Genomic DNA, 57,671 nt, shown 5'->3' on the forward strand with positions numbered 1-57,671 from the left:
TGCCCAGGTCTCAGCCGTAGGTGTCTCGGGGACCGCGACCGGAGATGTGCCGGGGACCCTTGCGCCACGACGGCGCCTTCGGCCCGGTGATCCGCAGACTGGTCACCATGCCGTCACCGACGGCGGCAGCGATCTTCGCCAGGATGGTCGACTGCATGTACCGCAGCTGGGTGGCCCAGGCCGTCGACTCCGCCTGGATGTGTAAGACGTTGTCGCCCAACGTAGTCGGCTGCGCATGTGCGGCGATGTCGGTGCCGACGATCTGCTCCCACATCCCGAACAGGGTGCCTTGCCCGATATGCGGCTGCCAGCCACGTTCCTTGGCGATATGGCCTGCGAGCCGTCCCAGCGGCTGCGGATCGCGGCCGTCTGGACCGGATCCGGACCATCGCCGTCGCCTGCCCGCGTTGCGTCGCGGACCCGTGATCGGTGAGGAACGTCCCTGGCCGACCGACTTACCGGCAGCCCGCGCGGCCGCCCGGGCTTCTTCGAGGGCCTGTCGCGCGAGTTCGTAACCCGACGAGGGCGCAGGTGAGGACGACCGTTCGGGTACCGCGGGATCGTCGCTCATGTGCCGCCCTCCCCGATGTCGTCGCCGCTCACGACCGAGCGTCGAGGACCATTCTCCTCCGTCACGCCGACATTGACGCGCCGACCCGCGATCGCCGACGGGATGTCGTCGGCAACGGCTGCGGTCACCAGCAGCTGTTCAGCGGATTCGGTGAATGCCACGAGTTGCGCACGACGCTGAGCATCGAGCTCGGCGAATACATCGTCGAGCATGATCACCGGTTCCACGCCGTCCGCCCGCACGAGTTCCACGGATCCGAGTCTCAATGCCAGCGCCAGCGACCACGACTCACCGTGACTCGCGAACCCCTTCGCCACGTCGTCGCCGAGCACGATGTCGATGTCGTCACGGTGCGGACCGACCAGACTGACCCCGCGGTCGATCTCCTTGCTGCGAAGTTCGCCGAGCCGGGCCAGCAGAATCGCACCGATCTCGTCGGCCGACACCGGCGCATCGTCGGGCGGGACCACGTCGGATCCGGCGGCGGCACGATAGGACAAGGTCGCCGGACGTGAATGCGGTGCAATCGCCGCATACGACTCGGTGACGTGGGGGGTCAGCGCGCGCAGCACCTCGATCCGCGCCGCGGTGACCTGACCGCCCAGATCGGCGAGCTGACCGTCCCACACGTCGAGAGTGCTGATCACCGAATCCGCGTCCGAACCACCACGCCGGAGCGCCGCACCTGCGGTCTTGAGTAGCGCCGAACGCTGACGGAGAACCCGATCGTAGTCGGAACGTGTTGCCGCCCAACGTGGTCCGCGCTGTGCCACCAACTCGTCGATGAAGCGTCGTCGTTCGGAGGGGTCCCCCCGGATCAACATCAGGTCTTCGGGTGCGAACATCACCGCGCGCAGGATCCCGAGAATGTCACGGGACCGACGCGAGGGGCTGCCGTTGACAGTCGCCTTGTTGGCACCGTCGGCCTTGATCTGCAACTGCACGGTGAGCTCACGGCCGGCGTTCTCCACCGTCGCCGTGACCAGGGCGGCGTCGGCGCCGCTGTGGACGAGCGGAGCGTCGGAGCTCACCCGGTGTGATCTCAGATGTGCCAGATAGAAGACGGCCTCGAGGAGGTTGGTCTTGCCGAATCCGTTGCGGCCCACGAAAATGGTGGGTTCGGGGCGCAGGGTCAGATCGATCTCGCCCCAGGACCGGAAGTCACGCAGACGCAGGTCGCGAACGTACACGTCAATCCGCGGCAGGCGTACCGGTTTCGCCGACCGAACGCCCCTGCTTGTCGGTCACCGCATGTCCGCCGAACTGGTTGCGCAACGCGGACACCGCCTTCAGCGCGGGTGATCCCTGATCCTGACGAGACGCGAATCGCGCGAACAGCGCGGCCGAGATGACGTTGGCCGGTACCGAATGCCGGATGGCTTCCTCGACGGTCCACCGTCCCTCGCCGGAATCCGTGGTGTAGTCGGAGATCTCGGAGAATCCAGGATCCTCCTGGAGCGCCCGCACCAGCAGTTCCAGCAGCCAGGACCGGACAACCGTCCCCTGGGTCCAGGCCCGGAGGGTGCCCTCGACATCGGTGATCAGCGGCTCGGCGCAGAGAAGTTCGTACCCCTCGCCATAGGCATGCATGAGCCCGTACTCGACGCCGTTGTGGACCATCTTGGCGTAGTGCCCGGCGCCGACCGGGCCCGCATGGGCGAAACCGTCGGCACGTTCCCCCGGCGGCCGCAGCGCGTCGAAGATCGGCATGGCTCGTTCGACGTCCTCGTCGCTACCGCCGACCATCAGTCCGTAGCCGTTCTCCAGGCCCCAGACACCGCCGGACACACCGCAGTCGATGTATCCGATTCCCTTGGCTCCCAAGGCCTGTGCGTTCGGCAGGTCATCGGTGTACTTGGAGTTTCCACCGTCGATGACCAGGTCACCGTCCTCGAGTAGATCAGCCAGTCGAGTGACGGTGGTACGCGTCGGATCTCCGGACGGCACCATCACCCAGATCACCCGCGGCGCCTCGAGAGCACCGACCATGTCGGCGAGGGAGGCGACGTCGGAGACCTCCGGTCGTGGGTCGTAACCCACGACGTGATGTCCCGCCTCCTGGATCCGGGTGCGCATGTTGGCACCCATCTTCCCGAGACCGACCAGTCCGAGTTGCATCGACGACCCTCCGCTCGGTGGAGCTTGGAAAATGGACGGATCCGCGGATCAGCCGGGGAGACGAACCGGCATCAGCAGGTAGGTGAACACGCTGTCCGGGGCGACGTAGGCGCCCGATTCGTCGGCCACCGGCTCCTCACCGGTCGACGGACGCAACACCGCAGGCCGGCTCGGCGTGGTGAATCCGAAATCCACCGACGCGACGCCGATGGCGGAGAGCCCATCCTGCAGGTAGCCGGGGTTGAATGCGATCGTCAGGGGCTCACCGTGGAACTGCACGGCGAGTTCTTCCTCGGCCTTGCCTGCCTCGTCGCCACCTGCGGTGAGCAGCAAGGTGCCCTCGCTGAACTCCATCCGCACCTGCGCCCCGCGCTCGGCGACGAGCGCGACACGCTTGATCGCCTCGATCAGCGGTGCGCTCTCGATGGTCGCGATGGCGGTGTGACTGGCCGGGAGCAGCTGACGGAACTTCGGGAACTCGGCGTCGAGCAAACGGGTGGTGGTGCGCTTGGTCTCCCCCAGGATGCCGAGGATTCCCTCGCCGCCGATGCCGGATCCGGTGCCGAATGCCAGCGAGATCTGTCCCGTGGACTCGGATCCCGCGGTACGGGCGCTCTCGGAGAGTGTCTTTGCCGGCACCAGCACCGCACCGGAGGTGTCGGGAGCGGTCGGATCCCACTCCAATTCGCGGACGGCGAGGCGGAACCGGTCGGTGGCGGCCAGCACGACGCGGTTGCCCTCGATCTCGACGCGGACACCGGTCAACATCGGCAGCGTGTCGTCACGGCCGGCGGCGACCGCCACCTGGCCGATCGCCTCGGCGAAGATCTGGGCGGGGATGGTTCCGGTGACCGACGGCGGGGTCGGCAGTTCCGGGTAATCCTCGACGGGCATCGTCGGCAGTGAGAACTTGGCGCTGCCGCAGGCGATGGCCACGCGGGTGCCGTCGAGGCTCACGTCGACCGGTTTGTTCGGCAGAGCCTTGGTGATATCGGCGAGCAGACGCCCTGAGACGAGCACCTTGCCGGGCTCGGCGACCTCTGCCGCGACGGTCTCCTGCGCGGAGACCTCGTAGTCGAAGCCGGAGACTTCCAAACCGCCGCCATTGGGCCCGCTCTCTGCGTTCCCGGCGCCCGAATCGCCGACGGTCAGGACGACGCATCCGAGCACGGGGACCGGCGGACGCGCCGGCAGGCTGCGGGCCACCCAGGCAACGGAATCTGCGAACTCGTCACGCGCGACACGGAACTTCATGCTGGGTGGTTGCCCTTCTCTGTCTGCTGACTCTCGTCACGCCCACCCGAATCCGCAGAGCACCGATCCGGATCGACCCGGCGCGAGTGCGGTGAGCGATTCGCATGGGGATTCCCGCCCGAATACCGCTCGCTCGTGCGAATGGGATTCCGGGTGGGGATTCCACTGTAGAACGAGGGTGCCAGACGGGGAGGTGTTGGGGGGAACTGAACGTGGCGATGTCGTGGCGGTGATCGTGTTCCGACGCTCACTGTGCACAGTCCCTTCTTTTAGAAGAGATTCTCTAGAGAAGGATCCATGACAGTAATAGGGCCTGTGGATCTGTGTACGAACGCTGATCGTGGCTGGTCACGGCGGGCCGGCGGTTGTGGACGTGCGGTGGATATCTGTCGAGGCGTTCGCCCGGTCATGTGGAATCCCACGACTGTTCAACCTCTCTCCACGTTCGGTGCACAAGTGGAGGCCGGTTATCCCGAGGGTTGTCCACAGCTGGTGATGACAACAATCGGTCGCCGAATCGACACGGATCCAGCGGATCCGGGCATGACAAACTCTGTGGTTCGAGTCGAGAGTTACTACCGGAGTGGTTCAGACGGCGCGTTGTTTGATGCGCGCGGTGAGCTCCTGGACGTGGTCGTAGACCTTGCGTCGCTCGGCCATCTCCTTGCGGATCTTGCGCTCGGCGTACATGACCGTGGTGTGGTCTCGATCGAACGTCTCGCCGATCTTCGGGAGTGAGAGGTCGGTCAATTCGCGGCAGAGATACATGGAGATCTGTCGTGCCTGTGCGATCGATCGGGTCTTGCCGGGGCCGCGGAGTTCCTCGACGGAGATGTCGAAGTACTCGGCGGTGATCGCCAGGATGCTGGCCGCACTGACCTCGAGGGTCCCGGAATTGGGCAGCAGTGCCTGCAGGACGACCTCGGCGAGCGACTTGTCGAGGTCGGCGTTGTTGAGGGAGGCGAAGGCGGTCACCCGGATGAGAGCGCCCTCGAGTTCACGGATGTTGCGTTCGATCTTTGACGCGATGAGTTCGAGCACGTCGTCGGGCACCGCGATGTTGTCCATCTGCGCCTTCTTGCGCAGGATCGCGATCCGGGTCTCGAGGTCGGGCGGCTGGACATCGGTGATCAGCCCCCACTCGAATCGAGTTCGGAGCCGGTCCTCCAGTGTCGCAAGCTGTTTCGGTGGCCGATCAGACGAGACGACGATCTGCTTGCTGGCGTTGTGCAGCGTGTTGAAGGTGTGGAAGAACTCTTCCTGGATACCTTCTTTGCCGATCAGGAACTGGATGTCGTCGACGAGCAGGACGTCGACGTCGCGGTAGCGGCGTTTGAACGCGACCCGCCGGTCGTCACGAAGGGAGTTGATGAAGTCGTTGGTGAACTCTTCGGTGGAGACGTACTTCACCCGCATCCCGGGAAACAGGCGTTGCGCGTAGTGACCCGCCGCATGCAGGAGGTGGGTCTTGCCGAGCCCGGACTCGCCCCAGATGAACAGCGGGTTGTAAGCGCGGGCCGGAGCCTCGGCGACCGCGACGGCCGACGCGTGTGCGAATCGGTTCGACGCCCCGATGACGAAGGTGTCGAAGGTGTACTTGGGACTGAGGTTGGCACTGGACGGCGACTGCCCGGAGGTCGGCCGCTCGGCGAAGTAGGTCGACCAGTCCGCGGGCTCCGAGGTGGACGCGCGTTCGGGCCGTCCGTCGAAGCCGCTCTGGGTGGGAGGGGGCGGAGCGACGGTGGCGACCGCGGGATCGGACCGTTCGGACATCTGAGCGACCGGTTCGGGTAGCGGCTCCTCGACGACCGGTGTGGAGATGCGGACGCCGAGATCGACGGGCTGGCCGAGGTGCCTGCTCAGCGCCGACCGGATGGTGTCGCGGAGATTGCGCTCGATCTGTTCCTGGACCAACGGCGTCGGCACGGTGAGCAGAGCGAACCCCTCGGCGAGGGTGAGCGGCTGGACGAGCGAGAGCCAGGCCTTCTGCTGGCGGGTCAACGGTTCGTGGTCGTGGGCGGCGGCGTCGTTGTTGAGCTCGGCCACCACGCTCTGCCAGACCTCGCTGAACGTATCGCGATCACTCATCACAGTGCATCACTCGACAGTGCATCGTTCAGCAGTGCATCGTTCAGCGGGGCACCACTCGACGGTCCATCACTCATAAGAAGCCAGGCCCTCCTGCCGGAACAACGACCAGCGTCGGTCATGAGGATGTCACCATGCCGCACCCTGCCATGAGTTGTCCACATGGTTGTCCACAGCTGTGTACAGATCTGGGGGTACGTTGAGTGCTCTGGCGGCCGGAAGGGTCCACTGAATCGTCTCTTCGTTGACTCTGCGCCCGAAGTTAACAGAGTGCAGTCCCGCCGACAAAGTGAATCGGCGGATTAAGTCACCCCGATTGTGCAGCCGGATCGTGGTCCACGCGGGCTGACCTGTGTGCGACGTCACGTGAGGCGGTGTTTGCCTTGCGCTCGTTTGATTTGCTCGGTCGTACTCAGTAGTCTCGACTGGTCATCCAGGTTGCGTATTTGCGCGGTGGCCTGTGGTCATGTGGTGGTCGATCCCGAGAGCGTTCGGGGGAGGTCGGTACATCCACGGACGCCCAACCGACACCAGTTCGGCACCGCACCGGGATCAGAAGACCACCAAGAAGGATGTGGTTCGCGCGTGCAGTCGGCGCGGCGCCACGCAGGAGCACAAGGAGTCACCCATGGCCAAGGGAAAGCGGACTTTCCAGCCCAACAACCGTCGTCGCTCGCGCGTCCACGGTTTCCGGTTGCGGATGCGCACCCGCGCCGGCCGCGCCATCGTCAACGGTCGCCGCAGCAAGGGCCGCGCAAAGCTCACCGCCTGATTCCACAGCGACAACACCGGCGGTGTCCTCGACATCGCCGGTCGCTGGTATCGATGGTGGCTGCTGCGCATCGGATCTCTCGAGGATCCGACTTCGATCGCACGCTGAAGACCGGTGTGCGGGTGACTACGCGTGACCTCGTCATCCATGTTCTCCCGCTCGCGGGGTCGACAAACGGCCCCGGCGGTGCGCGCGATCGTGACGTCGCCACTGTCGGTGGGCCGTGGCTGGGGCTGATCGTGAGCAAGACCGTCGGCAATGCAGTCATTCGTCATCGGGTGGCACGCCGACTCCGTGCAGCCTTTCAACAGCGCCGTGCTGATTTCCGGATTCCTCAGACCATGATGGTCATCAGGGCCCGCAGGTCGACCGCGGAACTCAGCAGCATCGAACTCTCGGAACAAATCGCCGACGCGCTGTCGCGGCGCCGAGTCCGGGAAGCCTTCGACCCTTCCGACCGTCAGGCATTGCGATGACAGATTCCGACAACGGGGCCGAACAGAGAACACCCACGCGGTGGTTCTACCTTCTGCCGCGGCGGATCATCATCTTCCTGATCGAGCTGTACCGCACCTGGGTCTCCCCACTGCGGCTTCCCACGTGCCGCTTCGAGCCGACGTGTTCGGCATATGCCGTCGAGGCCCTCACCCGCCATGGATTCGTCTATGGCGGGTGGTTGTCGATCGTGCGGCTGCTCAAATGCGGCCCGTGGCACAAACCCGGCTACGACCCGGTACCCGAACGTGGGTTCCGGGACCTGTTCAGAGCCACCGAAAACACACCGTCAGAGGTTAGGGGTAACTGACCCGTGCTCAACTTCATCTACTATCCGGTCTCCTGGATCATGTGGGTCTGGCATTGGCTGTTCGCCGAGATCACGCCGGATACCCCGGGAGGCAACGGTGTGGCCTGGGCGCTGTCGGTGGTGTTCCTCGTGTTCACCCTGCGCGCCATTTTGTACAAGCCCTTCGTGAAGCAGATCCGCACCACGAAGAAGATGCAGGAGATCAATCCTCAGCTCCAGGCGATCCGTAAGAAGTACGCCAAGGATCGCGTCAAGATGACCGAGGAGATGCAGAAGCTGCAGAAGGAGCACGGGTTCAATCCCCTGCTCGGCTGCTTGCCGATGCTGCTGCAGGTCCCGGTGTTCATCGGCTTGTTCCACGTGTTGCGGTCCTTCAACCGGATGGCGACCGGCATGGGTCAGTTGGGGATGTCGCCCGAGGAGACCCGGCAGTACGGCAACTACGCGTTCAGCCCGGAGCTGGTCCAGAACTTCCTCGACGCCCGCCTGTTCGGCGTGCCGCTGTCATCGTTCATCACCCAGCCGAAGGCCGAGTGGGCTGCGTTCGTCGAGCCGGGGTCACCCATCGACTTCACTCGCGGCCAGATCGTGATCGTGGTGATCCCGATGATGATCATCGCGTCGATCGCGACGCACATGAACTCGCGAGCCTCGGTGGCTCGTCAGCCCGAGGCGGCTCTCGAGAATCCGCAGACCCGCATGATGAACATGCTCGCGCTGTACGTCTTCCCGCTGGGCATCCTGGCGACCGGTCCGTTCTTCCCGGTGGCCATCCTCCTGTACTGGATGAGTAACAACATCTGGACCTACGGCCAGCAGCACCTCGTCTTCGGTCGCATCGCGAAGGAAGAAGAAGCCGCGAAGCTCGAGAAACAGGAGAAGCAGAAAGCCAACGCGCCCAAGCCGGGCGCGCGCCCCGATCCTGGTCGAAAACTCGCCAAGGGTGAGTCGGACGTAAACGGGGACGAGGCGGAATCGGCGGCGGCGCCCGCAGCGACGGTTGCGACGTCGGCAGGCCCGCTGAGCGGTCTGCAGCGGTGGCTCCGTCCGGATCGTCGTGCGAAGGCTGCCCCGGCATCGTCGACGGCCACCGGGCCCGACGACGCTGCGACGTCCGACTCGGACTCGAGCGCGGCCTCCGACGAGTCGGCGTCGAGCGTCGACGGGGATGGCGCGACGACGAAGAGTGTGAACACCGGCGCTACTGGCGAGTCCGGTGGCCAGAAGGCTCCCGCCGGTCAGAAGGCCCCGGCCGCCCAGAAGTCCGGTACCGCCCACGTCGCGGGCAAGAACCGTAAGGGCAATTCGAAACGTAAGAAGGGTGGCCGTCCCGGCGGACGCCACTGAGCGAGGGCAGCCACTCCCCTCCCCCTTCGCGGGTGGCACCAGAGACGTTGATCAGAAGCAGAGTTAGGTGGAATTGAGATGACAGCAGAGACCGCTGCACAGGACGAGCAGGAGATCCGCGACGACGCCACGCAGTCGGCCGATGAGGTCAGCGACAGCGGTGTGGTCGAGACGTCGGGTGCCGAGGCGTCGGGTGCGGGGACGTCGGATGCCGAGACGGCTGGGACAGAGACGGCCGGGACAGACGCCGGTGCGGGAGAAGCTCCGACCGCCGACGATGCCGAGACAAGCGCTGCCGATGATGCGGACGAGTCGGATGACGACACGGACGATGACTCTGATGACGACGAGGTTGATGAGGTCGACGACGAGGAGCGTCTGGTCGAAGAAGGTGAGATCGCCGGCGATTACCTCGAGCAGCTTCTCGACGTTCTCGACTTCGACGGCGATATCGATCTCGACGTCGACGGTGACCGCGCGATCGTGAGTATCGATGGTGGCGACGATCTGACGAAGCTCGTCGGCCGCAAGGGTGAGGTACTCGACGCGCTGCAGGAGCTGACGCGTCTGGCGGTGCAGCAGGCGACGGGCGATCGGAGCCGGCTGATGCTGGACATCGCGCGGTGGCGTGCGGATCGTCGCGACCGTCTGGCCCGGATCGGTACCGAGGTGGCTGAGCGTGTCCGTGAGTCGGGTGTCCGCGAGGAGTTGGACCCGATGACTCCGTTTGAGCGGAAGATTGTGCACGACGCTGTGGCTGCTGTCGACGGCGTGGTGAGCGAGAGCGAGGGCGCCGAGCCCAAGCGCCGTGTGGTGGTGCTGCGGTCCAGCTAGTGTTGTGAACGCATACGACGAAGTCCCGGTTGCGGCCGGGACTTTGTTGTATCCGGGACCAGTAATCACATCGATGTAGTTCACGGCCACGATTGCTCCCCTGTTTCACGTGAAACGCGTGGACGGAGGCCCATGGTTGGTTTCACGTGAAACAGAGCCAGCTCCAGCGTTGCCGATGAAAGGATGTTTCACGTGGAACCTAGCGAGGCGGACAACCGACAGCCCGCTCCCCCGGAGGCTGGCACCGTCTTCGGTGACCGCCTGGAGATCGCCGAGAAGTATCACGAGGCGCTGGCCGGCGATGGCGTGGTTCTTGGTCTGATCGGGCCACGGGAGGTACCTCGTCTGTGGGACAGGCACATCCTCAACTGTGGGGTCATCGGAGACGTGATCATCGAAGGCGAGACAGTTGTCGACATCGGGAGCGGTGCGGGGCTCCCGGGTATTCCCCTCGCGATTGCCCGGCCCGATCTGTCTGTGACGCTCGTGGAGCCGCTTCTCCGACGGAGTGATTTCCTGCGGAGAATCGTTGCGGAGCTGGACCTCGACGTGACCGTCGTCCGCGGGCGTGCCGAAGAGAAGGCGATCCGCGCGTCGGTGGGTGAAGCCGATGTGGTGACTTCCCGTGCCGTCGCGCCGCTCGAGCGCTTGGCCAAGTGGTGCGGACCCCTGGTCCGAGAAGACGGCAGAATGGTGGCAATCAAGGGAGCGTCCGCCCGGGAGGAGATTGACCGCGACCGCGACCTCGTTGGTCGATCGGGAATCACCAACCTGAGGGTGGACGAGTGCGGCAAAGGCGTCCTGGATGTCCCGACGACGGTGGTTATCGGGACCAAAAGGCGCATCGGCGGGGGTTCCGGAAAGCGTTCGCGAACACGCAACAAGAAGAGGTGACCGGATTGGTGTGGAGTCCACGGAGGGCGCAGAATAGACGGCAGACCGGTGATCGGTCGGCGGCATCAGAAGCCGCGGATCATCGTGATGCCCACGCGGGGCAGGTTGCCGAAGGTTACGAAGTCGGGCGAAGGAGTCCAAGCGTGGTCGATCAGGACCCGAGTGTTTCACGTGAAACCATCGTCGGTGGCGGCTCCCCTACCCCGCCGACCCCAGTCCCCCAGACACCACGACCCGAGTTCCATGACACCCCGATAGCCGCCGCGGCCGCGCGAGCGAGTCAGGTCCTCACGCCCGGTGGCGCCGGTCAACTCCCGCGGCCGCCTAAGACGCGGATCCTCACCATTGCCAATCAGAAGGGTGGCGTCGGCAAGACCACCACCGCGGTGAATCTGGCAGCGGGACTGGCTCTGCATGGACTCGGCGTCCTGGTCGTCGATCTCGATCCCCAGGGCAACGCGAGTACCGCCCTCGGGATCGATCATCGCGCTCCGGACATCGCGTCGGTCTACGAACTCCTACTGGGCGAGGTGACGCTCGCCGAGGCGACCCAGAAGAGTCCCAACAACGATCGGCTCCTGTGCGTTCCTGCCACGCTCGACCTGGCTGGTGCCGAGATCGAACTGGTCTCGTTGGTCGCTCGGGAAAACCGGCTCCGCAACGCATTGAACGAGGACACGCTACGAGACCTCGACGTCGACTACGTACTGATCGATTGCCCGCCGTCCCTCGGACTGCTGACGGTCAACGCGATGGTGGCGGCCAAAGAGGTGCTCATCCCTATTCAGTGCGAGTACTACGCGCTCGAGGGAGTCGGCCAGCTGCTCCGCAACATCGAGCTGGTGCAGGCACATCTCAATCCGGCGCTGCATGTCTCGACCGTGGTGCTCACCATGTACGACGGCAGGACCAAGCTCGCCGATCAGGTCGCCGACGAGGTGCGCAATCACTTCGGAGACAAGGTGCTGAAGGCGATCATCCCGCGAAGCGTGAAGGTCTCCGAGGCCCCCGGATTCGGGATGACCATCATCGAATACGACCCGGGTTCACGTGGATCGATGAGCTATCTGGACGCCTGCAGAGAGCTGGCGCTACGGGGCGCGGCGCAATGATGAGCGGCGCCACCTCGGCGAACACGCTCTGTTCGACCATTTCCCTGCATACGGCCCACAGTCGGTCGGTCCGGATAGGATTCGAAATCATGGTGCGGCGGCAGTCGCCGATACTCCCGGTGTATCCAGCGAGAGGACAGCAGTGAGTCAGCGAGATACTGCACAGCGTCGAGGCGGACTCGGGCGTGGTCTGGCCGCGCTGATCCCCACCGGTCCGCCCGAAGGTGACGAGCCGAGCGGTCCACGTCTCGGTTCGGCTGCGGCGGATGTGGTGATCGGTAGAACCACTCCAGGCGTGTCGTCCGATCGCCCGGGCTCCCCCGGCGCCACCGCAGAGAGTGGTGCGTCGGATCGCCCGACATCTGACGGCACCGCATCGGATGCCACCGCGCCGAACTCAAACGACATGGGCGCGGTCTACCGCGAGATTCCGCCGGCGCAGATCCAACCCAATCCGCAACAGCCGCGCACGGTGTTCGATGAGGATGCGCTGGCGGAGCTCGTGCACTCCATCAAGGAATTCGGGCTGATGCAGCCCATCGTCGTGCGACGTCTGTCGGCGCCCACCGACGACGGTGTTCTGTACCAGCTCGTGATGGGTGAGCGGCGCTGGCGTGCCGGTCAAGAAGCCGGCCTCGATGCGTTGCCCGCGATCGTTCGTGAGACCGCCGATGCGGACATGCTGCGTGATGCGCTGCTGGAGAACATCCACCGCGCGCAGCTCAATCCGTTGGAAGAGGCCGCCGCGTATCAGCAGCTGCTCGATGAATTCGGCGTCACCCACGAGGAACTGGCGAATCGCCTCGGCCGATCGCGTCCGCTGATCACGAACATGATCCGGCTACTCAAGCTGCCGGTCCCGGTCCAGCGACGGGTCGCGGCGGGCGTGCTGTCGGCCGGTCACGCGCGCGCACTGCTCTCCCTCGAGACCGGAAGTGACGCCCAGGAAGCGCTGGCCGCCCGGATCGTGGCGGAGGGTATGTCGGTCCGCGCCACCGAGGAGGCGGTCACCCTCTCGAATCGGGGCGACCGGGATCCGGCGGCGCCCTCCCCTGCCAAGCGCAAGCCCATGCAGATGCCCGGTCTGCAGGACGTCGCCGAGCGGCTGTCGGACCGTCTGGACACGAGGGTTACAGTCAGTCTCGGGAAGCGAAAAGGCAAGATCGTGGTGGAGTTCGGCTCGGTCGAGGACCTCGAACGGATCGTCGGTGTCGTCGACCCCCGCGGGGTCTCGTGACCGCGTGAAAATGCTCCCACGGGTACCCGGGCGATACGTCACAGTGACAATTGATCAGCGAGGACGACGGTGAAAGTACGAAATCTCTTGTCGCACTACACTTTCGATCTTTCGCACCTGATCGAGGCGGAGATGTCGGAATGAATCTCGCGGTCACTCGTCTGGATCTCGAATCTTTCGAGTCGTTGCCGATGCACACCCGCCGCTGTGTGTTCTGGGAGGTGGATCCGTCGTCGTCACGCGCCACCGAGAACGAGATCTTCGGCAAGTTCGGGTCATCGTTCGAGAGCGAGTTCGACAAGGAGGCGTGGATCTCCGGTGTGCTCCTCGAATGGGGGACCTGCGGTCAGGTGGCGATCGACGGACAGACCGGACATTACGTGGGTACCGCGTTCTACGCGCCACCGGGACGCGTACCGCGGTCGGGCCACTTCCCCACTTCTCCGGTGAGCGCCGACGCGGTGCTCCTGACCTCCATCCGCACCGAACCTGGATTCGAAGAAGCCGCCCCCATCCTTCTCGACAGTATTGTGACCAATCTGGTTCGCCGTGGTGTTCGGGCGGTTGAGGCATTCGGTATCGTCCGCACGCCGACGGAGTCCGCAGACTCGTCCGCACTGAGCCAGCCTCCATCCGAACACGACGAGGTGGCGGAGCTCGGTGCCCTGGAATCGATCTCGAATGAGATGCAGGTCTGGGCGGACGAGGCGATCGTGGAGATCACCCGCGCCATGCACGACAGCCCGCAGGCGAACCTCTGCACGGAGTGCATCATCGATGCGGACTTCCTGAAGGACTCCGGATTCGATCTGGTGGCATCGCATCCGCGGTTCCCCCGCTTCCGCCTCGAACTCGACGAAGGGTTGGGCTGGAAACACGAGGTCGAGCACGCCCTCGAGAAGTTGGTGGTGATGGCCGCGATGGACCTCGCCGGCCGCGAGCGACCGGCATCGGTGCCGGTCGGCCGTCGACAGGGCTGACTCAGCTGAAGGTCAGCCCGCTGAGGGGAATTCCGAAGCGTCAGCTGGAAAGGCGCTCCGCCGCAAGAAGTTCTGCGAACGTGTACGTCCCCGTCGGGCGATCGTTCTCGCCGAGGAGATAGAGCCGCTTCACGGCCACGAGGATCGCTTCGGCGATGACGTCGCGGGCCTTCGGGTCGTTGAGCAGTTCTGCGTCGTTCTGGTTCGTGATGTAGCCGACGTCGATCAGCGCCACCGGCATCCTGGTGAGCCGCAACACATCCCAGGTCCGCTCGTGCGTCCGACAGTCGGTGAGGCTTGTGCGGGCGGCGATTTCGCGTTGGATGAAGCCGGCGAGGTTGCGGCCGATGGTCGAGAACGACCCGTGTGAGTTGCCGAAGTGGAACGATGCCACACCGTGTGCGCGATCGTTGGGGTAGTGACCGCAGCGCAGTGAGATCATCAGATCGGCGTCGACGAGGTTGGCCACCCGGGCGCGTTCGTCGTCGCTGGGTCGGCCTCGGCCGTCGTGGGAGAGGAAGGTCTCCATGCCCGCGGCGGCCATGCGGCCCTCCAGCCGGGCGCCGAGGTCCCACAACACCGCGGACTCGAGCTCGGCCGTGTTACCGGACGAAAGATCGTGCAGCCCACCGGAACCCGGGTCGATGAGGATTCGCTTGCCGGAGAGCTGTGGCCCGGACCGACGGACCTGCTCCTCCTCGCGAATGGCGTGCGGCGACCCACCGGTGACGCGGGTGCCGAGCCGCTCGAGCGAACGCAGGGTCGCCGGGCCGCAGATTCCGTCGGACGACAGACCGTATTCGCTCTGATAGAGGCACACCGCGTTGTGGGTGGTCTCGCCGAAGGTGCCGTCGACCAGGCCGGTGTAATAGCCGAGGTTCTGGAGGCGCGCCTGAAGGGTCGCGACGTCGTCGCCGACCATCGGTGCGGACAGACGATAGAGCAGTACGCGCGTGCCCAGCTGATACGAAGCCTCGCGCAAGGCGCGGTAGGTGGCCGGACCGACGATGCCGTCGACGATCAGTCCGCGCTCCTGCTGGAACGCACGGACAGCGCGATCACACGCGTCGTCGAAGATCGCCTCGGGAGGTGTCCAACCACTGATCGTGCCGGACATGCTCTCAGGCGCCGGACTCGACGTCAGCAGTCTGAGTCCGACGAGGATATTCCGGATCTCGGCGACAGCCGAGCCATGATCCCCGAGTCGGAACAACGGCATCAGCAACTCCTCGTCCAGGCAGCGCGGTGGATGGGTATGGGTGTCAGCGTCCCCCAAATCGGTGCTCACCGCACACCGCCGCAAACACCGAGCATTCTTTCAGGTCGCGACGGCACGACCAAATGATGGCGCCACCAGGGGCGCCATCATCGGGCTCCTGCGGGCCCGGACCGTCGTCCGGTTCCGGGGTAACCGCAGGTCAGTTGATCATGCAGGCGAGCCGACGACTCGGTCGAGCTCACGCAGCAGGGCAGCCTTGCCCTTGGCGCCGACGATCGTCTTGGTGGCCTTGCCATCTTCGAACAGGATCATGGTCGGAATCGACATGATCTGGAAGTCGCGGGCGACGCCGGGGTTGGCGTCGACGTCGAGCTTCGCGATGGTCAGCTTGTCGGCGTGGTCGCGGGCGATCTCCTCGAGTACGGGTGCCACCATCTTGCACGGGCCGCACCAGGTCGCCCAGAAGTCGACGAGTACCGGCTTGTCGGCGCCGAGTACCTCGTCCTTGAAGGTCGCGTCGGTGACGGCGACGGTGTTTGCTCCCATGGTGTCCTCCTTATGGACGTCAGAAGTCGATGTGTCGGGCGGTGTCAGGCGGTCAGGCGGTCGCGGGCGCGTCAACGACCACGAACTCGCCCTCGAGTCCGGCGTCGATGTCGACATCGCCCTGTTCGGCGAGCCAGCGCTCGGCGTCGATCGCCGCCGAACAGCCGCTGCCGGCAGCTGTGACGGCCTGGCGGTAGGTGTGGTCGACGAGGTCGCCGCAGGCGAACACGCCCGGGATCGATGTGTAGGTGGTCCGGCCGGCGACCTGGACGTATCCCTCGGGATCCAGGTCGATCTGGCCGCGGACCAGTTCGCTGCGGGGATCATGTCCGATCGCGACGAACATGCCGGTGACGTCGATCGTGCTGGTCTCGCCGCTCGTGGTGTCGGTGAGCCCGAGCCCGGTGACGGAGTTGTCGCCGAGGACCGACGTCACGGCCGAGTTGGTCACGAACCGGATCTTCTCGTTGGCGCGGGCGCGCTCGAGCATGATCTTGGACGCACGGAACTCTTCACGCCGATGGACGAGGGTGACGCTGCGCGCGAACTTGGTCAGGAACGTCGCCTCTTCCATCGCGGAGTCACCTCCGCCGATCACGGCGATGTCCTGGTCCTTGAAGAAGAAGCCGTCGCAGGTCGCACATGCGGAGACACCGCGACCGAGCAGGGTCTGCTCGTTCTCGACACCGAGGTAGCGGGCCGCGGCACCCATGGCCAGGATCACCGCACGAGCACGGAACACCTCGCCGCCGACCTCGACCTCCTTGACCGGTCCCTGGAGGCGGATGGTGTCCACATCTTCCATGCGCAGGTCGGCGCCGAAACGGATCGCCTGTTCCCGCATCTCGTCCATGAGTTGTGGGCCCTGGATGCCGCTCTGGAAGCCGGGGAAGTTCTCCACCTCGGTGGTGGTCATCAGGGCGCCACCGAACTGCGTGCCCTCGAAAACGATCGGGGCGAGCTCGGCGCGAGCCGCGTAGATCGCGGCGGTGTAGCCGGCGGGGCCCGATCCGATGATGATCAGGTCGTGGATCTGCTGGCTGTCTGGCTGGGTCATCCGTCCTCCGTGCTCGACGGCGCAATGCGTTCTTCGACGCCGCGCCGGGTGTCTCGGCTGTCTCAACATCAGGGTAAGGGCAGATGTTCCCGGCAGCGGGAGGCGTGCGTGGACGATCACATGTGGTCGGGCCGATGTGACTGCTCGGGCGCGGTGTCAGCCGCCGATCAGGGTACGGCTGATGCGCGCGGGATTTCCGGCGGTGCAGTCGGGTGCCACGACCAGCGCATCGAAGCGGCCCGCGGTCCCGGTGGACAGCAGGATCACGATGCCCTCGCGTCCACGTACGGTGACCGGTCCGGTCCCGAGGACCACGGTGTCTGCCGCGACACCGTTGGCGGCCGTGCAGCGGCGCAGCGCCTGCGCCGATCCGAACGACGCGAAGTCGTTCTTCCCCAGCACGGACAGCAGCGCGACACGTTCACCTGGTGCCAGGTCGGTGATCGGTGGCGAGGACGGCTGCGCCTGGAGCGGAGGGTCGGACGCGGGTGACCGCAGCACCCCGACGGTGATCGCGAGGACCGCGACGATCGCGGCTGCGACCCCACCGGCCGCCAACCATCGGGCAGGCATCCGTCGTCTGCGGCGCTCCGCGATACCGACGACGGCGTCGTCGGGCGTGGTGGCGGTCTCCGCTCCGATCTCGTCGAGCGTCAGTCGAGTCCTGGACGCCACCTCGGCGGGCACGGGAACGGGCGGCACGTCAGCGCCACGCAGCTGCGCGGTGGTGCGGTCGAGTGCGTCGAGTACCGCGCGGGCATCGGGGTCGTCGCTGATGCGCGATCTCACGTACTCGGCGACGTCGGGCGGCAGGACATCGGCGTGCAGATCTGCGAGGAGATCGGTCGAGTAGGGCGGTTGCGGGTAGCGCGACACCGTGCTGTCAGGGTCGTCTGCTGCTCCCGGCGGGATCATCGCTCCACTCTCCCACTTCTCTCGCCCGGACCCGATCCACAGTGGGTGGACCGAGCGCGGCGTCCGACTGGTATCTGGCCGTGCCTGTGATCGTGATCGTCAGGGTTTAAGACGCACCGGTCCGTGGTCCGGTTCCATCGGATCCGATATGGGGACAGGCGCGGCCGAATCCTCACTCCCCGGGTGCACCGTCAAGAGCAGGTGTGCACGCGGCCGCGCCGAACTCGCCACGATGCTCGGTCATCTGCGAACACGGTGACGACCCGATCGGCCGACGTCAGCACTCTCGAAGATGACCGAGAGCCTGCGCGAGCCGGAGCCGACCCCGTGAGCACCGGCTCTTGATGGTTCCGATCGGCACACCGAGCCGCTCGGCGGCCTCACTGACCGAGTAGCCCTCGACGTCCACCGCGATCACCGCGGCACGCTGATCCGGCGGCAGGGTGTCGAGTGCCCTGCCGATCGAGATCGAGAGGTCGACGGCCGCCATCTGGTCGTGATCGTCGGCGAGGGGCAGGAGGTCGTACTCCGGGATCGGCACCGTCCGGCGCACGCGATTGCGGCGGATGCGGTCGAGGCAGGCGTTCACCACGATCCGATGCAGCCAGCTCGTCACCTTGGCGTCGGATCGGAATCGCGAGGCCATCCGGTGTGCGTTGAGCAGGGCGTCCTGCAGGGCGTCGGCGGCGTCGTCGGGGTTGTTGCTCGTGCGGCAGGCCAGCGACCACAGATAGGTGTGGTGACGTTCGATCAGCGTCGCAAAGGCGTCGGGCTCACCGGCGACATGGGCGCGGAGCAGATCTTCGTCGCTGCGCGCGTCGACGCTCCCCCGAGTCATGCCGAGAAGGTTAGTGGACACCAAGGGTCGTCGACGCACTGACCTGCACGTTGTCCACAGTTCTGGGGACACCGGAGAGGTTGTGGACGAGTGGAGGATTCGCGGTGGCGCGGATGGCGCACGGTCGGCGAAGATCCGGTTGCCGTGGGCGGAAAACCGGTTGCCGTGGGCGGAAAACCGGTTGCTGTCGGCGAAGAACCGGTTGCTGTCGGCGGGAAAGTGGTTGCTGTCGGCGGGGCAGGCGGTCAGCCCAGCAGGCTCTCGTATGCGGCGACGAACAGTTCGACGCTGACGTCCAGGATCGCATCGAGGTCGAACAGGTCCGGGCCGGCGTCAGCGGGCGCGGCGAACTCCCCGTTGGCACTGGTGTACCAATCGACCAGGAGCTGCGTGACCGCGCCCACCAGTCCGATGGCGGCCAGGCGCTGCGTGCGATCGGCGGTCTCCTCCCCCAGCGCCAACGTCAGGATCAGATCGGCCCATCCGTGAATCGCGGTGAGCCGCAAGCGTTCCAGATCAGGGTTGACCCCGACGACCTCGACGAGCATCACGCGGGCCCGACGTGCGTCGTCGGCCAGACACCGCACGAATGCGGTCAGCGCCGACCGTGCGACGGCAGGTGCGTCGGGTGCCGCGACACCGACCGCACCCACTCCCCCACCATCGCCGACGAAACCGGCCGCGGCATCGACGGTGGCGGCACGGGCGAACTCCACACAATCCTCGTAGACCGCGGCCAGCAGCGCGGGGCGGTCGGCGAACGACTCGTAGAAGTAGCGCTGTGTCAGACCGGCGTGCTCGCACACCCGCTTCACGGAGGCGTTCGCATAACCGTCGGAGCCGAACAGATCCAACCCGGCGGCGATCAGATCGAGCCGTCGCCGGGCACGCCGCTCGTCGGCGTCGGCCCCGCCGTAGCGGCGTCCTTCGGGGGTACTCATCGGACTCCTCGGCATCGTCGGTGGTCACGGCTGCGATCTCTTTACACGACTCTATCTGACACGCTATCGTGTCAGAACCACGATCTGACATGTTCCCGTGTCAGATGACCGGACGGACCAGCAGGAGAACCGATGCTCGACTTCCTACCGGAGGCGATGCGCGAGCCGACCGTGCTCGCGATCCCGTTCTTCGTGCTCCTCGTGGTGCTCGAGTGGGTGGCGGCCTGGAAGCTCGAGCACACCGAGGCAGACCGACCGTCCCAGCACGACGAACGGGTCCCGGCGCCACGCGGTTCGTACAACGCGCGAGACTCGCGTGCCAGCCTCCTGATGGGACTCGTCTCGATCGCCACCAGTGCGGGATGGAAAGTGCTGGCCCTGCTCGCGTATTCGGCGATCTTCGCCTACCTCGCGCCCTGGCAGCTCCCGGCGACCGCCTGGTACAGCTGGCTGATCGCCTTCGTCGGGTTGGATTTCCTCTTCTACTGGGAGCACCGGATCGCCCATCGCGTCCGACTGGTCTGGGCCACTCACCAGGCCCACCACTCCAGCGAATACTTCAATTTCACCACCGCGTTGCGCCAGAAGTGGAACAACAGTGCGGGCATCGTCATGTGGTTGCCACTCCCCTTCCTGGGCGTACCACCCGCGCTGGTGTTCGCGGCGTACTCACTGAATCTGATCTACCAGTTCTGGGTTCACACCGAGCACATCGGAAAACTCTGGGCGCCTGTGGAGTTCGTGTTCAACACGCCGTCACACCACCGGGTGCACCACGGCAGCGACATCGACTACCTGGACCGCAACTACGGCGGAACCTTCATCGTCTGGGACCGGATGTTCGGAACCTTTCGGCCCGAGACCTACCGACCGACCTACGGATTGACCAAACCGGTTGACACCTACAACATCTGGCGGTTGCAGACTCATGAGTACGGTGCGATCGCGCGGGACGTGCGCGCGGCCGACGGCATGCGTGCGCGACTGGGGTACATTTTCGGCCCGCCCGGCTGGCGGCCGGATCGACCGCCGGAGATCAGTGATCGCCGTGACGGTGCCGCTCGTTGCACCGAGCGAGCAGTTCGGTGAGCAGCGCCTCGGATCGACGGGCGGGCATCACGTCGAGCAGGGCCATCACGGGGGCGAGCTGATCGGGCAGCGCCCCGCCTGCGTCCTCCCCCGCCAGTCCGAGGTCGCGGAGAATCCCACCGGCGGTTGCCGAGTCCGCACCGGCGTCTACCGCGAGTTCGGGCATCGCGGAGAGCAACTCGCCCAGGTCGACCCCGGGGACACCCCGGACATCGTCGGCGGCCGCGATCAACGCCGCGGTCAGACCGTCGACCTCGTCACCGGTCACGGGGGTGACCGTCAGGTGCGTCGTGCGTGGGAGATCCGGTCCGTCGGCTTGGTGCAGTCCGGGTTGTGGCTGGAGCACCCAACCGAGTTCGCGTACCCGATCGGCCCATATGTGCGGATCCACCTGATCTCCGTCGGCAACCGTGTGGTCGGCGGCGACGGCGAACAGCGGTCCGATCGGGTCCCCCACCACACGTAGCCCGACGATCCCCGAGATGCATTCCTGCAGTGTGTGAGTCGCGGACCGTGAGCGCGCGGTCAGCGCTGCGAACCCGTCGGGGCCCAGGTATGCGACGATCGCCCAGGTGGCCGCCAGCGACATCGCCGAACGACTTCCGAGCATGGTCGGGTTCACCACCGGATAACCAGGCCAGCGCGTCGTCGCGAAGGACGCCGCACGTTTGGCGTCGGGGTCGCCGAACAGGAGAACCGAGGCGCCCTTCGGTGCAAAGCCGTATTTGTGTGCGTCGAGCGAGACGCTGGTGACACCTGGAACGCGAAAGTCCCAGGGCGACAGCCCCTCTCCCCCATCCGACCAGAACGGGAGAACCCAGCCGCCGATACACGCGTCGACATGGCAGGCCACCCCACGATCGGCCGCGGCGCCGGCGATCTCCGCGACCGGATCCAGCGCGGCAAAGGGGTAACACGGTGCGGACACCACCACAAGTGCGGTCTGCGTGGTCAGACGGGCCGTCAGCTCCGCAGTGTCGACAACTCCCTGTTCATCGACCGGGACGAGTTCGAGGTCGAGGCCGAAATAGTGTGCAGCCTTGTGAAATGCGGCGTGGACGGTCACCGGCGCGACGATGCGCGGCACACCCGTCCCGCCCGCGGCGCGCCAGCGGTCGCGCGCCGATTTGACTGCCAGAAGGCAACTCTCGGTGCCGCCGCTCGTCACGAGCCCCGTCACATCCCGATCGTGTGCCGATGCGTGCACGAGCTCGCAGGCGAAGGTGATCACGTCGGCCTCCATGCGGGCCACCGACGGAAACGCGGTGGGGTCGAGCCCGTTGACGGCCTGGACGGAGGCTGCCGCCGCACGTGCGAGCTCGTCGAGTTCGGCGAGCCCCGAGTCGTACACGTAGGAGAGCACGCGACCGCCGTGGGTCGGCGCGTCGTCGGCGCGCAGCTCGGCCAGCCGCTGCAGGATCGACTCTGTTCGTTCGTCAGACATCAGCTACTCTTCCGTCGATATCGTTGCGGCGCAGGGGATAACGGGTTATCAGCAGCAGACTCACGACCGCGAGAGCCGCTGGGATCACACTGAAGCCGATCACCATCGCCCACAGCGCTCCGGTCGGCTGGGTCACCTCTGTGGCATCGGCATCCGACGACACGTACCCGCCGACGGCGAGCACTGCGGTGAGCGCCACTGCACCCAATGCCATGCCGGTGGTCTCCCCCGCGGTCCAGACCCCGCCTATCACGCCGGCCGAGTTCTGCCCGTGGGTGTGCGCATCGTGGGTGATGACATCCGGGACCATCGCCATCGGGAGCGACTGCATGCCGGCGTAGGCGGCACCGGCGAATCCGATGACCGGATAGACCCACCAGCCCGGTGTCCAGTGCAACAGCACCAGCGATACGCTCGCGACTGCGAAAAGTGTTGTCGCGATGGCGAAGCCGGACTCTTTGCCGATGCGCCGGGCGACCGCTCCCCAGATCGGGGCGAACAGCACGGCCGGCCCGATCAGCGCGACGAAGAGGTAGGAGACGGCGGCCTCATCGCCGAGGACCCAGGTCGCCACGTACTGGCCGTCGGCGAGCATCAGCCCGGTTGCCAGGCCTTGCAACAGGAATGCACCCAGGAGCAGACGCAGCGGGCGGCTACGTCGGAGCACGGCGGCCGCGCTCCGGTAGGCCGCGGCGGGTGACGACGTCTCGTCGGTGATCTGGGTGTCGGTGGCGACCTGTGACACCGGCGCGGAACGACTCGCGATCAGCAGGCTGACGCCGATGACGCCACCGGCGACGACACCCATGATCAGGTAGCCGATGCGTGGCGTCCCGCCGACTTCCCGTAGCGCGGGACCGCCCGCACCGAATACGAGGATGCCGACGGTCAGCACCACGACCCGGGCGGTGAGCAGCCGGGTGCGTTCGTCGTAGTGGCCGGTCAGTTCGGCGGGTAATGCGATGTAAGGGACCTGGAACAGGCTGAAGGCGGTGGCGGCGAGCAGGAATGCGACGGCCACCCAGACGGCGTCCGTGGGCGACGGAAGCCCCGTGGGGACGGCGAAGGTGACCGCGAAGAACACCGGCAGTGCGTGGGCACCGATCAGCATCAGTGGCCGACGTGAACCCCGTCGGCGCCTGCTCCGGTCGCTCGTGGCGCCGATCAGCGGATCGATCACGACGTCCCAGAGCTTGGCGACCGCGACGATGCCACCGGCAGCCGCGGCGGCGACCCCGAGCGTGTCGGTGAGGTAGTAGATCAGCACGAGGCCGGGGAGCGTCGAGAAGCCCGCGGTGCCGATCGAACCGACGGCGTACCGCGCGACGGTCGGTCCGGTCAGCCGTGCGCCATCGAGTCCGGCGGTGGCCTGCGGGCGGCGGTGGACGAGCACACGAGTATGTCTACCGGGCGCGGGTGCCCCGGTCGTGGCGAACCCCGATTACCGATCGTGCCGATCCGGACTCACCGTCAGCCGGTCATCTCGATCTTGCCGATCTTGGCCTGGAAGCCGCCGGGACCCGGTGGCAGCGAGGTGAGCCACACCATCAGGAACGGGCTCTGTTGCGGGTTCGGGATCGTGATGGTGGTGGTGGGCTGGGAGACCGGTCCGGTCGCCACCTCGGCCGTCTGCGCGAGCGCGGGCTGGGCGGTCGGCGAGGTACGTATCGAGACGTTGAACCCCGGCGTCGGCGTCGTGATGGTCACGGACTTCACCGCGTGCTGGCCGCCCAGATCGAACATCAGCCCGAGTCCCTGCTTGAGTCCGCCGAAGTTCGCCGACCCGCGGTAGCTGTCGGTCTGCCAGGGCGGGGCAGCGCCGCTGATCACGTTCTGCAGGTTCGACGCGTTGTCGGGCGGCTGACCCGAGAAATCCACCAGCGACACATTCCGGAGTGCGATGGGTCCCGCCGCGGCCGGGGTCGGTGCGGGGGGAGCGGCGGCACTCGGCGAGGGTGGCGCCGATGTGGTGGTCAGGATCGAGTCGATGTCGGTCGATCCGTCGTCGGAGCCGAAGAGATTGGTCGCCCACACCACCAGCGCGAGCACGATGAACAGGGTCAGCAGTCCGGCGCCCACGAGTAGCGCGAGGTTGCGGCGGCCGGGTTTGTCGGCCTCGCCGGAGCCGGAGGCGCGATCGGATTTCGACCCCATCGCGACCGGCGCCGCGTCGACGTCGATGGCCGGCAGCATGTCGGTGTTGAGGTCGAGAACGGTGGCCTGGTCGAGGACGTGCTGGACGGTGCCCGCAGTCCGGATGCCGCGACTGCCGTCGAGGGCGCGAGCCGCGACGGCGGAGATCTCGAACGGGGTCTCGGGCCGCGCCTCGCGCGGTTCGATCGGCGATCCGTCCTTGCCGGGCGCGGCGATCGGCAGCCCGCCGACCGGTTCGGTGGTGTCGTCCGTGGTCACCAGCGTCGACCCGGTCTCACTGTCGAGAGGCCACCGGGCGAGGAGCAGTGCGTAGAGCACCGCGCCCAGTCCGCGCACATCCGAGGACTTGTCGTCCGGGGTGAGGGTGCCCGGGAATGCCAGCACCGCGTTGCCGTCGGTGCTGATGCGGATGCGATCCGGATGATCGATCGACAGCGTTCCACCGGATCGATGGGTGGCCTCCGCGGCGGCGGCGAGCGCCCGGACGGCGCGCGCGGCGCCGATCGGCGACGGGCCGGACTGTGCGACCTCGGTGAGCGACGAGCCCGGTACCCATTCGCTGACGACAATGCCGCCCGACGATCCGCGCACCACGTCGAGCACGCGTGCGACCCCGGATGACGAGATCTGTCCCAGCCGCAATGTCCGGGACAGCACGGCCTGTGGACCTTCGTCGCTCACCTTGGCCGACTCGCCACGTTCCGGGGGAGCTGTGAGTTGCTCGGCGTCGACGAAGGTCAGGGCGACCTCACGGTCGAGGTTGATGTCGAGCGCCCGCCAGAACTGCAGGCCGCGGGATCCGCCGTGGTGATCGAGCAGTCGATAGCGGCCGCCGGCCACGGCGGCACCGGGCACCAGTCGGGGGCCGCGCGGCCGCGGTCGTTTGACGGGAACCGTGTCCTTGTCGGATTTGTCTGTGTTGGAGGGTTTCTCGCCCTTCGGTGTGTTTCCGGTCGACGCCTGCTCATCGGAGTCCGGGGAATCCGGGCCCGGCCGGTCCGATTTCGCCGACGTGTCGACCTCGCCGTCGCGTGGTCGGTCCGGCTTCTCGTCGACGGTCACCGAACCGCCGTCGGAGGTCGGGGCGTCGGGGATGATCTCGGTGTCCTGTGTGGTACCGATCTCGTTGTCACTCAAGCGCCGAGCTCCTCTCCTGCGGTAGCGCATATCGCGGGGCGAATGGACCCGCATCTCGCCGCCATCACGAAGGCGTGCGGCTCCACCGCTGTGAACCGAGTACGACTGCCAGGTGGCCGTGCCCCGGTCGAATCGTCGGAGCACCTGTACTTGACCAGAGTACGGGAGCGACTCGTCCGGAGTGATCCGCGGAAACTGAACCGTGATCGTCGGTGCCGATTCTGTTACCGAACTCGGCGGTGGTGCCAGCGCCGGAATGAACCGACCGAGCATGCGCCGCACGGACATTCCGATCGAAACCACGTCGGGAACCTTGGCCGCGGCAAGTCCGGCATAGGTCACGCCCAGGACGACGACCGCGGTCACGAGGAGGTAGACGAGCGAACCGACCTTGCCGACCTCCGTGGCGAGGAGATGCATTCCCGACAGGTTGGCGACCGCCCAGACGACCGCGGCGACCCCGATCGAGACACCGAGTGTGATCACAGTCGTGCGGTACACGTCGGTGAGCCGGGCGTTGTTCAGCCGGTTGCGCAGCAGATAGTGGCCGACGACGGCACCGACCAGGTATCCCAGTCCGTTCGACAATGCGAGCCAGCGCACCACCAACTCGGGATCGGAGAACAGCACCGGCCCGAGGTAGGAGGCGGCCACCTTGACGATCGTGATGCCGAGCACCATCACGGTCGGCGTCCAGGCATCCTGGCGCGCGTAGAACACGCGCAGCTGGACCAGCGTCATCGAGTAGGGGATCAGGGTGAAGGCGCCCCACGCGAGGACCGAGCCGAGCTGGGAGGCGGTGTCGGCGTCGAACTTGCCGAAGTTGAACACGGCGATGCCGATGGCCGGGCCGAAGAAGGTCATGTAGGCGACCACGGGCACCAGTGCGACCATGGTCAGCCGGGTGGCCAGGGACAGGTCGTCGACGACGGCACGATCGTCGTCGGCGGCGGCGTTGCGCGACAACCTGGGCATGATCGCGGTCAGGATCGTCACGCCCAGCACGCCATAGGGGAGTTGGAGCAGCTGCCAGTGCGTGGCATAGACACTGATGCCCGATGCGTCGGCGTGTGCGGCGATGCGGTAGGTGATGACCAGCCCGACCTGCAGGATCGCGACGTAGAGCACGATCGCCAGGGCCATGTTCCCGAAGGTGCGCAGGCGCGCGTCGAGTCCCCACTGCAGCTGTAGACGCACCCCCGCCCGCTTGAGCCACGGCACCAGGACCGATGCCTGGACCACCACACCGAGCGTGGTGCCGATGCCGAGTACCAGGAGCTGAGGATCCGACATCCGGACCGGGTTGAGCGTGATCTCGCCGGGCATCAGGGCGTACAGCACCAGCGTGGCGATCTGGACGACGTTGTTCATCACCGGAGCCCAGGCACCTGGTTTGAAGAACCCCTTCATGTTCAGGATCGCGATGAACAGCGCGGACAGTCCGTAGAACAGGATCTCCGGTAGGAGCAGGTAGGCCAGGGCGGTGGTCAGCGGCCGGTTGACGTCCCCGTCACCGACGTTGAGGAAGGTCAGGAGTGGCGCGGCGATCAGCGCGATGACCGTCGCCGTCCCGAGGGTGACCACGGTGAGGGTGAAGATGCGGTTGATGAACCCGCGGCCGCCGTCGGCGTCCTCGGCCTCCGCACGGACCAGCACCGGGATAACGATCGCGGTGAGCACGGCACCGAGGACGACCTCGGCGATCATGTTCGGCAGCACATAGGCGGCCTGGAAGGCCGACGCGATGGCGGGACCGAGCATGGCCAGCACCAGCACCGTCCGGATGAACCCGGTGATGCGGCTCGTGAGGGTGGCCAGAGCGATGGATCCGCTGGTCTTGAGGATGCTCGAGTCGGAATCGCGCGAGAGCCCGGTGGTGGCGCTCTCGCCGGTGCCGGTGTCACGCGGACGCCGCTCGCCGGTGTCGGTGAGCGTGTCGGCCGGTGGCCGCGACGGGATGAACCGTGGCGGCGGTGCTGACTGCCGGGCCGGCGCCGGGCGGGCCGCGGCGGGCCGCGGTGCAGGCGAGCGGGGACCGGATGCCGGCGGACCGGAGGGTGGCGGACCGGACGGCGACGGACCCGACGGCGGCGAGGCGGGTGGCCGGCCTGCGAGGGGTGGCTGGTCGGCCACCGGACCCGTCATCGGTGGCGGACCGGCGGCGGGGCGTCGTTCAGGGGCCCCGCGGGGAGGTATCCGGCGGGGCGACGCGCGGCGCGGTTCGCGTGGTCCTTGGTCGGTCATGGTGTGTCTCGGTCGGTCGGGCCCGTCGTCGCGGGCGGTGCCTCATCCTCTGTCTCGGGGTTCTCTGGCTCCGGGTCGGTCTCTGGGTGCAGCATCTCTTGATGCAGGGTACGGCGACGCTCCTGATAGGTGGTGCCGGCAAGCAATCGTTCGTGGTCGTCGGGGTCGGGACGGTCATCGTCGGCCGGGTCGGGTTCACCGCGGAACCGGTGCCAGAGACGCCGCGCGGTCAGCAGGACGAGCGCGACACCCGCCGCGATCGTGATCCAGAACAGCGGCTTCCCATAGGCATTCGCATGCACCGACAGCCGGATGGGCGAGCCGAGGGAGACCCCGCTCGAGGTGGACATACCGATGGTGACGGTGATGGCCTCGGAGCTGTCCGCGCGCGTGGGCAGCTGGATCTGGCGAGTGCCCCGAGCGGGGATCTCGATGACGCCGATGTCGCCGACGTCGAGTTCCTTCGGCGCGGCGACGTTCATCCGCACCCGGATCGGCAGCGACAGCTCGTTGCGGACCACCAGCAGCAGGGGACTGCGCTCGGACGCGAGCGTGTACCTCCCACCGGGGTCGAGGATGGTCACGGCGTTGCGCATCCGCTGCAGGGTGGCGCCGGATGCGGTGACCCGGGCCGCACGCTGAGTGCGGATGTCGGCCCGCTCGGCGGCACCCGCCCGATCCGGGGTCCGGATGGAGCGCAACAGGTCTTCCCGCAGCGGCGCCATGTACCGCTCGGGAGTGGCGGCGACGTCGGCGGACTGCATCAGCGAGGCCTGCAACTGGTACGACAACTCGGCGTTGTCACGCATCGTCGTCGCGGCCTGGTCGGACACCGCAACGCCCAGCGATGCGAGCGACGCGACGCCGGGTGGTCTCACGAACCGCGCGGTCGACTCGGCACGGTCGAGTTCGCCGACGACGTCGGTGAGCGAGGTGGGTGTCGCCGCGCCGGACTCCAGCAGGAGGGTGGCGGTGGTGAACAACGCGTTGGTGTCGTCGGTGGACGGTGCCCAGTAGGTCGGCGGCACCACGAAGGCGCTGCGTCCGGCGGCGGGCAGTCGAGGCTGCGCCCGCCCGCGTTCGACGGGTTCGGGCGCGGCGATCGACTGAAACGCCAGCGCGGCGACCGCGGCCTGTCGCCTGCCCGCGGCCGACTCACCGGCGAACGACACCTCCTGGTCGGGCGGTGTCAGGGGAGTCGTCGACGGGGCGGAGCCCAGGCCGGCAAGGGACGCCGAGATCGGCGCATCGGTGGACTGGACGCGCAGGTCGCCGACCCGATACTGCCCGGTGGCGCCTGGGCGGGCGGTCGCCACGCTGCTCGTCGACGTGACGGCCTTGCCGACGGATGCCGACTTCAACACGCCTGCGCCGGTCGAGTCGAGGGCCCCGAGCGCGGGGACGGTGATGCCCCGGACGCTGCGGACACCGAGGATCGCGTCGACGACGTCGGGGGGCGTCGACAGGGCGTCGGTGGTGAGGCCGGTGTTGCCGATGCGGGCCAGGGACGTCAGATCGGACTGCGCGAACGGCAACGCCACCACACACATCTGTCCCGCGAGCTGACGCAGCTCGGTCAGCCACTGCACTGCGGCCGCCTGCCCGGAGCCCGCGGTGGTCGACGACGTCGGATCCATCGGATCGCTCGATACCTCGTATCCGAGCGACATGGACCGGACCGTCACCAGGAGATCCGGATCGACGGCCAGGCACATGCTCTGTTCGAGTTTGGAGGGCTTCCGATCGGTCGAGGTTCCGGTGTCGCCGGAATTGCCGGTATCAGAGGAGCTGTTGTCGTCCCCGGACGGTGGGGCCGATTCGGCGGATTTCGACGCTCCGTTGCCGCTCGTCACGGCCTCGGATCCGGAGGCAGCCGAATCGTTGTCGGCTGACTCGGTCTCGCCCGCCACCGACCGGGCCGCCGCGAGGAGCACATTGAGGCGGCCGCCGGGTTCGAGGGATCGGGCCAGGTCGTCGCCCACCAGACGGACCTGCTCGGTCTGTCCGCCGAGCACGCCCGGGGTGAGCTGAGGCGGCGCCGCCAGCGGCCAGAGCATCGTGAACCGTGCCGGGCTCGACAGGTTGGCCGAGACCGAGCCGTCCGCGCCGAGATCGGTGTCCCGCGGATCGGGCTGCTCCGCGTCGGTGGTCGGATCGACGTACCCCGCCGCCCGACCACGATCGGGAGGTAGGGACAGCACGGGCAGGAGGGTGCGCGACTGTGCGAGCTTGGCCGGATTCCCGTAGTCGGGGAGCCCGTTCACGTTCACCTGCAGTGGGAACACCCCGGTGCGCTGGATGTCGAGGCCACCGTTGCCCGACAGCGGGGCCGTGATGGTGAACGGGATCGACCGGCCCGGCGTGAGGTCGTCGGAGATGTGCCGGAACGGGGTCGCGGCGCTCACCGGGACGGGGGTGACGGCGAGGCTGCTGCGCAGTCCCGCAGCGTCCGCCACCCGATCGCCGCGTTCGAGGCGGACCGAAAGGTTGTGCAGCTGACGGTCCCCGATGTTCTGGAGGTGCCCCGACACGGTGACCACGGAACCACCACTGCTGGTGACCAGCGACGGCGTGATGGTGTCGATGGAAAGCCGTAAGAAGTCGTCGGGGATCTCGCCGTCCGAGGCGGCCGACGCATCCGGCGCGGCGGCCGCCGGAGCCGCGGACAGGAGCACGATCGTCAGGACCGCGAAGATCGCTGCGGAGATCCGCGCGAGTCGACGGAGGGGAGCGAGGAGCCTGTTCACCCGGCGGTCAGGCATCGCCGGCCGGTGGGCGCCGGGGACGCCGCCTGCGCCGACGGGACCGCGACGGGGGCGGCGGTTCGTTGCGGCGCTGGTTGCGTGCGGCTGCGGCTCTCTCATAGGCGTTGGGTTCGGTGCGAATGCTCTCGGCCTCGGACTGGGCCAACCGGTTCGGGTCGGCAGCGAGATCGGCGATGACGCCTCGGGCCATCCGGGCCAGTCGCCGCTCGTCAGAGTACGTGAGCTTCCGGGGTAGTTCGGCGAGCGGCACCCATGCCACTTCACTCACCTCGTAATCGGCGTCCGACAGCTCGCCCCCGATGCTGCGGAGAAGATAGTGGTGAACGGTCTTGTGGATGCGCCTGCCCTCGCTGACGAACCAGTAGTCGATCTTGCCGAGCGGCGCGACGACGGTGCCGTTGATGCCCGTTTCCTCCGCGACCTCCCGGATCGCGGTCTGCTCGGCCGTCTCCCCGGTCTCGATGTGGCCCTTCGGCAACGACCACATCATCCGGCCGCGCCGGTCCATCCGGCCGATGAGTGCCGCGCAGAGCTCGTCCACGGGGAGGTCGAGGTCGGAGATGACCAGCCCGCCCGCCGACGTCTCGCGAACGGTGCGCAGGCGCTCCTGCCCCTGGCCCTGCCCGCGGTCGGGCCGGGTACCGGTCCGTCGGCGGTTCTTGGTCTTGCCTGCGGTCGTGGTGCCGTCGGAGCCGACTGCATGGGTGAGGCCGGTCTTGGTGATCTTGGCGGTGACCGCGACCAGATCCGAAGGTTTCGGCGGCGAGACCCTGGTGTGGGTCGGGTGCAGTTCGTCGTCGTCGCCGACGAGCCGCTCGGGATCTGTCGGTCGCTTCGGCATGGGCCCGGGCTTGGGCGCGTCACGACGCTCGACGGGACGCGGCGGCGTGTCGTCGGGGGCGCTGTGAGGCGTATCGGTGCCCGACGGCGCCACCGACGGTCGTCGTCCGCGTCGCCGGCGTCCGCGCCGCCCTCGGCGCGCCTGCCCGGGGCCCGTCTCCTCCGGGGTGGGCGCGGTGGCCGGATTGGGTGCGGTGCCGTGCGAGCCCCGAGCCAGATCTGCGGGCGTCACGCGGCGGCCGGAACCGGAGTCCGGTCGCGCCGGCGAGGTGTTGTGTGTCACATCGCCGGGACCGTGACCACCCGCGGTGACGTCGGAGGAGACGTCAGAGGGGTCGGTGGACGGATCGGCGGACACGCTCTCGATGCTAGCCGTTGGTCACCTGCTGTTTGCCCGGATGGCCCCGTGGGCGGCGGGGTGGCGACCGGTCCTGTCTGGGGGCCCGACGACGATTTGTGGTCGCCGGACGTCGCAGCGGTAGGCTGGCATGCCGTGACAGAGCCCGAACGCCGTACCCGTCTGCTGGCATCAGCGGCGGTCACGTTGCGGGGCCTCTCCGACGTCCTGGTGCCGCTCGGCGCGGCGTTCGCGGCCGCGGGCCACGAGTTGTATCTGGTCGGCGGGTCGGTGCGGGATGCGGTGCTCGGCAGGCTCTCGGGCGATCTCGACTTCACCACCGATGCCAGGCCCGAGCAGGTCTCGGCGTTGATGGCCGACTGGGCCGATGCCCAGTGGGACACCGGTATCGAGTTCGGCACGATCAGTGCGCGCAAGGGCGCGCACATGGTTGAGATCACGACATTCCGGTCCGACGCGTATGACCGGATCGGGCGCAATCCCGAGGTGGTCTTCGGAGAATCGCTCGGCGACGATCTGGTGCGCCGCGACTTCACCATCAACGCGATGGCCGTCCGGGTCGGGGCGGACGGTCCGGCCGAGTTCTGCGACCCCCTCGACGGGATGACCGCCCTCCTCGCCGGGATCATTGACACCCCGGCCACCCCGCAGGAGTCCTTCGACGACGACCCGCTACGGATGCTGCGGGCGATCCGGTTCGTCTCGCAGCTCGGCTTCCGGGTCGCGCCCAGGGTGTCCGACGCGATCACCGAGATGTCGGCGCAGATCGATCGGATCACCGCCGAACGTGTCCGCACCGAATTGGACAAGATGATCCTCGGTGAGCATCCGCTGGAGGCCATCGACCTGATGGTCGACACCGGCCTCGGCGAGCGTGTGCTCCCGGAGGTGCCGGGGATGAAGCTCACCATCGACGAACACCACCAGCACAAGGACGTGTACCAGCACTCGTTGACCGTGCTGCGGCAGGCGATCGACCTCGAGGAGGGCGATCCCGATCTGGTGCTGCGATGGGCAGCCCTGCTCCACGACATCGGGAAGCCGGCGACCCGTCGCCACGAGCCCGGTGGCGGGGTCAGTTTCCACCATCACGAGGTGGTCGGGGCCAAACTCGTCCGCCGTCGGATGCGGGCTCTGAAGTATCCGAAGGCGGTCGTCGAGGACGTGTCGAACCTGGTGTTCCTGCACCTGCGGTTCCACGGCTACGGCGACGGCAGCTGGACGGACTCGGCGGTCCGACGTTATGTCAGCGACGCGGGACCGCTCCTGGATCGTCTGCACAAACTCGTCCGGGCCGACTGCACCACTCGGAACAAGCGCCGCGCACGGCGTCTGCAGGAGAACTACGACCATCTGGAACGGCGGATCGCCGATCTCAAGGCCGCGGAGGATCTCGATCGCGTGCGACCGGACCTCGACGGCAACGCCATCATGGAACTGCTCGGCCTGCCTCCGGGTCCGAAGGTCGGCGAGGCATGGCGATACCTGAAGGAGCTGCGGCTCGACCGCGGGCCGCTCTCGTACGAGGAGGCCGTCGAGGCACTCCGGGAGTGGTGGAGCGAGCAGGGTTAGTCGGGGGATGGGCCCGCCGGCGGCGCGAAGATGACCGCGGCGCTCGGGACCACTTCGAAGGTCGCCGGCAACTCGCCGACGAGGTCACCGTCGATCGACACCAGCGCCGGTGGGTCGCAATAGAATTCGATCTCACGGCCACGGAGCGTGCGGACCATCTGGTGATTCACGTGCTGCCCGGAGAAGACCGCGGGGAAGACCTTGGCGACGGTCAGTCGTGCGAACCGTGAGGGACGGACGGCCAAGGTGACGTCGAGCAATCCGTCGACCATCGACGCCGCGGGCGTGATCTGCATGCCCCCGCCGTACGAGGTGGTGTTGCCCACGGACGCGAAGACCATGTCGTCGTCGAGTTCCGTCTCGTCGACACGGACGTGATAGTGCCGCGAGCGCAGACCGATCAATTCCAGCAACGCGGCGATGGTGTAGCGGGCCTGGCCCTTCGGCCAGGACATCCCGATGGCGCGCGCGGTCACCGACGCGTCGAAGCCCGTCGCGGCAACGGTGGCGAACAGCGACGACCGGCCGTCGGGAAAGGTCACCCGCCCGAGATCCACCGTGCGGGTCTGTCCGAGCGCGATCACCTCGACCGCGGCCGCGACGTCGTCGAGCGGGATGTCGAGGTTGCGGGCCACGTCGTTGCCGGTGCCTGCGGGGATCACGCCGACCGGGGTGCCGGTGCCGACGGTGGCCTCGAGTGCGAGCCGGACGCTCCCGTCACCACCCACCACGGCGATCGCGTCGGTGTCGGTGCGCGCGGCCTTGGCCGCCCGTTCGGCGGCATCCTGCGCATCGCGGCCGATGATCAGTTCCACGTCGATTCCCCGCGCCTCGAACTCGCGGACCGCACGGTCGGCTATCGCACGGCCGGCGCCGTGTCGCGAGTGCGGATTGGCCAGGACCGTCGTGTGACGAACCCGATGGCCGTGGGATGTGGAACCCATGGGTTACAGTGTTACATATCATGTCAATCTGTAAAGAGGACATCGGGGACCAGGTCCTCGACGCCGCCCGCCGCTGCCTGGTACGCAACAACGGCCGCAAGGTGACCGTTGCCGAGGTCGCGCGCGAGGCCGGGGTCAGCAGGCCGACGGTCTACCGGCGCTGGCCCGACATGTCCGAGATCATCCGGGCACTGCTGACCCGTGAGGTCCTCGGCGTCGTCGCCGCGGTCAACGACGTCACGCCGCTGCGTACGGCCGACTTCGACGCCACGGTCGACGTGGTGGTGCGGGTGGTGGCGGCGCTGCGCGACGACGAACTGGTCTCCGCGCTGTGGCGCGAACAACGCGAGTTCATGATGCCCTATGTATTCGACCGGCTCGGGACGAGTCAGCAGGGCGTTCTCGCGATCCTGTCCGATGCGATCGCCAACGGTCAGGCGCGCGGGCAGGTCCGCGACGGCGACCCCGACAAGATGGCTGCGATGGTCTTGCTGATCACGCAGTCGTCCATCCAGTCGAGGGCACTGGTCGAGTCGATCCTCGGCGACGAGTGGAGCCGTGAACTCCACCATGCGCTCTCGTCCTACCTCCGCCCGCCCGACGACCTGCCCGCGGCGACCTGATGTGGGCGATCTGATGGCAGTGCTGAACGCCGCTCGTCGTCGCGACGGGCTCACGTACCTCGCCGAGTCGACCGAGCCGCTCGACCTGCTGGTGATCGGCGGCGGGATCACCGGTGTCGGGGTTGCCCTCGACGCCGCCACCCGTGGACTGCGGGTGGCGTTGGTGGAGGCCAACGATCTCGCCTTCGGTACGTCGCGGTGGAGCAGCAAGCTCGTCCACGGTGGCCTCCGCTATCTGGCCGGTGGCCACCTCCCCATCGCGCGGGAGAGCGCGATCGAGCGCCACCACCTCATGACCGCGATCGCGCCGCACCTGATCCGACCACTGCGACAGGTGGTTCCGGACATCGGGTCGAAGGGCTCGGCCGCCCTGATCCGGACCGGTTTCCGCGCAGGCGATCTGCTGCGGAGGGTTGCCGGTACGCCGACCGACATCCTGCCCGCCCCGGCCAGACTGACCGCCGACGAGACCATCGCGCTGTGCCCGGCGGTCACCAGGCAGAACCTGCGCGGCGCCGCCTCCAGCGCCGACGGCCAGCTCGTCGACGACGCACGACTGGTGGTCGCGATCGCGCGGACCGCCGCCACCTTCGGCGTCACCGTGTGCACCTATACCCGGGCGGACAACGTCACCGGAACCGGTGCGCGACTGACGGATACCCGCACCGGGGAGAGCTTCGACGTGGCGGCGCGGACGGTGGTCAACGCGACCGGCGTGTGGGCCGGGACGGTGGATCCGTCGGTACGGGTGCGGCCGAGCCGCGGCACCCACCTGGTCTTCGACGCGGCGACGTTCGGATATCCGACCGGTGCGCTCACGGTTCCGGTCGCGGGTTCGGTCTCGCGCTTCGTGTTCGCCCTGCCCGAGCAGCTCGGTCGCGTCTACGTGGGGCTCACCGACGTCGATGCACCCGGCCCCATCCCCGACGTCCCCGAGCCGTCCGACGACGAGATCGACTTCTTGATCGACTCGGTGAATGTTGCTCTGGAGCAACCGGTCTCCCGCGCCGACATCCTCGGCACCTTCGCGGGACTTCGTCCGCTCATCGACACCGGACACGGAACCGGCAGCAGTACAGGCGATCTCGCCGATGTGTCGCGCCACCACCGGGTCCAGGTGACCGACGACACCCTGGTCGGTGTGATCGGCGGAAAGCTGACCACGTACCGGCGCATGGCAGAGGACGCCGTCGACGCGGCGATCGCGGCCGGGGGGCTCACCGCGGGCGCCTGTGTGACGGCGACCACCCCGTTGGTCGGGGCGGCCGGGGTTCCCGATCACAGCGATCTGCCGTCATCGATGATCCATCGATTCGGTTCGGAGGCAACGAAGGTGGTGTCTGCGGCGCGGCTGGCCCGGCCGCTCGATCCGATCGCGGGCGAGCTCGACGTGACCCGGGCAGAGGTCGAGTTCGCGGTCACCCACGAAGGTGCGATCACGGTCGACGACGTCCTGGATCGGCGCACCCGCATCGGACTGGTCGCAGCCGATGCCGAGCTGGCGCGGGGAGCGGTCACCGAGATCGTCGACGCCGCGCTGAGTTCCCCCTGCTGAGGCGAACCCTCCCGACCTCGTCGACCGGGCCGAGCTCCGGCGAGCGCGGTCAGTAACCCATCGTCCGCAGGGCCTCGGCGAGGCGATCGAGATCCTCACGCTCGACGTCGAGGTGCGGGCTCACCCGCAACACCGACTGCTCGGTGGCCAGCGGTGCGCGCCACGAGTCCGCGCACGTGACCAGGATGCCCAGCTCGAGCAGTTTGTCACGCGCAGCCGCGACGTCGGACGGTCCCCAGCCGGGGGGCGGTGCGAGAGTGGTGATGGCCGAGGGCTCGTCGATCGGTTCGAGGACCTCCCAGCTGGCGATACCGTCGAGACGCTCGCGGGTGGTGCGACCGATCGCCGCCAGTTCCCGGAACACACGCTGCTGCCCGATGGTCAGCATCTCCGACACGGCGACGCCGAGGCCGAGGCGGCCGGCGACGAACGCTTCCGAACTCTCCACCTCGACGGGCCGCAGGGAGTCCTTCCGGACCGCGACGAATCCCACGCCGCGTGGTCCGGTCAGCCATTTGCGGCTGGTCCCGTAGACCACGTCGGCGCCGGTCACGGTCGGGACATGTCCGGCGGACTGGGCCATGTCCACCACCACCGGCACCCCGGCGGCGTGGGCGATCTCGACGATGCGGGTGACCGGCTGCACGACACCGGAGGCCGAGCCGATCTGACAGATGTGGATGAAGTCGGGCTGCTCGAACTGCAGCATGTTCTCCAACGCGTCGGTGTCGACATGCCCGGAGACATCGGCGTCCGGCAGCGGTCGCACGGCGTAGCCACGGCGTTCGAACTCGACGAGGTTGGGACCGAACTCGTTCTTCGCCACCCATACGGTGGTGGAGATCGGCAGGTTCCAGTAGGTCAGCAGGGCGCGCAGCGCCGCCCGCGCGCTCTCACGAAAGGCCAGTTCGTCTGCGGTGTGCCCGATCAGAGATGCGAGATCGCGCTTGTCGCGGGTGATCTCGTCGTCACGATCGGCGGCGGCGATGTAGGAGCCGCGTTCGGTCTCACGCCACAGATGGGCGGAGATGGCGCCGATCACCGCGTTCGACGACCGACCGGCGGCCGCCGAGTCGAGGTGGACGATCTCCGGGCGGAGGCGAGCACGGCGCCATTGTTCACCCAGTTCGCTCACGTACATAGACCTTGAACCTACCGGTTTGTACCGACGAAACGATGGTCGGGTCGGATGAGCCCGGAAACGAGCCGATCGTGCGATCGGAGCCGGTTCGGATCCCCGCTGTGCACATGCACGATTCGGCACGTGACGTGGCGCGACCTCACTTACCATTGGGTTGCCTGCGGGCACCGGACTCTGCCGACGATCATCAAGGCGCGCAAGGAGAATCAATGCCCAATCGTGAACCCGCCGGTCCGGTCGACCGGGCGCTCATCGGGGATCCCGTCACCATCGACGAACACACGACATTCATCCCGGTCACCCGCAAGGGCGTGCGAGGCCGGCCGGTGGCGGTCGGCGCGTTCACCGTGACCGACGGGGCCACCACGTGGACGCCCGCCGTCGATCAGGGACGGGTGGCCCTCATCGGTGTGATGACCGGTCTGATCGCCGCGGCCCTCGGTTCCGCCGCGGTCCTCCGCCAGCCACCGTGGCCCAAGATGACGATCACCGAGGACCGTCCGAGGAGAAGCGTGGATCCGCGTCCACAACCGGTGGACAACGCCTGATCGGTTGAGCACGACGGCGCAGCCGGAACCCGACAGGCCCGCACTGCGTCCAAACGACATGGATGCCGCCATCGACTACCTCTTCGGAACCGGCGACGGTCACACCACGTCGTGGGTGTCGGCCGCGGACGTCGACCTCGACGGCGACGGGGCGGCCGACGCGGTCCGGCTGGATTTCGACGGCGACGGTCGTCGTGACGATGCGATGTGGGACACCGACGGCGACGGTACCGCCGACGTCGTCGCGATCGACACCGACGACGACGGCCGCCCAGACGACCACTACCGCGACAACGGTGCCGGGGTGTGGGGCGAACGAACCGAGGATGTGTCAGTCGGTGAACCACCGGTCGGGCACGCCCCGGAGAATCCCCCGGCGGCGGGCCGGGTCGATGCCCCGCCGCCCCGTCCCGCTCCGGCCGCCTCGACGATGGATGCCACCGTGGTCCGGTCGGAGGATCTCGACGGCGACGGCACTGCCGACATCGAGATGACGGGGGATCGCCGGGCCGGGATTCCGGTGGCGCATCGGCTTTATGTCGACGACGACGGCGATGGCCGTTTCGACCACGTGTTGATCGACGACGACGGTGACGGGGTGGCCGACGTCAGCTTTGACTCCCGTTCGCCTCGATTCGATCGCCGCTGAGTGCCTCGTGGCGTGGGTGGTACGGGGTGTGCACGACGCGGACCACGAGCGAGCCGATCACGTAGAGCACGGTGCCGAAGATGACGAGTGCCACCGACTTGCCGTCGTCGGGGATCGCGACGGCTGCCAGGGTCACCGCACCGACGTAGGCGATGTTGAAGACGGCGTCCTGAACGGAGAACACCTGCCCGCGCACCGCGTCGCCGATGTCCACCTGCATGGCGACGTCGCCGCAGAGTTTTGCGACCTGTCCGATCAGGCCGAGCACGAAAGCAGAGATGCAGAGGACCACGGGGTTGAAGGTCACCAGGGAGACCTCCGCGACGGCGCCGACGAGCAACGCGACGATCAACGTGGTCTTCCGGCCGATCCGATCCACCGAGTACGGCGTGACCAGTGCCGCGAGCAGGGCGCCGCCCGCGGTGAACCCGGCGACCACGCTCACGCCTGCGAGGCCGTCGCCTGCGCCGGCGTGCTTGCTGATCACCAGGAGCATGAGGGTGTTCATGCCGAAGACGAGGCGATGGGCACCTATCGCAGAGAGGGCGGCGGACACCGTGCGTGACCCGGCGACCGCCCGGGCGCCGTGCAGCAGCCCGACGGTCACCGCGTGTAGCGCCGATCGCCCCGGATCGTCGGGTTCGTCGGGACCCAGTTGGAGTCGTGTGAAGCCGTGGGCCAGGGCTCCGGCGATCAGGGCGATCACCACACCGCCGAGGGTGGTCAGGGCGCTGCCGGAATTGTCCGGGCCGAACAGCGCGCGCAACACCGCGGCGATGCCCGCGCCGACGGCGAGCATGCCCGCTCCCAGGGTGGTGAACAGAGCATTGGTCGCGACGATGACGTCGCGGTGTGCCACGTGCGGCAGCCCTGCGGACAGACCGGAGGCCACGAACCTGCTGGCCCCCGTCACCGCAAGAGCACCGATCAGCACGATGGTGTCCGTCGCCCCGGCGGCGATCGCAACCGCGACGAGCCCGATCATGGCGGCCCGAATCACGTTGGCGTACATCAGGACGTGTCGTCGGTCCCAATGGTCGAGGAGGGCCCCGGCAAACGGGCCGATCACGGAGTAGGGGAGCAGCAACACGGCGAGGCCGCCCGCGATGGCCAGCGGATCGGCGTGCCGCTCCGGGTTGAACAGGATGGCACCGAAGAGCGCGGCCTGGAAGACGCCGTCGGTGATCTGGCTGGTCAGGCGGACCGCGAGAAGGCGCCCGAGTCCGGGTGAATGCGCGAGCGAGCGAACGAACCCCCGTAGACCGGGGGTGGCATGCTGCAACCCAGACATCACTGATCCAGACTACCGACCTGAAGGGCGCTGCCATGCGATGATGTGTGGGTGGCCGGCGGCGACGATTCAGAGGAACCGACCCCCGAGTTCTACTCGGAGGGGGCACCGGATGCCGCGCGCGACATCTCGTCGGCCGGACGGGTCCGGCCCGGGACCCTGCTCCTCGCGTCGACGGATCTCCTCGAACCGACGTTCGCCCGAACGGTCATCTACGTCATGGAACACAACGACGCCGGGAGTCTCGGGGTGGTCCTGAACCGGATGAGCCAGACCGCCGTGCACAATCTGCTGCCGCAGTGGTCGGATCTCTCGGCATCGCCCCGGGCGCTGTTCATCGGTGGCCCCGTCAAGCAGGACGCCGCCCTCTGTCTCGGTGTGGTGAAACTCGGCGCGGACGTCAGCGGATACGAGGCCATCCGACCACTGGACGGCCGCGTCGCCCTCGTCGATCTCGACGGTGACCCGGAGGCACTGTCCGAGGTGCTCGTCGGTGTCCGGGTGTTCGCGGGGTACTCGGGCTGGGGTATCGGGCAGCTCGACGGCGAGCTCGAACAGAACAGCTGGATGCTGGCCTCGGCACTGGCCAACGATCTGCTCGTACCGCCGACCGCTGATCTGTGGGGCGACGTACTCCGCAGGCAACCGTGGCCGATGCCGCTGCTCGCCTCACATCCGATCGACGTGGCACGTAACTGAGCTGATCCCCATACCCGTGATAGCGGGTGACGTGGGACACCGTCTCTGCTAGGTTTTGGACGCTTGGTCCAGTCAGACGGGGGTCGATGGCGTGCGGGTGGGGATGATCAGCGGGATCTTCGGGATCCTCGTGGCGATGTTGGTGGTTCCGGCGACGGCGGGCGCGGCGCCCTCGACGCCGAGCGGTGGTGCGTCCGCGGCCGGGTGGGCCGCGTCCCACGACGGCAAGCAGCCTTATGCGGGGGTCGCGGTCACCTGGGACGTCCCGATCCGGATGAGCGACGGAACGGTCCTGCGGGCCAACGTCTATCGACCGGCGAATGGTGCCGGCCGCGCGACGACAAAGCGCAATCCGGTGATCGTGAACATGACGCCGTACACCAAGCTGATCACCGCGGTGGGCGCCGCGGTCACCCAACATCCGGTTCTCGAACCGCTCCTGAGGCAGCTCGTGACGGCAGTCAACCAGGTCGCCACGCCGATCCGCGACTTCGCCGACATCTCGCAACTCACCAACACCCTCCGCGACGGCGGCGCGAAGACCTTCATGGTCGACCTCGACCTGGTGCGCAGTGGGTACACCCAGGTGGTCGTGGACGTGCGCGGCACGGGCTTCTCGCAGGGGAAGTGGGATGTCTTCCAGAGCCGCGAACAGGCCGACACCACCGAGGTGATCGACTGGGCGGCCCGGCAACGCTGGTCGAACGGCAAGGTCGGCATGTCCGGGGTCTCGTATTCGGCGATCAACCAGATCCAGGCCGCCAACAAGAACCCGAAGGCGCTCAAGGCGATCTTCCCGGTCGAACCGGGTGGCGACCTCATCCGCGACATCGTCGCGCCCGGCGGTGCACTCGGCGCAGGTTTCCTGCCGCTGTGGCTGACGCTGGTCAACACCACCAAGATGGTGCCGAACGTGGCATCGATGCTCAACGGCACCTTCGACTGGAAATGGCTGGCCGACCGGATCTCCGACCCACTCACGTTCTATCCGCAGCTGTTGGCGGCGCTGGTGACCCCCGACATCAAGTCGGTGCCGCCGCAGCTCGACGAGTTGCTGACCGACAACTCCGAGCCGCGAAAGGCGTGGCAGGACAAGGCGGAACGGATCACCACCCCCACCCTCATCTACGGCGGCTGGTTCGACCTCTTCACCAACAGCGAAGTGCGGATGTACAACAAGATCCCACTGCCGCCGGGGCAGAAGCAGCTCATCATGGGCGACGGCTACCACCTGACGATCGGCGGCGGCCAGCAGGGCCGGCGTGGGACACCTCCGCGTCTGGACGTGCTGCAGAAGGCGTGGTTCGACAAGTGGCTCAAGGGAATCGACAACCAGGTGGATTCCTATGGGCCGGTGAACCTCAAGCAGGTCGGCGATCAGTGGATCTCGGCACAGCAGTTCCCGCGGGCGGGGATGTCGCGACAGCGCCTCTACCTCGGTGACCGGCGCAGCGGAACCGCGCCCTACGCGGTCCGGGACGGGAGCCTCACCACCGGCACCCCGGCGACGCGGGGGCGGATGACCGTCTCGCCCGGGCTCCTCACGCTCTGCTCCCGGGACTCCGCACAACAGACGGCCGGGGCACTCGCCCTGTTCCCGTTCTGCGCCGAGGATGCGCGCATCCCGGAACGCAGTGCGCTCACGTTCACCACCGCGCCGATGCGGACCACACGCAGCGTGTCCGGCTACACCAACCTGCACCTCAACACGGTCATGGATGCGACCGATGGTTACTGGACGGCGACGCTCAACGATGTTGCGCCGGACGGGACATCGAAGGTGATCAGCTCCGGACAGGTGATGGCGTCGCTGCGCGGTTACGACCGGTCACGGTCGCAGTTCGCTCCGAACGGCGACGTGATCGACCCGTTCTACAATCTGACCCTGGCCTCGCGGCAGCCGGTGACACCGGGGGCGCCGGTTGGCGTCGACATCGGGCTGCTGCCGACCGAAGCGCTGATCAAGCCGGGCCACCGACTGCGCGTCGACGTGTTCGCGATGAACGTGCCGCGCGGACTTCCCTTGCGCCCCTTGCTGAACGAGTCGCAGCTCAAGCCGCAGCACATCCAACTCGACCCGCAGCGACCGAGCTTTGTGAACCTCCCACTGTCGACGCCGCTGCCGTAGCGCGGGTGCCGCGCCGGGTCACTCCGACTCGTGATTGTCCGGATACGCGGTCACTGCGAGGAAGCGGATGGGCAGTCGCACCAGATCGTGTGGGCCGTGGATTCCCTCGCCGTCGAGCAGCAGGCAGTCGCCCGGCCGCAGGGTGTACTCGGCGTTGCCGTGCCCGTAGACCATCACGCCTTCGAGCATGTAGAGGAGTTCGGTGCCCGGGTGTTGAAAGCGGGGAAACACCTCGCTGTCGTCGGCCAGGGTGACAAGGACGGGCTCGAGGCGCTTGTGCTGACCGCGCAGGGCTCCGAGGAGTTCGTAGTGGTGACCGACGCGCGTACCGCGCCCGACGATCACCGCGCCTTTGCCCGACTCGGTGTAGACCGCTTCCCGCTCCACGTCTGCGCCGCGGAACAGCGAGGTGACCGGGACGTCGAGGCCTGCGGCGAGGCGCGCGAGAGTGGACAGGCTGCACGAGGTCTGCGCGTTCTCGATCTTCGACAGCATCGCCTTGGAGATGCCGACCTTGGCGGCCATCTCGGCCACCGAGAGGCCGGCATTGCGTCGGAGCAGTCTCACCTGATGGGCGATGGCGGCTTCCAAGTCGCCACCGGTCGGCGGATCCCCGACGACCTCACGCTGGACGGGCGCAGGGTCGCCGGTGTCGCGGACGATCTTGGACGCGTCGGCTGTCATGGGCGCAGTCTAGCGAACTTTGTTTCCTGACAGTGGACGAACGATCAGGGTGCGGCGATGGCTTCCGACTCTCGGCTGTACCGCGTCGCCAGCCAGGAACACATGATGAGCTGGATCTGATGGAAGATCATCAACGGAAGCACGATCAGGCCGACCGTCGGGCCGGCGAACAGCACCGTCGCCATCGGAAGTCCGGTGGCGAGACTCTTCTTGGTACCGCAGAACTGGATGGCGATGACGTCGTCCCGGTCGAATCCGAGGCGCCGCGGAACCCATCGGGTGACCACCAGCATCACCGTGACCAGCACCACCGCAATCGCGGCCACCGCGACGACCTGCGCAGCGTCGACCATCGACCAGATGCCCTCGCGGACGCCCTCGCTGAACGCGGAGTAGACGACCAGCACGATCGAACCTCGGTCGACGAGCTTGGTGGCTCGGGCGTGCCGGGAGAAGAAGGCGCCGACCCACGGGCGCGCGAGCTGCCCGAGGATGAACGGGACGAGGATCTGGCCGAGGATCTTGAGCACCGACGTCGCGTCGATCTGTACGCCGTTCTGGGTGGTCATCAGCGCGACGACCAGCAGCGGCGTCAACACGACTCCGAGAATGTTGGACGCCGATGCGCTCACGATCGCGCCCGGTACGTTCCCGCGAGCGATCGACGTGAAGGCAATCGACGACTGCACGGTGGAGGGCACGAGACACAGGAACAGCAGGCCGGTGGCGAGATCCGCACCGACGATCGGCTCGACGAGCGGACGGATGACCAGGCCCACGATCGGGAACACCACAAAGGTGAACGCCAGGATGGTCAGATGCAGACGCCAGTGTCTGAGACCCTCGAGCGCTTCGCGCGGATGAAGCCGTGTGCCGTAGAGGAAGAACAGCAGCGCGATCGCGGCGATGACGACCCAGTCGAGGACGTCGGCGACCGCGCCGCGCGCGGGTAGGAACGCGGCCAGCACGACCGTGCCGAGGATGGCGAGGACGAAGCCGTCGATCGGCGATCGGCGCAGCAGCCCACGGGCGACCGCCAGGGGAGACGACACCGACTCTCAGGCCTGGGCGGACTCGTTGGAGCAGACGGCGCGCAGGCTGCACGCCCCGCAGCTCGAGGTACCGCAGGCGGCGGCCGCATGAGTCTCGTCGGCAGTGTCGGTTGGGGTGTGCGCAGGGTCGGCGGCCGGCCCGTCATGTTCGTGCGTGGAACAGCACGAGCAACCGTCGTCGTCGGAAGGTACCGCGGCAGCGGCGCGGACCCCGTAGGCACTGACCAGGCCGACCACGAACAGTGCGGCGACCACTCCGACGACCGCGAAGGCGACCGACCAGTATCCGCCGATGCCGAGTGCGACGATCCCGCTGAGTACGAGGATGCCGGCGGCGGCGAACAGGCCGGGCGCGGCCACCCGGTTGGCCACCTGGAATGCCTCGTCGGACCGCATGGACTCGTCGGCGCGGACACCCAGCCAGCGGTTGCGAGGGAGACGGCCGACGATACCCAGCCCGCCGACCACGAGCCACAACGCGGCCAGCGCGAAGACGACCACAGCAGCGACGACAGACAGGACGATCACATCGACCACCATACGACCGACCGTCGTAGCAGACCGAATCGACCGTTGTCACGCACCCGGCGTCGTGTCGGCGACAGTCGAGACCACTCCCCGTCGACAACATCGCCGAACCGAGGATTTACGCTGGTCGGGTGACTTCAGCTGATTCTGCCCGCATCGCGTCGACCGCCCCGGACGCCGGCCTACCCGGCCATCGGTACACGGCGGAGCTCGCCGGGGAGATCGAGGCGCGGTGGCAGCGTCACTGGGCCGACCAGCACGCGTACGAGGCACCCAATCCGGTTGGACCGCTCGCCGGGGATCTGGCGGCGTTCGGCGGAACCGGAGCAGACGCCGAGCCGAAGGTCTTCATCCAGGACATGTTCCCGTACCCGTCGGGTTCGGGGCTGCACGTCGGCCATCCCTTGGGCTTCATCGCCAGCGATGTGTTCGCGCGGTACCAGCGGATGACCGGCAAGAACGTACTGCACACGATGGGCTTCGACGCCTTCGGGCTGCCGGCCGAGCAGTACGCGGTCCAGACCGGCACGCACCCGCGGACCACCACCGAGGCCAACATCGAGCGCTACCTGGGCCAGATCCGCCGGTTGGGTCTGGGACATGACGAGCGCCGTCGCGTCGCGACGACCGACGTCGAGTTCTATCGGTGGACGCAGTGGATCTTCCTGCAGATCTACAACGCCTGGTACGACACCGACCAGCGCAAGGCGCGTCGGATCGTCGAACTGATCGACGAGTTCGATTCGGGCGAGCGTGAAGTCGGGGACGGCCGGCAGTGGTCGTCGTTGACCCAGGCGGAGCGGAACAGTGTGATCGACTCGTACCGCCTTGTCTACGAGAGTGATTCGCTGGTCAACTGGTGCCCCGGACTGGGTACGGTGCTGGCCAACGAGGAGGTCACCGCCGACGGCCGCAGCGATCGCGGCAACTTCCCGGTGTTCCGCAAGCACCTGCGGCAGTGGATGATGCGCATCACCGCGTACTCGGATCGCCTGCTCGATGACCTGGACCTGCTCGACTGGCCGGACAAGGTCAAGACCATGCAACGCAACTGGATCGGCCGGTCCCGGGGCGCGCAGGTGACGTTTGCGGCCGGCGACCACGCCGTCGAGGTGTTCACGACCCGACCCGACACGCTGTTCGGCGCCACCTACATGGTGCTCGCGCCCGAGCACGAGCTGGTCGACACCCTGACTGCCGACGCCTGGCCGGCTGGCACCGACGATCGCTGGACCGGCGGTGCGCCGAGCCCGGCCGAAGCGGTGAAGAGTTATCGCGCCGGGATCGCGGCGAAGTCGGATCTCGAGCGTCAGGAGAACAAGGAGAAGACCGGCGTCTTCACCGGCGCTTTCGCGACGAATCCGGTGAACGGCGAACAGATCCCGGTGTTCATCGCCGACTACGTGCTGATGGGCTACGGCACTGGAGCCATCATGGCGGTGCCCGCACACGACACCCGCGACTACGAGTTCGCGACGGTGTTCGGCCTGCCGATCCGTGAGGTCATCGGCTCTGAACAGGGCATCGAGACCGACGCTTTCATCGGGGACGGTCCCGCGGTGAACTCCGGCTTCCTCGACGGCCTGCAGGTCGACGATGCCAAGGCCGCGATCGTCGAGTGGTTGGAGCAGCAGGGGACCGGTCGGGGCACCATCCAGTACAAGCTCCGCGACTGGCTGTTCGCCCGGCAGCGCTACTGGGGTGAGCCCTTCCCGATCGTCTACGACGAGGATGGCAACGCGCATGCGCTGCCGGAATCGATGCTGCCCGTGGAGCTTCCGGAGGTCGACGACTACGCGCCGGTGTCGTTCGATCCCGACGACGAGCACAGTGAACCGTCGCCACCGCTGGCCAAGGCCACCGACTGGATGACCGTCGAGCTCGATCTGGGTGACGGCGTCAAGACCTACACCCGAGACGCCAACGTGATGCCGCAGTGGGCGGGCAGTTCCTGGTATCAGCTGCGCTACATCGACCCCACCAACGAGGACACGTTCTGCGCCAAGGAGAACGAGGCCTACTGGATGGGTCCGCGGCCGGCCGAGTACGGCCCCGACGATCCGGGCGGGCTCGACCTGTACATCGGCGGTGTGGAGCATGCGGTGCTGCACCTGCTCTATTCACGGTTCTGGCACAAGGTGCTCTTCGACCTCGGCTACGTGACGAGCCGCGAGCCGTATCGAAAGCTGTTCAACCAGGGCATGATCCAGGCGTACGCCTACACCGATGCACGGGGCATCTATGTGCCTGCCGACGAGGTCACCGAACGCGACGGTGAGTACTTCTACAACGGCGAACCGGTCACCCAGGAATACGGGAAGATGGGCAAGTCCCTCAAGAACTCCGTTGCGCCCGACGACATCTGCCGTGACTATGGCGCGGACACGCTGCGGGTCTACGAGATGTTCATGGGGCCGCTGGACCAGTCGCGGCCGTGGGCCACCAAGGACGTGGTCGGGTCGCAGCGGTTCCTGCAGCGGATCTGGCGGCTGGTGGTCGACGAGGAGGCCGGCTCGGTACGTTGCACCGACGCCGAACTCGACGACGACACCAAACGACTGCTGCACAAGACAATTGCCGGTGTGCGCGAGGATTACGCCGAGCTGCGCAACAACACCGCGGTCGCGAAGCTGACCGTGCTGACCAATCACCTGACCAAGAACTTCGAGAAGTCGGGTGCCCCTCGCGCGGCCGTGGAACCGTTGGTCGTCATGCTGGCTCCGCTGGCCCCGCACGTCGCCGAGGAGCTCTGGCATCGGCTCGGGCATCAGACGTTGCTGGCGCGGGGCCCCTTCCCCGAGGCCGACGAGAAGTGGCTGGTCGAGGACACGATCGAGATCCCCATCCAGGTCAAGGGCAAGGTGCGCAGCCGTATCATTGTGGCCGCCGACGCCGACGAGGCGACCGTGCGGGCCGCCGCCCTGGCCGACGAGAAGATCACGCCCCTGCTCGACGGCGAACCTCGCAAGGTGATCGTCGTGCCGGGGCGCATGGTCAACGTCGTCCCCTGAGTCGCTTCGTCTTTCCGCGCTGGCCGTGAACGCGCACTCGCTGGGTATCCGCGCATGTCGCGGCGTGCGCGGGGACCTGCGCGGTGCGCGGTTGGCGCTGGGGGGCTCAGGCCGCGATCAACTGAAGCCGGGCCGGCCACTCGCGGATGAGGCCGACGACGCGTCCCTTCTCGAGATCCTTCCAGGTCCAGCGGACAACCATGATCCCCAGGCGGCCCAACGCATCTTCGCGTTCCTTCTCCCGTTTCATTGCGTCGAACGGAGTCTCTCCGGGACGTAGGTGCTTGCGATACTTGACGTCGCCGTCGAACTCGCCGACCAAGAGTGCCGACCAGTCGTAATCGGTTCGGGCTCCCGGTCCGCCCCGCGACGGAGCGCGGCATCGAACACGGCGAGCGCACCTGCGAAATCCATTGTGCTGGTGCATGCGATGTCGACAGCAGTTCGCTCCACGGAGGTCACGACGCAGATTCGGTGTGAGCATCGGGAGGTCGTGCAGCGTCGCTGCTGATTGATGGCTCAGTGTGTGGTCTGGCTCGATCGAGGCGAGGACGGCGATCGCCCGTAGACGATGGAGCTGTTCCGGGGTGCGTTCGGCGGCGACGGCATAGACACCCGAGATCACCCGGATCAGTTCTCCGCAGCGCTGTGCCCGGACGAGGTCGGTGTCGGTGAACCCGGAGGCAAGCGCGCGAAGGCGATGGACGAGTCCGTGGCGATCGGTCGGGAACACGGTCACGGGGATAGGACGCACGCCGGCCTCGGTCGGTTTCACCCCGAAGCATCCGCGCACTCGCTGAGATGTCGCGCATGTCGCGATGTGCGCGGGGCCGCACCGGGTCCGCCTTTGCGGTCGGGCCGGTGGGCCCGGGCGGCCCGGGTCGGCGGGCCGGCTACTTGGGCGGGAGTTTGCGGGCGTAGTCGGCGCCGATGGCCACCCAGCGCTGCAGTTGGCGTTCGGTGCGGATGCCGTCGTCGGAGATGCGCAGCCAGCCGCGGGTCTCGCGACCGGACATGACCATGGGTGCGGTGTGGTCGAACTCCAGCAACACCTCGGTCTCCTCGGGTGGAACCCGCACCATGAGCCCGCCCTGGCCGCTAGCGGCGATGGCCATGTTGCCGTTGATCAGAAACGCGAGGCCCCCGAACATCGACTTCTCGTCGAGTCCGCATTCGGTGGCCAGCATCCCGCGAATCCGGTAGGCGAGGTCGTCGTCGTAGGCCACGGATTCGAGAGTAGGCCCGACGGGAGGCTTGGAAAAGAACTTACCGATGAGTAAGATATCGGCATGGCGATCAACCTGGAGCTTCCGTCGACATTTGACCCGACGGTCGAGCGCACCCACCTCGCGGCCGAGCACATCTTCCGGCCCATCTCGCGCAAGTACGACAAGGGCGAGCACGAGTACCCGACCGAGCTCGATGAGCTGGGCAAACTCGCCAAGCAGGCGCGGTCGAAGGAAAAGGAGTCCGACGGTGACACCGCTGCCGCCGCCGACGCTCCGTCACACAACGGCCCGAACATGCGCGCCCTCATCTCGGCTCGAGAGATGAGTTGGGGAGACGTCGGGCTATTGCTCTCCATCCCCGGCCAGGGGCTCGGCAATGCGGCGATCGCCGCGGTGGCCACCGAGGAGCAACTCGAGAGGTTCTCCGGGGTGTGGGCGGCGATGGCCATCACCGAGCCGAGCTTCGGTTCCGACTCGGCCGCCGTCTCGACGACCGCGACGCGCGACGGTGACGACTACGTCATCAACGGCGAGAAGATCTTCGTCACCGCGGGCTCCCGGGCCGATCACGTCGTGGTCTGGGCGACCGTCGACCGCAACGCGGGCCGGGCCGCGATCAAGAGCTTCGTCGTGCCGATGACCACCGAGGGTGTGACCGTCGCCCGCCTCGAGCACAAGCTCGGCATCCGGTCGTCGGACACCGCGGTGCTGCGCTTCGAGAACGCCCGCGTCCCCGCCGACAACCTGCTCGGTTCGCCCGAGGTGGACACCAAGAAGGCGTTCGCCGGCGTCATGCAGACCTTCGACAACACGCGTCCCGTGGTGGCCGCGATGGCCATCGGCCTCGGCCGCGCCGCGCTCGAGGAACTGCGACGCATGCTCGAGGAGGCCGGGCACGCGATCGATTACGACAAGCCTGCCGCCGCCCAGCACGCGTCGGTGTGTGAGTTCATCCGTCTCGAATCCGATTGGGAGGCATCGTGGTTGCACACGGTGCGGGCGGCCTGGATGGCCGACAACAAGGAGCCGAACTCCAGCGAGGCGTCGATGTCGAAGGCCAAGGCAGGCCGCACGGTCACCGACATCACCAACAAGGCCGTCGAGGTCGGGTCGACGGCGGGTTTCTCGGAGACGATGCTGCTGGAGAAGTGGGCCCGCGACGCGAAGATCCTCGACATCTTCGAGGGCACTCAGCAGATCCAGCAGCTGATCATCGCGCGACGTGTTCTGGGGAAGTCCAGCGCCGATCTCAGATAGTCACGCGCGAACGAATCATCGTCGACGTCGGACGAGGCCGACGTCGATGTGGTCGGCATCGACCTCGCCGCCCGACCGCGTACGGACGTCCACGATCACCGGCTCGCCGGATTCGGAATCGGTGAGGCGAAGCGGGGCGCCCTGCGGCTGCAGGTATTGGTTGCCCCACTGCAGCAGGCCGAGCACCACCGGCAGCAGGTCGCGACCCATCTGGGTCAGGAGGTACTCGTTGCGCGCGCGCTGTCCGGGTTCCCGGTACGGAACCTTCTCGAAGATGCCCGCCTCGGTCAGTTCCCTCAGCCGAGTCGACGCGACCGCGTCGGTGATCCCGACGCGACGGGCGAACTGGTCGAACCGGGTGGCGCCGTAGAACGCCTCCCGCAGGATCAGCATCGCCGACCGCGTTCCGACGATGTCGATGGCCTTGGCGATGGAACAGTCGGTTGCCTCCCAGCTGTCGCGGTCGGCGAGCGGACCCGTGAGCGTCATCATGTGAGACATCATACATCTGACTTGACACAACCATAGTCAGCGCGTAGACCTCTGACTATGGCCTACCCAAGTCAGGTGGGCTCGGAGATGGAGGAACCATGACAAACGCGGTCATCGTCGACGCGGTACGGACGCCCATCGGCAAGGGGAAGCCGACCGGAGCGCTGCGCGACGTGCATGCGGTGGATCTGCTGGCACACAGCCTGTCGGCCCTCGTCGAACGCACCGGTATCGATCCGGCGGTCGTCGACGACGTGGTGACCGGGGTGGTCACCCAGTCCGGCGAGCAGGGGTTCAACATCGCACGTCGCGCGTTGCTCGCCGCCGGCTATCCCGAGTCGGTACCAGGCGTATCCGTCGATCGACAGTGCGGTAGCGGTCAGCAGGCGATCGCGTTCGCGGCGCAGGGGGTCATCTCCGGCGCCTACGATGTCGTCGTCGCGGCCGGGGTGGAGTCGATGTCGCGCGTGCCGATGGGATCGGCGGTCGCGGGGACGAGTGATCTGAACGGCGTCGCGTTCGACGAGCGTTATCCCGACGGTCTTGTCGGGCAGGGAATCTCGGCCGAGCTGATCGCCGCCCGCTGGAACATCTCGCGAACCGCCATCGACGAGTTCGCGCTACGGTCCCATGACCTTGCCGCCGTGGCGACCAAGAACGGACTGTTCGAGAAGGAGATCGTGCCCCTGGCCGGACTCGACGTCGACGAGGGCATCCGCATGGGGAGTACGGTCGCCGATCTCGCCAAGCTCCGGCCTGCCTACTACGACGAGGCGACGGCGACGCGGTTCCCGGAGATCGGCTGGAAGGTCACCGCCGCGAGCGCCAGTCAGATCAGCGACGGTTCGGCCGCGCTGCTGATCATGTCCGAGGAGAAGGCCCGCGAACTCGGTCTACGGCCACGGGCTCGGGTGCATTCGTTCTCGGTCGCAGGCGACGATCCGCTGATGATGCTCACCGCGGTGATCCCCGCGACACGCAAGGTCCTCGCCCGCAGTGGCCTCGATCTCGCCGACATCGGGCTGTTCGAGGTCAACGAGGCGTTCGCCCCCGTCGTCCTGGCCTGGGCGGCCGAACTCGGCGTCGATCCCGAGCGGGTGAACGTGCACGGCGGGGCCATCGCGCTGGGCCATCCGCTGGGAGCCAGTGGCGCCCGCCTGGCGACGACGGCGATCAACGCTCTCGAGCAACGCGACGAACGATATGCACTGCAGACGATGTGCGAGGCGGGCGGTCTCGCGAACGCGACCATCTACGAGCGCCTCGATGCCTGACAGTGCTACCGTCTCGAAGTAGAACACGTTCTACTTCGAGGAAGGCTTGTGATGACGGTTGACCAGGGCACACTCAGCGAGAAGATCAACGCGGCGGTGGACGCCTACGTCGAGCTGCTCAACTCGGGAACGGCCGAGCAGATCGCCGATCTCTACGCGGCCGACGCATCGGTCGAGGACCCGATCGGCGCCGACCTGCGCACCACGCGCGATCAGCTCGTGGAGTTCTACTCGGTGATCACCGGTATGGATGAGCGGACGGCGACGCTGAAGTGGAAGAGGATCGCCGGTGACACCGCGGTCTTCGAGTTCACCCTGGTCACCGGCACGTCGGGGATGAAGTTCGAGATCACCCCGATCGACATCATGGTGTTCGACGCGCAGGGCAAGGTGTCGTCGATGCGCGCCGTGTGGGAGCAGTCGGACCTCAAGCAGCTCTAGCAGTCAGCCCCGTCCCGTCGGCCGGAGCACGATCTCCTCGGGATGTGCGTCGGCCGGCGTGGCGATCGCATGGACGATGGCGTTCGCGACCGTCGAGGTCTTGAGGAACTTCGACGGGTCGTACTCGTTGCCCTCGATGGCCGTGAGGTCGCGCTGCATGTCGGTGTCGATTCGACCGGGGAAGACCGAGGTCACCCGCAGTGTGGGCTCTTCGGCGCGGAGTGCGTCGGCCAGCGCCCGCAATCCGAATTTGCTGGCCGCGTACGGCGCCCAGCCCGGATTGGCGCGGCGGCCGGCACCGGAGTTGACGAACACCACGTGGCCGCCGGCCTCCCGCAGCGCGGGCAGCAGCAGCCGGGTCAATTCGGCGGCGGCCACCAGGTTCACCTCCAGAACGTGCTGCCATTCCTCGACCGGCGTATCGGCGACAGTTTCCAGGGAACTGCCGACGCCGGCATTATGGACCAGGACGTCGAGGTCATTGATCGCCTCGGTGGCCGCCTCGACCTCGTCGTAGTCGGTGAGTTCCACGGGGAACGTGCTCGCGCCCTCAAGCTCGGTCGCGAGCGAGTCGAGTTCGGGTGAGGGGCGTCCTCCGAGCAGGAGGTCATGGGTGGGGGAGAGCCGGCGGGCGATCTCGGCGCCGAGGCCGCGGCTCGCCCCGGTGATCAGAGCGGTGGGCACGGGTTCGAGGTTACGGGGTCCGCCGGGCGCCGACGGCGCTTCCCCTCGATGCGCGGCAACGCGGCGCGCAGTGCAGAATCGACCCGTGGCCCGGTATGGATTCACCCCGACTCAGTTGTCTGCGCGTGCCGCCTATCTGCTCCGCGGCAACGACCTGGGCACCATGACGAGCGCCGCGCCCAAGCTGTACCCGCACATGTGGAGCTGGGATGCCGCATTCGTGACCGTCGGTCTGGCGCCGTTGTCGGTCGAGCGTGCCGTGATCGAGATGGACACCCTGCTGTCTGCGCAGTGGGAGAACGGGATGATCCCGCACATCGTGTTCGCCAACGGGCGCGACGGCTACTTCCCGGGGCCCGCACGCTGGGAGTGCGCACGGCTCGCCGCGTGCGCGCCGGACTATCCGGACACCTCCGGTATCACCCAGCCGCCAGTGCATGCCATTGCCGTGCAACGCATCCTGGACCACTCGCGTCGCCACGGCCGCACCACGCGGTCGGTCGCAAACGAATTCATCGATCGGCGATGGGGTTCGCTGGTGCGGTGGCATCGGTGGCTCGCCCACGCCCGTGATCCCAACGGCCGCGGTCGCATCACCCTCTTCCACGGCTGGGAGTCGGGGATGGACAACTCGCCACGCTGGGACCGTCCCTACGCGAATGTGGTTCCCGGCGAGGATCTCCCGCCGTACACCCGGGCCGACCTGGAGCACGTGGCGGATCTGTCCATGCGTCCGAGCAACAACGAGTACGACCGGTACATCTGGCTGGTCGAGCAGATGAAGCGGGCCAACTACGACGACGACATCCTGCCCAAGGTGATGAGCTTCGCGGTGGAGGACGTGTTTGTCAGCGCGATCTTCGCGGTGGCCTGCGACGTGCTCGCGACGATCGGTGAGGATTATTCGAAGCCCCGGTCCGACGTCCGTGACCTGCGCGCCTGGGCGGATCGGTTCCGTGCCGGCGTGGTGGCGGCCGCCAACGAACGAAACGGTGCGGCAAGCGATTTCGATCTGCGCGCCGGCGCCTGGATCAACACCGAGACGATCGCGGTGTTCGCGCCGCTCATCTGCGGCGGATTGTCGCGGGAGCGTGAGCGGGCATTGCTCCGACTGTTCGACGGTCCGCGGTTCTGCGGTCATCCGGATCTGCGCTACGCGGTGCCGCCGTCGACGTCGCCGATCTCGATGGATTTCAAACCCCGCGAGTACTGGCGCGGCCCGGTGTGGCCGGTGATGACGTGGCTGTTCAGCTGGGCGTTCGCGCGTCGTGGGTGGACCGAGCGGTCGGCGCGCCTGCGAGAGGAAGGGCTCCGCCAGGCCACCGATGGCGCATTCGCGGAATACTACGAACCTTTCACCGGCGAACCGCTGGGCAGCATGCAGCAGAGCTGGACCGCGGCGGCGGTGCTGGATTGGCTGGACTGACACACCGCGTGGGCGGCGGGCCCGGCAAAAGCGCCCCAGAAATCCGCCCCCATCAGGGCCGCGGTTGACGCATTGTTTGTCGAGCACGTCTGGAGGGTGCCTTTCTGGGGTGCTTTTCGGGCGGACGCGCTTCCGGTTGACGGGCCGACACACAGTCCGGTTGGCCGAACCCGGAATCAGCCGCACTCGATCAGGCCGGCTCGACCTCGTACTGCCGCCGCCATTGGGTCGGGGTCTGGCCGAACCGCTGACGAAACCAGCGCGAGAAGTTGCCGGGGGACGAGAACCCGAGCAGTTCGGCGATCTCGATGAGGGCGTGGCGCCGATTGCCGACCATGTGCTTGGCGAGCTCGACCCGGATTGAGTCGAGGACAGAGGAAAAGGTCTCACCTTCGGCGGCGAGTCGTCGGTGGACGGTCCGGCGGTCGACCCCGAGACTGCGTGCGACCTGGTCGACCGAACAGCGACCGGTCGGTAGGAGGAGCTCGATCAGCTCGCGGACCCGGTACTCCGTTCGCGGATCGGCCGAGCCACCGGTGTCGTCGAGAAAATCCTGGGTGTAGCGGCGGAGCTCTGGATCCGACATGACGTTGCGAGTGTCGAGATCCTTTGTGTACAGCGAGATCCCGTTCGAGTCCTGCCCGAACCGGACGACGGTTCCGAAGAACTGGTTGTGTGTCCGGGCATCGTCCGGCGGCGGATGAGTGAACGTGACCCCGACCGGGTGCCAGTCCGGCGAGATGAATCCCTGGAGAAGTTGGTGCAGAACGGCGACGGCGAGCTCGACGGATTGCCGGAACTCCCCGGAAACACCGACGTCGAGGGTGATACGGAGGGTCGCGATGCCGCCGACCTCCGACAGTCGCGTCCGGAGGGCTTCGTTGTACATGTGTTGATGACGGATCAACACCCCGAGAGCGCTCCGCACGTCGGGCTCCTCACGGATGACCAGGCTCAACGGGCCCAGGTTGGCGAGGCGGCGATAGTGCGCAAGCGCGAGCCCGAAATCCTCCCGGCCCGACGCGGCGGCGGATCGCTCGAGTAGGTCGGCGATCGCCTCGGCGGGTACCCAACGGTCCTGGAGGCTGAGGCTCGCAGGGTCGAGTCCGACGTCACGGACGAGCTGGGCGGGATCGAGCCCCAGCGAGTGGCCGAGCTCGACGAAGTTGTTGAGTGCGGCGTAGCGGGCGAGCGGTTTCACAACGCCGAGTCTATGTCCCCGATTGCACAATCACACGTCCCGTAGAGAAAAGATTCCGGGCTGCGATCCTCGTAGTGTTGGGTCCATCACATCAGATGGTCGACATACATGGCGATCACATTCACAGGCCTGCCGTGATGACTCTCATGAGCGATCCCGGGCCGAAAAGAAGGAGGACAACATGGCGCAAGCTGTGCGATTCGACGAGATCGGCGGACCGGAGGTGCTGCGCTGGGAGACTGTCGAGGTCGGGGCGCCGGGGCCGGGTGAGGTCCGGATCAATCACGAGGCCGTGGGCCTGAACTTCGCCGACACCTACTTTCGTACCGGGCTGTACCCGGCGCCGCTCCCGGCCGGGATGGGCGTGGAGGCCGCCGGCATCGTGCAAGAGGTGGGGCCGGGCGTGACGTCGGTTTCCGAGGGCGATCGGGTGACCTACACCGGTAGCCCGCTCGGCGCCTACAGCACCGAACGCGTGATGCCCGTCGAGCATCTGATCCCGTTGCCCGACGCAGTGGGATTCGACACCGCCGCCGCCATGACCATGCGCGGCCTCACCACCGCGTACCTGCTGCGCCGGATCTGGCCGCTGGCCTCCGGCGACACCGTGTTGTTGCACGCGGCCGCCGGCGGGGTCGGTCTCATCTTCAGTCAGTGGGCAAAGCTGTTGGGCCTGAGGGTGATCGGCAGCGTATCGACCGACGAGAAGGCTGAGGTGGCGCGGAACCACGGCTGCGACGAGGTCATCGTCTACAAGCGGGAAGACATCGCATCCCGCGTCCGTGAGCTGACCGATGGCGCAGGCGTTCCCGTCGTTTTCGACAGCATCGGTGCCACCACGTTCGAGTCCTCACTCAAATCGGTCGCCCGCCGCGGACTACTCGTCTGCTTCGGCACCGCGTCGGGGCCGATCCCGCCCATCGATGCGATGCAACTGGCCGTCAACGGTTCGGTGTTCGTCACCCGGCCCGCACTCGCGGACTACATCGCCGACCCCGCAGAGCGCGCCGACCTCGCCTCCGAGCTGTTCTCGATGGTCGCTGCCGGTCACATCACGATCGACATCAATCAGCGCTACGAGCTCGCCGACGCAGCGGCTGCGCACCGGGACCTCGAGTCCGGCCGCAGTGTCGGGTCTTCGGTCTTCTCCCTCTGAACCACCCGAACCACTTCGCCTGTCAGAAAGGACGAATCATGACCACCGCCACCCGACCGTCGAGCGCGACGGCATTTCGGGTCGAACCGCTCACCTGCTCCATCGGAGCCGAGGTGTCCGACATCGACCTCGGGGAGGTCGCCCGCGACGAGGCGCAATTCGACCGCCTCCGGTCGCTGCTGATCGACCACAAGGTGCTCTTCTTCCGCGATCAGGACATCACCCGCGCCGAGCACGTCGCACTCGCCGAGAGGTTCGGTCCCCTCGAGGACCATCCCGTCGTCGGCAGTGATCCCGACCATCCCGGACTGGTCCAGATCTATAAGGACATCGACAGTCCGCCAGAGCATTTCGAGAACGCCTTCCACTGTGACGCCACCTGGCGCGACAACCCGCCCTTCGGCTCGGTCCTGCGCTGTGTCGAGGGACCGGCGGTCGGCGGTGACACGATCTGGGTCAACATGGCCGAGGCATACCGCCGTCTGCCGGAGACCGTGAAGGTCCAGATCGCCGGGCTCCGTGCCCGG

General features: G+C 67.2%; 51 protein-coding genes (1 of these 51 running past the window's edge). 24 read left to right on the top strand and 27 right to left on the bottom strand.

The features are described 5' to 3' along the window. Window positions 1-10: 10 nt before the first annotated feature. The 5 genes from OVA31_RS10775 to dnaA form a co-directional block, all read right to left on the bottom strand. Window positions 11-571: a DUF721 family protein gene (locus OVA31_RS10775; RefSeq protein ID WP_267631082.1), complete on the bottom strand. Its 561-nt coding sequence runs from the start codon at window positions 569-571 to the stop codon at window positions 11-13. After that, window positions 568-1,761 (bottom strand): DNA replication/repair protein RecF, encoded by a 1,194-nt coding sequence (gene recF / locus OVA31_RS10780; protein WP_267631083.1) that lies wholly within the window; start codon window positions 1,759-1,761, stop codon window positions 568-570. The genes OVA31_RS10775 and recF overlap by 4 nt, the downstream gene beginning before the upstream one ends. A 1-nt stretch (window position 1,762) precedes the next feature. Then, a complete protein-coding gene (gnd, locus tag OVA31_RS10785) occupies window positions 1,763-2,689 on the bottom strand; it encodes a phosphogluconate dehydrogenase (NAD(+)-dependent, decarboxylating) (RefSeq protein ID WP_267631084.1) in 927 nt (308 codons plus the stop codon). 48 nt (window positions 2,690-2,737) lie between these two features. After that, window positions 2,738-3,943: a DNA polymerase III subunit beta gene (gene dnaN / locus OVA31_RS10790; RefSeq protein ID WP_267631085.1), complete on the bottom strand. Its 1,206-nt coding sequence runs from the start codon at window positions 3,941-3,943 to the stop codon at window positions 2,738-2,740. 588 nt (window positions 3,944-4,531) lie between these two features. Further along, window positions 4,532-6,034: a chromosomal replication initiator protein DnaA gene (dnaA, locus tag OVA31_RS10795; protein ID WP_267631086.1), complete on the bottom strand. Its 1,503-nt coding sequence runs from the start codon at window positions 6,032-6,034 to the stop codon at window positions 4,532-4,534. Window positions 6,035-6,659: 625 nt separating this feature from the next. On the opposite strand from dnaA, the gene rpmH reads away from it, so the two are divergent. From rpmH to OVA31_RS10840, 9 genes are all read left to right on the top strand, one after another. Then, entirely contained in the window at window positions 6,660-6,803 is a 144-nt protein-coding gene (gene rpmH, locus OVA31_RS10800; protein WP_124709456.1) for a 50S ribosomal protein L34, read from the top strand. A gap of 53 nt (window positions 6,804-6,856) precedes the next feature. Then, window positions 6,857-7,279, top strand: a complete 423-nt coding sequence (gene rnpA / locus OVA31_RS10805) for a ribonuclease P protein component (protein ID WP_267631087.1) — start codon at window positions 6,857-6,859, stop codon at window positions 7,277-7,279. Continuing rightward, window positions 7,276-7,608 carry a membrane protein insertion efficiency factor YidD gene (gene yidD / locus OVA31_RS10810; RefSeq protein WP_267631088.1) on the top strand — a complete coding sequence of 111 codons (333 nt, stop codon included), beginning with the start codon at window positions 7,276-7,278 and terminating at the stop codon, window positions 7,606-7,608. The genes rnpA and yidD overlap by 4 nt, the downstream gene beginning before the upstream one ends. A 3-nt stretch (window positions 7,609-7,611) precedes the next feature. Continuing rightward, window positions 7,612-8,955 carry a membrane protein insertase YidC gene (gene yidC / locus OVA31_RS10815; protein ID WP_267631089.1) on the top strand — a complete coding sequence of 448 codons (1,344 nt, stop codon included), beginning with the start codon at window positions 7,612-7,614 and terminating at the stop codon, window positions 8,953-8,955. A 78-nt stretch (window positions 8,956-9,033) separates the two neighbouring features. Next, a complete protein-coding gene (locus OVA31_RS10820) occupies window positions 9,034-9,789 on the top strand; it encodes a protein jag (RefSeq protein ID WP_267631090.1) in 756 nt (251 codons plus the stop codon). 183 nt (window positions 9,790-9,972) lie between these two features. Next, on the top strand, window positions 9,973-10,683 hold the full coding sequence (rsmG, locus tag OVA31_RS10825; RefSeq protein ID WP_267631091.1) for a 16S rRNA (guanine(527)-N(7))-methyltransferase RsmG: 711 nt from the start codon (window positions 9,973-9,975) through the stop codon (window positions 10,681-10,683). Window positions 10,684-10,826: 143 nt separating this feature from the next. Next, a complete protein-coding gene (locus OVA31_RS10830; protein WP_324290214.1) occupies window positions 10,827-11,795 on the top strand; it encodes a ParA family protein in 969 nt (322 codons plus the stop codon). Between the two features lie 142 nt (window positions 11,796-11,937). Beyond that, entirely contained in the window at window positions 11,938-13,032 is a 1,095-nt protein-coding gene (locus OVA31_RS10835) for a ParB/RepB/Spo0J family partition protein (protein ID WP_267631092.1), read from the top strand. Between the two features lie 140 nt (window positions 13,033-13,172). Further along, on the top strand, window positions 13,173-14,012 hold the full coding sequence (locus tag OVA31_RS10840) for a hypothetical protein (RefSeq protein WP_267631093.1): 840 nt from the start codon (window positions 13,173-13,175) through the stop codon (window positions 14,010-14,012). A 40-nt stretch (window positions 14,013-14,052) separates the two neighbouring features. Here OVA31_RS10840 and OVA31_RS10845 read toward each other — a convergent pair whose 3' ends face one another. The 6 genes from OVA31_RS10845 to OVA31_RS10870 all read right to left on the bottom strand — a co-directional run bounded on the left by OVA31_RS10845 (window position 14,053) and on the right by OVA31_RS10870 (window position 19,528). Continuing rightward, entirely contained in the window at window positions 14,053-15,231 is a 1,179-nt protein-coding gene (locus OVA31_RS10845; RefSeq protein ID WP_267631478.1) for an N-acetylmuramoyl-L-alanine amidase, read from the bottom strand. 207 nt (window positions 15,232-15,438) lie between these two features. Next, window positions 15,439-15,777, bottom strand: a complete 339-nt coding sequence (gene trxA / locus OVA31_RS10850) for a thioredoxin (RefSeq protein WP_267631094.1) — start codon at window positions 15,775-15,777, stop codon at window positions 15,439-15,441. 52 nt (window positions 15,778-15,829) lie between these two features. After that, window positions 15,830-16,834, bottom strand: coding sequence for a thioredoxin-disulfide reductase (gene trxB / locus OVA31_RS10855; protein WP_267631095.1), 1,005 nt, complete (start codon window positions 16,832-16,834; stop codon window positions 15,830-15,832). 156 nt (window positions 16,835-16,990) lie between these two features. Next, complete coding sequence (locus tag OVA31_RS10860) at window positions 16,991-17,749, bottom strand: hypothetical protein (protein ID WP_267631096.1); 759 nt, start codon at window positions 17,747-17,749, stop codon at window positions 16,991-16,993. A gap of 277 nt (window positions 17,750-18,026) precedes the next feature. Continuing rightward, window positions 18,027-18,587 (bottom strand): RNA polymerase sigma factor SigM, encoded by a 561-nt coding sequence (sigM, locus tag OVA31_RS10865; RefSeq protein WP_267631097.1) that lies wholly within the window; start codon window positions 18,585-18,587, stop codon window positions 18,027-18,029. A 245-nt stretch (window positions 18,588-18,832) separates the two neighbouring features. Next, window positions 18,833-19,528, bottom strand: coding sequence for a TetR/AcrR family transcriptional regulator (locus OVA31_RS10870; RefSeq protein WP_267631098.1), 696 nt, complete (start codon window positions 19,526-19,528; stop codon window positions 18,833-18,835). A 132-nt stretch (window positions 19,529-19,660) separates the two neighbouring features. Between OVA31_RS10870 and OVA31_RS10875 the strand changes: the two genes are divergently transcribed. Then, complete coding sequence (locus OVA31_RS10875) at window positions 19,661-20,617, top strand: sterol desaturase family protein (RefSeq protein WP_267631099.1); 957 nt, start codon at window positions 19,661-19,663, stop codon at window positions 20,615-20,617. Here OVA31_RS10875 and OVA31_RS10880 read toward each other — a convergent pair. The 5 genes from OVA31_RS10880 to OVA31_RS10900 all read right to left on the bottom strand — a co-directional run bounded on the left by OVA31_RS10880 (window position 20,565) and on the right by OVA31_RS10900 (window position 31,559). Beyond that, on the bottom strand, window positions 20,565-22,061 hold the full coding sequence (locus tag OVA31_RS10880) for a pyridoxal phosphate-dependent decarboxylase family protein (protein WP_267631100.1): 1,497 nt from the start codon (window positions 22,059-22,061) through the stop codon (window positions 20,565-20,567). The two genes, OVA31_RS10875 and OVA31_RS10880, sit on opposite strands and share 53 nt — an antisense overlap. After that, on the bottom strand, window positions 22,054-23,454 hold the full coding sequence (locus OVA31_RS10885; RefSeq protein WP_267631101.1) for an MFS transporter: 1,401 nt from the start codon (window positions 23,452-23,454) through the stop codon (window positions 22,054-22,056). The genes OVA31_RS10880 and OVA31_RS10885 overlap by 8 nt, the downstream gene beginning before the upstream one ends. A 77-nt stretch (window positions 23,455-23,531) precedes the next feature. Next, window positions 23,532-27,596 (bottom strand): murein biosynthesis integral membrane protein MurJ, encoded by a 4,065-nt coding sequence (locus tag OVA31_RS10890; RefSeq protein WP_267631102.1) that lies wholly within the window; start codon window positions 27,594-27,596, stop codon window positions 23,532-23,534. Next, entirely contained in the window at window positions 27,593-30,358 is a 2,766-nt protein-coding gene (locus tag OVA31_RS10895) for a DUF6049 family protein (protein ID WP_267631103.1), read from the bottom strand. Before OVA31_RS10895 ends, OVA31_RS10890 begins: the two co-directional genes overlap by 4 nt. Then, window positions 30,351-31,559 (bottom strand): NUDIX hydrolase, encoded by a 1,209-nt coding sequence (locus tag OVA31_RS10900; RefSeq protein WP_267631104.1) that lies wholly within the window; start codon window positions 31,557-31,559, stop codon window positions 30,351-30,353. The genes OVA31_RS10895 and OVA31_RS10900 overlap by 8 nt, the downstream gene beginning before the upstream one ends. Window positions 31,560-31,694: 135 nt before the next feature. Between OVA31_RS10900 and OVA31_RS10905 the strand changes: the two genes are divergently transcribed. Next, window positions 31,695-33,131, top strand: coding sequence for a CCA tRNA nucleotidyltransferase (locus OVA31_RS10905; protein WP_267631105.1), 1,437 nt, complete (start codon window positions 31,695-31,697; stop codon window positions 33,129-33,131). Here the strand turns inward: OVA31_RS10905 and OVA31_RS10910 are convergent. Next, window positions 33,128-34,075 (bottom strand): YegS/Rv2252/BmrU family lipid kinase, encoded by a 948-nt coding sequence (locus OVA31_RS10910; RefSeq protein ID WP_267631106.1) that lies wholly within the window; start codon window positions 34,073-34,075, stop codon window positions 33,128-33,130. The genes OVA31_RS10905 and OVA31_RS10910 overlap by 4 nt on opposite strands. 20 nt (window positions 34,076-34,095) lie before the next feature. Between OVA31_RS10910 and OVA31_RS10915 the strand changes: the two genes are divergently transcribed. Then, window positions 34,096-34,698, top strand: a complete 603-nt coding sequence (locus tag OVA31_RS10915) for a TetR/AcrR family transcriptional regulator (protein WP_267631107.1) — start codon at window positions 34,096-34,098, stop codon at window positions 34,696-34,698. Window positions 34,699-34,711: 13 nt separating this feature from the next. Further along, complete coding sequence (locus OVA31_RS10920; protein WP_267631108.1) at window positions 34,712-36,253, top strand: glycerol-3-phosphate dehydrogenase/oxidase; 1,542 nt, start codon at window positions 34,712-34,714, stop codon at window positions 36,251-36,253. 49 nt (window positions 36,254-36,302) lie between these two features. Here OVA31_RS10920 and OVA31_RS10925 read toward each other — a convergent pair whose 3' ends face one another. After that, on the bottom strand, window positions 36,303-37,394 hold the full coding sequence (locus tag OVA31_RS10925; RefSeq protein ID WP_267631109.1) for an aminotransferase class V-fold PLP-dependent enzyme: 1,092 nt from the start codon (window positions 37,392-37,394) through the stop codon (window positions 36,303-36,305). Window positions 37,395-37,603: 209 nt separating this feature from the next. Between OVA31_RS10925 and OVA31_RS10930 the strand changes: the two genes are divergently transcribed. Together OVA31_RS10930 and OVA31_RS10935 are read left to right on the top strand one after the other, a co-directional pair. Beyond that, complete coding sequence (locus OVA31_RS10930) at window positions 37,604-37,942, top strand: hypothetical protein (RefSeq protein ID WP_267631110.1); 339 nt, start codon at window positions 37,604-37,606, stop codon at window positions 37,940-37,942. Window positions 37,943-37,946: 4 nt separating this feature from the next. Further along, window positions 37,947-38,591: a hypothetical protein gene (locus OVA31_RS10935; RefSeq protein ID WP_324290215.1), complete on the top strand. Its 645-nt coding sequence runs from the start codon at window positions 37,947-37,949 to the stop codon at window positions 38,589-38,591. On the opposite strand, the gene OVA31_RS10940 is transcribed toward OVA31_RS10935, so the two are convergent. Continuing rightward, complete coding sequence (locus tag OVA31_RS10940) at window positions 38,551-39,882, bottom strand: MFS transporter (RefSeq protein ID WP_267631111.1); 1,332 nt, start codon at window positions 39,880-39,882, stop codon at window positions 38,551-38,553. The two genes, OVA31_RS10935 and OVA31_RS10940, sit on opposite strands and share 41 nt — an antisense overlap. 51 nt (window positions 39,883-39,933) lie before the next feature. On the opposite strand from OVA31_RS10940, the gene OVA31_RS10945 reads away from it, so the two are divergent. Then, window positions 39,934-40,581 (top strand): YqgE/AlgH family protein, encoded by a 648-nt coding sequence (locus tag OVA31_RS10945; protein WP_267631112.1) that lies wholly within the window; start codon window positions 39,934-39,936, stop codon window positions 40,579-40,581. Between the two features lie 103 nt (window positions 40,582-40,684). Then, the gene (locus OVA31_RS10950; RefSeq protein ID WP_267631480.1) at window positions 40,685-42,709 is read left to right on the top strand and encodes a CocE/NonD family hydrolase; all 2,025 of its coding nucleotides are present in this window, start codon (window positions 40,685-40,687) and stop codon (window positions 42,707-42,709) included. Between the two features lie 18 nt (window positions 42,710-42,727). On the opposite strand, the gene OVA31_RS10955 is transcribed toward OVA31_RS10950, so the two are convergent. Genes OVA31_RS10955 through OVA31_RS10965 form a run of 3 tightly spaced genes read right to left on the bottom strand, consistent with a single transcriptional unit; the run spans window position 42,728 to window position 44,985 of the window. Then, window positions 42,728-43,393 (bottom strand): helix-turn-helix domain-containing protein, encoded by a 666-nt coding sequence (locus OVA31_RS10955; protein ID WP_267631113.1) that lies wholly within the window; start codon window positions 43,391-43,393, stop codon window positions 42,728-42,730. A gap of 44 nt (window positions 43,394-43,437) precedes the next feature. Further along, window positions 43,438-44,433 (bottom strand): bile acid:sodium symporter family protein, encoded by a 996-nt coding sequence (locus OVA31_RS10960; RefSeq protein WP_267631481.1) that lies wholly within the window; start codon window positions 44,431-44,433, stop codon window positions 43,438-43,440. Window positions 44,434-44,451: 18 nt separating this feature from the next. After that, window positions 44,452-44,985, bottom strand: a complete 534-nt coding sequence (locus tag OVA31_RS10965; protein ID WP_267631114.1) for an SdpI family protein — start codon at window positions 44,983-44,985, stop codon at window positions 44,452-44,454. A 119-nt stretch (window positions 44,986-45,104) separates the two neighbouring features. On the opposite strand from OVA31_RS10965, the gene leuS reads away from it, so the two are divergent. Continuing rightward, window positions 45,105-47,984, top strand: a complete 2,880-nt coding sequence (gene leuS / locus OVA31_RS10970) for a leucine--tRNA ligase (RefSeq protein ID WP_267631115.1) — start codon at window positions 45,105-45,107, stop codon at window positions 47,982-47,984. Window positions 47,985-48,090: 106 nt separating this feature from the next. Here the strand turns inward: leuS and OVA31_RS10975 are convergent, their stop codons facing one another. Both OVA31_RS10975 and OVA31_RS10980 read right to left on the bottom strand, forming a co-directional pair. After that, complete coding sequence (locus OVA31_RS10975; protein WP_324290217.1) at window positions 48,091-48,717, bottom strand: hypothetical protein; 627 nt, start codon at window positions 48,715-48,717, stop codon at window positions 48,091-48,093. Between the two features lie 160 nt (window positions 48,718-48,877). Further along, entirely contained in the window at window positions 48,878-49,210 is a 333-nt protein-coding gene (locus OVA31_RS10980) for a TfoX/Sxy family protein (RefSeq protein WP_267631116.1), read from the bottom strand. Window positions 49,211-49,273: 63 nt separating this feature from the next. On the opposite strand from OVA31_RS10980, the gene OVA31_RS10985 reads away from it, so the two are divergent. Then, complete coding sequence (locus OVA31_RS10985) at window positions 49,274-50,470, top strand: acyl-CoA dehydrogenase family protein (RefSeq protein WP_267631117.1); 1,197 nt, start codon at window positions 49,274-49,276, stop codon at window positions 50,468-50,470. Window positions 50,471-50,485: 15 nt separating this feature from the next. Here the strand turns inward: OVA31_RS10985 and OVA31_RS10990 are convergent, their stop codons facing one another. Next, complete coding sequence (locus tag OVA31_RS10990; protein WP_267631118.1) at window positions 50,486-50,962, bottom strand: winged helix-turn-helix transcriptional regulator; 477 nt, start codon at window positions 50,960-50,962, stop codon at window positions 50,486-50,488. A gap of 98 nt (window positions 50,963-51,060) precedes the next feature. Here OVA31_RS10990 and OVA31_RS10995 point away from each other — a divergent pair, with 98 nt between their 5' ends. Then, window positions 51,061-52,236, top strand: a complete 1,176-nt coding sequence (locus tag OVA31_RS10995; RefSeq protein WP_267631119.1) for a thiolase family protein — start codon at window positions 51,061-51,063, stop codon at window positions 52,234-52,236. A gap of 51 nt (window positions 52,237-52,287) precedes the next feature. After that, window positions 52,288-52,677 carry a nuclear transport factor 2 family protein gene (locus OVA31_RS11000; protein ID WP_267631120.1) on the top strand — a complete coding sequence of 130 codons (390 nt, stop codon included), beginning with the start codon at window positions 52,288-52,290 and terminating at the stop codon, window positions 52,675-52,677. Window positions 52,678-52,680: 3 nt separating this feature from the next. On the opposite strand, the gene OVA31_RS11005 is transcribed toward OVA31_RS11000, so the two are convergent. Further along, complete coding sequence (locus tag OVA31_RS11005) at window positions 52,681-53,361, bottom strand: SDR family oxidoreductase (protein ID WP_267631121.1); 681 nt, start codon at window positions 53,359-53,361, stop codon at window positions 52,681-52,683. 85 nt (window positions 53,362-53,446) lie between these two features. Here OVA31_RS11005 and ggh point away from each other — a divergent pair, with 85 nt between their 5' ends. After that, window positions 53,447-54,787 carry a glucosylglycerate hydrolase gene (gene ggh / locus OVA31_RS11010; protein WP_267631122.1) on the top strand — a complete coding sequence of 447 codons (1,341 nt, stop codon included), beginning with the start codon at window positions 53,447-53,449 and terminating at the stop codon, window positions 54,785-54,787. A 190-nt stretch (window positions 54,788-54,977) separates the two neighbouring features. Here the strand turns inward: ggh and OVA31_RS11015 are convergent, their stop codons facing one another. Then, window positions 54,978-55,988 (bottom strand): AraC family transcriptional regulator, encoded by a 1,011-nt coding sequence (locus tag OVA31_RS11015; RefSeq protein WP_267631123.1) that lies wholly within the window; start codon window positions 55,986-55,988, stop codon window positions 54,978-54,980. A gap of 181 nt (window positions 55,989-56,169) precedes the next feature. Here OVA31_RS11015 and OVA31_RS11020 point away from each other — a divergent pair, with 181 nt between their 5' ends. Continuing rightward, on the top strand, window positions 56,170-57,144 hold the full coding sequence (locus OVA31_RS11020) for a quinone oxidoreductase family protein (RefSeq protein WP_267631124.1): 975 nt from the start codon (window positions 56,170-56,172) through the stop codon (window positions 57,142-57,144). 38 nt (window positions 57,145-57,182) lie between these two features. Continuing rightward, window positions 57,183-57,671: the 5' portion of a TauD/TfdA dioxygenase family protein gene (locus OVA31_RS11025; protein ID WP_267631125.1), read on the top strand. Its footprint extends 396 nt past the window's final position; the window shows 489 of its 885 coding nt (coding positions 1-489); the start codon lies at window positions 57,183-57,185; the stop codon falls past the right edge of the window.

Source organism: Gordonia sp. SL306 (genome assembly GCF_026625785.1).
GTDB lineage: Bacteria > Actinomycetota > Actinomycetes > Mycobacteriales > Mycobacteriaceae > Gordonia.

Excerpts from the sequence above, each read along its gene's own strand:
- OVA31_RS10775 (WP_267631082.1), bottom strand. The coding sequence starts at position 571 with ATGAGCGACGATCCCGCGGTACCCGAACGGTCGTCCTCACCTGCGCCC.
- gnd (WP_267631084.1), bottom strand. The coding sequence starts at position 2,689 with ATGCAACTCGGACTGGTCGGTCTCGGGAAGATGGGTGCCAACATGCGC.
- dnaN (WP_267631085.1), bottom strand. The coding sequence starts at position 3,943 with ATGAAGTTCCGTGTCGCGCGTGACGAGTTCGCAGATTCCGTTGCCTGG.
- rpmH (WP_124709456.1), top strand. The coding sequence starts at position 6,660 with ATGGCCAAGGGAAAGCGGACTTTCCAGCCCAACAACCGTCGTCGCTCG.
- rnpA (WP_267631087.1), top strand. The coding sequence starts at position 6,857 with ATGGTGGCTGCTGCGCATCGGATCTCTCGAGGATCCGACTTCGATCGC.
- yidD (WP_267631088.1), top strand. The coding sequence starts at position 7,276 with ATGACAGATTCCGACAACGGGGCCGAACAGAGAACACCCACGCGGTGG.
- OVA31_RS10820 (WP_267631090.1), top strand. The coding sequence starts at position 9,034 with ATGACAGCAGAGACCGCTGCACAGGACGAGCAGGAGATCCGCGACGAC.
- rsmG (WP_267631091.1), top strand. The coding sequence starts at position 9,973 with ATGTTTCACGTGGAACCTAGCGAGGCGGACAACCGACAGCCCGCTCCC.
- OVA31_RS10840 (WP_267631093.1), top strand. The coding sequence starts at position 13,173 with ATGAATCTCGCGGTCACTCGTCTGGATCTCGAATCTTTCGAGTCGTTG.
- OVA31_RS10845 (WP_267631478.1), bottom strand. The coding sequence starts at position 15,231 with ATGCCGTTGTTCCGACTCGGGGATCATGGCTCGGCTGTCGCCGAGATC.
- trxA (WP_267631094.1), bottom strand. The coding sequence starts at position 15,777 with ATGGGAGCAAACACCGTCGCCGTCACCGACGCGACCTTCAAGGACGAG.
- trxB (WP_267631095.1), bottom strand. The coding sequence starts at position 16,834 with ATGACCCAGCCAGACAGCCAGCAGATCCACGACCTGATCATCATCGGA.
- OVA31_RS10860 (WP_267631096.1), bottom strand. The coding sequence starts at position 17,749 with ATGATCCCGCCGGGAGCAGCAGACGACCCTGACAGCACGGTGTCGCGC.
- sigM (WP_267631097.1), bottom strand. The coding sequence starts at position 18,587 with ATGACTCGGGGGAGCGTCGACGCGCGCAGCGACGAAGATCTGCTCCGC.
- OVA31_RS10870 (WP_267631098.1), bottom strand. The coding sequence starts at position 19,528 with ATGAGTACCCCCGAAGGACGCCGCTACGGCGGGGCCGACGCCGACGAG.
- OVA31_RS10875 (WP_267631099.1), top strand. The coding sequence starts at position 19,661 with ATGCTCGACTTCCTACCGGAGGCGATGCGCGAGCCGACCGTGCTCGCG.
- OVA31_RS10880 (WP_267631100.1), bottom strand. The coding sequence starts at position 22,061 with ATGTCTGACGAACGAACAGAGTCGATCCTGCAGCGGCTGGCCGAGCTG.
- OVA31_RS10890 (WP_267631102.1), bottom strand. The coding sequence starts at position 27,596 with ATGACCGACCAAGGACCACGCGAACCGCGCCGCGCGTCGCCCCGCCGG.
- OVA31_RS10895 (WP_267631103.1), bottom strand. The coding sequence starts at position 30,358 with ATGCCTGACCGCCGGGTGAACAGGCTCCTCGCTCCCCTCCGTCGACTC.
- OVA31_RS10910 (WP_267631106.1), bottom strand. The coding sequence starts at position 34,075 with ATGGGTTCCACATCCCACGGCCATCGGGTTCGTCACACGACGGTCCTG.
- OVA31_RS10915 (WP_267631107.1), top strand. The coding sequence starts at position 34,096 with ATGTCAATCTGTAAAGAGGACATCGGGGACCAGGTCCTCGACGCCGCC.
- OVA31_RS10920 (WP_267631108.1), top strand. The coding sequence starts at position 34,712 with ATGGCAGTGCTGAACGCCGCTCGTCGTCGCGACGGGCTCACGTACCTC.
- OVA31_RS10925 (WP_267631109.1), bottom strand. The coding sequence starts at position 37,394 with ATGTACGTGAGCGAACTGGGTGAACAATGGCGCCGTGCTCGCCTCCGC.
- OVA31_RS10930 (WP_267631110.1), top strand. The coding sequence starts at position 37,604 with ATGCCCAATCGTGAACCCGCCGGTCCGGTCGACCGGGCGCTCATCGGG.
- OVA31_RS10940 (WP_267631111.1), bottom strand. The coding sequence starts at position 39,882 with ATGTCTGGGTTGCAGCATGCCACCCCCGGTCTACGGGGGTTCGTTCGC.
- OVA31_RS10950 (WP_267631480.1), top strand. The coding sequence starts at position 40,685 with ATGATCAGCGGGATCTTCGGGATCCTCGTGGCGATGTTGGTGGTTCCG.
- OVA31_RS10955 (WP_267631113.1), bottom strand. The coding sequence starts at position 43,393 with ATGACAGCCGACGCGTCCAAGATCGTCCGCGACACCGGCGACCCTGCG.
- OVA31_RS10965 (WP_267631114.1), bottom strand. The coding sequence starts at position 44,985 with ATGGTGGTCGATGTGATCGTCCTGTCTGTCGTCGCTGCTGTGGTCGTC.
- OVA31_RS10985 (WP_267631117.1), top strand. The coding sequence starts at position 49,274 with ATGGCGATCAACCTGGAGCTTCCGTCGACATTTGACCCGACGGTCGAG.
- OVA31_RS10990 (WP_267631118.1), bottom strand. The coding sequence starts at position 50,962 with ATGATGACGCTCACGGGTCCGCTCGCCGACCGCGACAGCTGGGAGGCA.
- OVA31_RS10995 (WP_267631119.1), top strand. The coding sequence starts at position 51,061 with ATGACAAACGCGGTCATCGTCGACGCGGTACGGACGCCCATCGGCAAG.
- OVA31_RS11000 (WP_267631120.1), top strand. The coding sequence starts at position 52,288 with ATGACGGTTGACCAGGGCACACTCAGCGAGAAGATCAACGCGGCGGTG.
- OVA31_RS11020 (WP_267631124.1), top strand. The coding sequence starts at position 56,170 with ATGGCGCAAGCTGTGCGATTCGACGAGATCGGCGGACCGGAGGTGCTG.